This window comes from Rhodovulum sulfidophilum DSM 1374 (assembly GCF_001633165.1).
In the GTDB taxonomy this organism is placed as follows: domain Bacteria; phylum Pseudomonadota; class Alphaproteobacteria; order Rhodobacterales; family Rhodobacteraceae; genus Rhodovulum; species Rhodovulum sulfidophilum.
Genome location: NZ_CP015418.1, coordinates 4,086,693 through 4,132,586, shown reverse-complemented (window position 1 = coordinate 4,132,586; position 45,894 = coordinate 4,086,693). Strand labels below are relative to the sequence as shown.

General features: G+C 67.0%; 64 protein-coding genes and 2 pseudogenes. 15 read left to right on the top strand and 51 right to left on the bottom strand.

Going from position 1 to position 45,894, the window contains the following annotated elements; translation table 11 throughout:
- Positions 1-2: 2 nt before the first annotated feature.
- The 20 genes and pseudogenes from A6W98_RS19145 to A6W98_RS22445 form a co-directional block, all read right to left on the bottom strand.
- A complete protein-coding gene (locus A6W98_RS19145; protein ID WP_042461673.1) occupies positions 3-290 on the bottom strand; it encodes a hypothetical protein in 288 nt (95 codons plus the stop codon).
- Between the two features lie 161 nt (positions 291-451).
- Complete coding sequence (locus tag A6W98_RS19140; protein ID WP_063490972.1) at positions 452-1,288, bottom strand: hypothetical protein; 837 nt, start codon at positions 1,286-1,288, stop codon at positions 452-454.
- 7 nt (positions 1,289-1,295) lie between these two features.
- Entirely contained in the window at positions 1,296-3,923 is a 2,628-nt protein-coding gene (locus A6W98_RS19135; protein WP_063490971.1) for a phage tail protein, read from the bottom strand.
- Positions 3,908-4,315 carry a DUF6950 family protein gene (locus A6W98_RS19130; protein WP_063490970.1) on the bottom strand — a complete coding sequence of 136 codons (408 nt, stop codon included), beginning with the start codon at positions 4,313-4,315 and terminating at the stop codon, positions 3,908-3,910. Before A6W98_RS19130 ends, A6W98_RS19135 begins: the two co-directional genes overlap by 16 nt.
- A complete protein-coding gene (locus tag A6W98_RS19125; RefSeq protein ID WP_063490969.1) occupies positions 4,312-4,836 on the bottom strand; it encodes a hypothetical protein in 525 nt (174 codons plus the stop codon). The genes A6W98_RS19130 and A6W98_RS19125 overlap by 4 nt, the downstream gene beginning before the upstream one ends.
- Complete coding sequence (locus A6W98_RS19120; RefSeq protein WP_042461684.1) at positions 4,836-5,426, bottom strand: hypothetical protein; 591 nt, start codon at positions 5,424-5,426, stop codon at positions 4,836-4,838. Before A6W98_RS19120 ends, A6W98_RS19125 begins: the two co-directional genes overlap by 1 nt.
- Positions 5,426-7,540: a phage tail tape measure protein gene (locus A6W98_RS19115; RefSeq protein WP_063490968.1), complete on the bottom strand. Its 2,115-nt coding sequence runs from the start codon at positions 7,538-7,540 to the stop codon at positions 5,426-5,428. Before A6W98_RS19115 ends, A6W98_RS19120 begins: the two co-directional genes overlap by 1 nt.
- Positions 7,541-7,609: 69 nt before the next feature.
- A complete protein-coding gene (locus A6W98_RS22175) occupies positions 7,610-8,254 on the bottom strand; it encodes a terminase small subunit (RefSeq protein WP_042462523.1) in 645 nt (214 codons plus the stop codon).
- 103 nt (positions 8,255-8,357) lie between these two features.
- Entirely contained in the window at positions 8,358-9,077 is a 720-nt protein-coding gene (locus tag A6W98_RS19105) for a hypothetical protein (protein WP_063490967.1), read from the bottom strand.
- A 148-nt stretch (positions 9,078-9,225) separates the two neighbouring features.
- Positions 9,226-9,738, bottom strand: a complete 513-nt coding sequence (locus A6W98_RS21385) for a hypothetical protein (RefSeq protein WP_155734870.1) — start codon at positions 9,736-9,738, stop codon at positions 9,226-9,228.
- A 108-nt stretch (positions 9,739-9,846) separates the two neighbouring features.
- Positions 9,847-10,521 (bottom strand): hypothetical protein, encoded by a 675-nt coding sequence (locus A6W98_RS19100; protein ID WP_042464320.1) that lies wholly within the window; start codon positions 10,519-10,521, stop codon positions 9,847-9,849.
- Positions 10,518-11,090 (bottom strand): hypothetical protein, encoded by a 573-nt coding sequence (locus A6W98_RS19095; protein ID WP_042464319.1) that lies wholly within the window; start codon positions 11,088-11,090, stop codon positions 10,518-10,520. Before A6W98_RS19095 ends, A6W98_RS19100 begins: the two co-directional genes overlap by 4 nt.
- Positions 11,091-11,348: 258 nt before the next feature.
- A complete protein-coding gene (locus A6W98_RS19090) occupies positions 11,349-11,966 on the bottom strand; it encodes a hypothetical protein (protein WP_042461734.1) in 618 nt (205 codons plus the stop codon).
- Positions 11,967-12,002: 36 nt separating this feature from the next.
- On the bottom strand, positions 12,003-12,545 hold the full coding sequence (locus A6W98_RS19085; RefSeq protein ID WP_042464318.1) for a hypothetical protein: 543 nt from the start codon (positions 12,543-12,545) through the stop codon (positions 12,003-12,005).
- Positions 12,545-12,817: a DUF2312 domain-containing protein gene (locus A6W98_RS22240; protein ID WP_042465443.1), complete on the bottom strand. Its 273-nt coding sequence runs from the start codon at positions 12,815-12,817 to the stop codon at positions 12,545-12,547. The genes A6W98_RS19085 and A6W98_RS22240 overlap by 1 nt, the downstream gene beginning before the upstream one ends.
- A 138-nt stretch (positions 12,818-12,955) precedes the next feature.
- Positions 12,956-13,153 (bottom strand): annotated as a pseudogene (locus tag A6W98_RS22235) (DNA translocase FtsK); the annotation flags it as partial.
- 169 nt (positions 13,154-13,322) lie between these two features.
- Positions 13,323-13,508, bottom strand: a complete 186-nt coding sequence (locus A6W98_RS21380; RefSeq protein ID WP_155734869.1) for a hypothetical protein — start codon at positions 13,506-13,508, stop codon at positions 13,323-13,325.
- 48 nt (positions 13,509-13,556) lie between these two features.
- On the bottom strand, positions 13,557-13,697 hold the full coding sequence (locus A6W98_RS21590; protein WP_162107098.1) for a hypothetical protein: 141 nt from the start codon (positions 13,695-13,697) through the stop codon (positions 13,557-13,559).
- On the bottom strand, positions 13,694-13,975 hold the full coding sequence (locus tag A6W98_RS19075; protein WP_042462572.1) for a hypothetical protein: 282 nt from the start codon (positions 13,973-13,975) through the stop codon (positions 13,694-13,696). Before A6W98_RS19075 ends, A6W98_RS21590 begins: the two co-directional genes overlap by 4 nt.
- A gap of 104 nt (positions 13,976-14,079) precedes the next feature.
- Positions 14,080-14,328 carry a helix-turn-helix domain-containing protein gene (locus A6W98_RS22445; protein ID WP_081252010.1) on the bottom strand — a complete coding sequence of 83 codons (249 nt, stop codon included), beginning with the start codon at positions 14,326-14,328 and terminating at the stop codon, positions 14,080-14,082.
- 94 nt (positions 14,329-14,422) lie between these two features.
- Here A6W98_RS22445 and A6W98_RS22440 point away from each other — a divergent pair.
- Positions 14,423-14,572: pseudogene (locus tag A6W98_RS22440) on the top strand (helix-turn-helix domain-containing protein); the annotation flags it as partial.
- Positions 14,573-14,582: 10 nt separating this feature from the next.
- Here the strand turns inward: A6W98_RS22440 and A6W98_RS22065 are convergent.
- The gene (locus tag A6W98_RS22065; protein ID WP_231098313.1) at positions 14,583-14,963 is read right to left on the bottom strand and encodes a hypothetical protein; all 381 of its coding nucleotides are present in this window, start codon (positions 14,961-14,963) and stop codon (positions 14,583-14,585) included.
- On the opposite strand from A6W98_RS22065, the gene A6W98_RS19070 reads away from it, so the two are divergent.
- From A6W98_RS19070 to A6W98_RS19045, 8 genes are all read left to right on the top strand, one after another.
- The gene (locus A6W98_RS19070; RefSeq protein WP_042464317.1) at positions 14,962-15,234 is read left to right on the top strand and encodes a hypothetical protein; all 273 of its coding nucleotides are present in this window, start codon (positions 14,962-14,964) and stop codon (positions 15,232-15,234) included. The genes A6W98_RS22065 and A6W98_RS19070 overlap by 2 nt on opposite strands.
- A 57-nt stretch (positions 15,235-15,291) precedes the next feature.
- Positions 15,292-15,444, top strand: coding sequence for a hypothetical protein (locus tag A6W98_RS21375; RefSeq protein WP_155734691.1), 153 nt, complete (start codon positions 15,292-15,294; stop codon positions 15,442-15,444).
- Complete coding sequence (locus A6W98_RS21370) at positions 15,444-15,671, top strand: hypothetical protein (protein WP_042464316.1); 228 nt, start codon at positions 15,444-15,446, stop codon at positions 15,669-15,671. Before A6W98_RS21375 ends, A6W98_RS21370 begins: the two co-directional genes overlap by 1 nt.
- A complete protein-coding gene (locus tag A6W98_RS21585; protein WP_042464315.1) occupies positions 15,668-15,928 on the top strand; it encodes a hypothetical protein in 261 nt (86 codons plus the stop codon). Before A6W98_RS21370 ends, A6W98_RS21585 begins: the two co-directional genes overlap by 4 nt.
- Positions 15,925-16,638, top strand: a complete 714-nt coding sequence (locus A6W98_RS19055; protein WP_155734909.1) for a hypothetical protein — start codon at positions 15,925-15,927, stop codon at positions 16,636-16,638. Before A6W98_RS21585 ends, A6W98_RS19055 begins: the two co-directional genes overlap by 4 nt.
- On the top strand, positions 16,638-17,465 hold the full coding sequence (locus A6W98_RS19050; RefSeq protein ID WP_042464313.1) for a hypothetical protein: 828 nt from the start codon (positions 16,638-16,640) through the stop codon (positions 17,463-17,465). The genes A6W98_RS19055 and A6W98_RS19050 overlap by 1 nt, the downstream gene beginning before the upstream one ends.
- Positions 17,466-17,579: 114 nt before the next feature.
- Complete coding sequence (locus A6W98_RS21580; protein WP_168161844.1) at positions 17,580-17,750, top strand: hypothetical protein; 171 nt, start codon at positions 17,580-17,582, stop codon at positions 17,748-17,750.
- Complete coding sequence (locus A6W98_RS19045; protein WP_042464312.1) at positions 17,747-18,724, top strand: tyrosine-type recombinase/integrase; 978 nt, start codon at positions 17,747-17,749, stop codon at positions 18,722-18,724. The genes A6W98_RS21580 and A6W98_RS19045 overlap by 4 nt, the downstream gene beginning before the upstream one ends.
- A 255-nt stretch (positions 18,725-18,979) precedes the next feature.
- Here A6W98_RS19045 and A6W98_RS19040 read toward each other — a convergent pair whose 3' ends face one another.
- Entirely contained in the window at positions 18,980-19,420 is a 441-nt protein-coding gene (locus tag A6W98_RS19040; protein WP_042464311.1) for a hypothetical protein, read from the bottom strand.
- A 228-nt stretch (positions 19,421-19,648) separates the two neighbouring features.
- On the opposite strand from A6W98_RS19040, the gene A6W98_RS19035 reads away from it, so the two are divergent.
- From A6W98_RS19035 to A6W98_RS21355, 5 genes are all read left to right on the top strand, one after another.
- Positions 19,649-20,449: an AraC family transcriptional regulator gene (locus tag A6W98_RS19035; protein ID WP_042459733.1), complete on the top strand. Its 801-nt coding sequence runs from the start codon at positions 19,649-19,651 to the stop codon at positions 20,447-20,449.
- A 517-nt stretch (positions 20,450-20,966) separates the two neighbouring features.
- Positions 20,967-21,431, top strand: a complete 465-nt coding sequence (locus tag A6W98_RS21365; RefSeq protein WP_155734868.1) for an ABC-three component system protein — start codon at positions 20,967-20,969, stop codon at positions 21,429-21,431.
- Positions 21,410-21,958 (top strand): ABC-three component system middle component 5, encoded by a 549-nt coding sequence (locus tag A6W98_RS21360; protein ID WP_319801171.1) that lies wholly within the window; start codon positions 21,410-21,412, stop codon positions 21,956-21,958. The genes A6W98_RS21365 and A6W98_RS21360 overlap by 22 nt, the downstream gene beginning before the upstream one ends.
- Complete coding sequence (locus A6W98_RS19030; RefSeq protein ID WP_072071728.1) at positions 21,945-23,867, top strand: ATP-binding protein; 1,923 nt, start codon at positions 21,945-21,947, stop codon at positions 23,865-23,867. The genes A6W98_RS21360 and A6W98_RS19030 overlap by 14 nt, the downstream gene beginning before the upstream one ends.
- A gap of 13 nt (positions 23,868-23,880) precedes the next feature.
- Positions 23,881-24,591 (top strand): hypothetical protein, encoded by a 711-nt coding sequence (locus tag A6W98_RS21355; RefSeq protein WP_155734866.1) that lies wholly within the window; start codon positions 23,881-23,883, stop codon positions 24,589-24,591.
- Between the two features lie 166 nt (positions 24,592-24,757).
- On the opposite strand, the gene A6W98_RS19025 is transcribed toward A6W98_RS21355, so the two are convergent.
- The 29 genes from A6W98_RS19025 to A6W98_RS18890 all read right to left on the bottom strand — a co-directional run bounded on the left by A6W98_RS19025 (position 24,758) and on the right by A6W98_RS18890 (position 44,715).
- Positions 24,758-25,333, bottom strand: coding sequence for an HNH endonuclease family protein (locus A6W98_RS19025; RefSeq protein ID WP_081252005.1), 576 nt, complete (start codon positions 25,331-25,333; stop codon positions 24,758-24,760).
- 62 nt (positions 25,334-25,395) lie between these two features.
- Positions 25,396-26,202, bottom strand: coding sequence for a DNA adenine methylase (locus A6W98_RS19020; protein ID WP_042465435.1), 807 nt, complete (start codon positions 26,200-26,202; stop codon positions 25,396-25,398).
- 369 nt (positions 26,203-26,571) lie between these two features.
- On the bottom strand, positions 26,572-26,901 hold the full coding sequence (locus tag A6W98_RS19015; RefSeq protein WP_042464309.1) for a bacteriophage spanin2 family protein: 330 nt from the start codon (positions 26,899-26,901) through the stop codon (positions 26,572-26,574).
- A complete protein-coding gene (locus A6W98_RS19010; protein WP_042464308.1) occupies positions 26,898-27,407 on the bottom strand; it encodes a lysozyme in 510 nt (169 codons plus the stop codon). The genes A6W98_RS19015 and A6W98_RS19010 overlap by 4 nt, the downstream gene beginning before the upstream one ends.
- Before the next feature lie 4 nt (positions 27,408-27,411).
- Positions 27,412-27,624: a DUF7940 domain-containing protein gene (locus A6W98_RS19005; protein WP_042464306.1), complete on the bottom strand. Its 213-nt coding sequence runs from the start codon at positions 27,622-27,624 to the stop codon at positions 27,412-27,414.
- A 25-nt stretch (positions 27,625-27,649) separates the two neighbouring features.
- Positions 27,650-27,937: a hypothetical protein gene (locus tag A6W98_RS19000; protein WP_042461673.1), complete on the bottom strand. Its 288-nt coding sequence runs from the start codon at positions 27,935-27,937 to the stop codon at positions 27,650-27,652.
- A 70-nt stretch (positions 27,938-28,007) separates the two neighbouring features.
- Positions 28,008-28,853 carry a hypothetical protein gene (locus A6W98_RS18995; RefSeq protein ID WP_042464304.1) on the bottom strand — a complete coding sequence of 282 codons (846 nt, stop codon included), beginning with the start codon at positions 28,851-28,853 and terminating at the stop codon, positions 28,008-28,010.
- Between the two features lie 7 nt (positions 28,854-28,860).
- Complete coding sequence (locus tag A6W98_RS18990; RefSeq protein WP_042464302.1) at positions 28,861-31,500, bottom strand: phage tail protein; 2,640 nt, start codon at positions 31,498-31,500, stop codon at positions 28,861-28,863.
- 8 nt (positions 31,501-31,508) lie between these two features.
- Positions 31,509-31,742: a hypothetical protein gene (locus A6W98_RS18985; protein ID WP_052678125.1), complete on the bottom strand. Its 234-nt coding sequence runs from the start codon at positions 31,740-31,742 to the stop codon at positions 31,509-31,511.
- Positions 31,743-31,745: 3 nt separating this feature from the next.
- Complete coding sequence (locus A6W98_RS18980; protein ID WP_052678124.1) at positions 31,746-32,174, bottom strand: phage tail tube protein; 429 nt, start codon at positions 32,172-32,174, stop codon at positions 31,746-31,748.
- Entirely contained in the window at positions 32,171-32,590 is a 420-nt protein-coding gene (gene gp17 / locus A6W98_RS18975) for a tail completion protein gp17 (protein WP_042464300.1), read from the bottom strand. Before gp17 ends, A6W98_RS18980 begins: the two co-directional genes overlap by 4 nt.
- The gene (locus A6W98_RS18970; protein ID WP_042464299.1) at positions 32,587-33,096 is read right to left on the bottom strand and encodes an HK97 gp10 family phage protein; all 510 of its coding nucleotides are present in this window, start codon (positions 33,094-33,096) and stop codon (positions 32,587-32,589) included. Before A6W98_RS18970 ends, gp17 begins: the two co-directional genes overlap by 4 nt.
- On the bottom strand, positions 33,093-33,434 hold the full coding sequence (locus tag A6W98_RS18965) for a head-tail adaptor protein (protein WP_052678123.1): 342 nt from the start codon (positions 33,432-33,434) through the stop codon (positions 33,093-33,095). The genes A6W98_RS18970 and A6W98_RS18965 overlap by 4 nt, the downstream gene beginning before the upstream one ends.
- Entirely contained in the window at positions 33,431-33,979 is a 549-nt protein-coding gene (locus A6W98_RS18960; RefSeq protein WP_042465425.1) for a head-tail connector protein, read from the bottom strand. Before A6W98_RS18960 ends, A6W98_RS18965 begins: the two co-directional genes overlap by 4 nt.
- Positions 33,976-34,323, bottom strand: a complete 348-nt coding sequence (locus A6W98_RS18955; protein WP_052678122.1) for a hypothetical protein — start codon at positions 34,321-34,323, stop codon at positions 33,976-33,978. Before A6W98_RS18955 ends, A6W98_RS18960 begins: the two co-directional genes overlap by 4 nt.
- Before the next feature lie 38 nt (positions 34,324-34,361).
- A complete protein-coding gene (locus tag A6W98_RS18950) occupies positions 34,362-35,684 on the bottom strand; it encodes a phage major capsid protein (protein WP_042464297.1) in 1,323 nt (440 codons plus the stop codon).
- A gap of 80 nt (positions 35,685-35,764) precedes the next feature.
- Complete coding sequence (locus A6W98_RS18945; RefSeq protein ID WP_042464296.1) at positions 35,765-36,682, bottom strand: S49 family peptidase; 918 nt, start codon at positions 36,680-36,682, stop codon at positions 35,765-35,767.
- Complete coding sequence (locus A6W98_RS18940) at positions 36,682-37,896, bottom strand: phage portal protein (RefSeq protein ID WP_042465420.1); 1,215 nt, start codon at positions 37,894-37,896, stop codon at positions 36,682-36,684. The genes A6W98_RS18945 and A6W98_RS18940 overlap by 1 nt, the downstream gene beginning before the upstream one ends.
- A gap of 95 nt (positions 37,897-37,991) precedes the next feature.
- Entirely contained in the window at positions 37,992-39,653 is a 1,662-nt protein-coding gene (locus tag A6W98_RS18935) for a terminase large subunit (RefSeq protein ID WP_042464294.1), read from the bottom strand.
- Entirely contained in the window at positions 39,640-40,077 is a 438-nt protein-coding gene (locus A6W98_RS18930) for a P27 family phage terminase small subunit (protein ID WP_042464292.1), read from the bottom strand. Before A6W98_RS18930 ends, A6W98_RS18935 begins: the two co-directional genes overlap by 14 nt.
- A gap of 131 nt (positions 40,078-40,208) precedes the next feature.
- Entirely contained in the window at positions 40,209-40,592 is a 384-nt protein-coding gene (locus A6W98_RS18925; RefSeq protein ID WP_042464290.1) for an HNH endonuclease, read from the bottom strand.
- Between the two features lie 99 nt (positions 40,593-40,691).
- On the bottom strand, positions 40,692-41,351 hold the full coding sequence (locus A6W98_RS18920; RefSeq protein ID WP_042464288.1) for a hypothetical protein: 660 nt from the start codon (positions 41,349-41,351) through the stop codon (positions 40,692-40,694).
- Positions 41,348-41,995, bottom strand: coding sequence for a hypothetical protein (locus tag A6W98_RS18915; protein WP_042461730.1), 648 nt, complete (start codon positions 41,993-41,995; stop codon positions 41,348-41,350). Before A6W98_RS18915 ends, A6W98_RS18920 begins: the two co-directional genes overlap by 4 nt.
- A complete protein-coding gene (locus tag A6W98_RS18910) occupies positions 41,992-42,564 on the bottom strand; it encodes a hypothetical protein (protein WP_063491335.1) in 573 nt (190 codons plus the stop codon). Before A6W98_RS18910 ends, A6W98_RS18915 begins: the two co-directional genes overlap by 4 nt.
- Before the next feature lie 258 nt (positions 42,565-42,822).
- Positions 42,823-43,440 carry a hypothetical protein gene (locus A6W98_RS18905; RefSeq protein ID WP_042462576.1) on the bottom strand — a complete coding sequence of 206 codons (618 nt, stop codon included), beginning with the start codon at positions 43,438-43,440 and terminating at the stop codon, positions 42,823-42,825.
- Positions 43,441-43,476: 36 nt separating this feature from the next.
- Complete coding sequence (locus A6W98_RS18900) at positions 43,477-44,019, bottom strand: hypothetical protein (RefSeq protein WP_042462574.1); 543 nt, start codon at positions 44,017-44,019, stop codon at positions 43,477-43,479.
- The gene (locus A6W98_RS18895; protein WP_052678121.1) at positions 44,019-44,300 is read right to left on the bottom strand and encodes a GapR family DNA-binding domain-containing protein; all 282 of its coding nucleotides are present in this window, start codon (positions 44,298-44,300) and stop codon (positions 44,019-44,021) included. Before A6W98_RS18895 ends, A6W98_RS18900 begins: the two co-directional genes overlap by 1 nt.
- The gene (locus A6W98_RS21350) at positions 44,297-44,437 is read right to left on the bottom strand and encodes a hypothetical protein (RefSeq protein ID WP_155734865.1); all 141 of its coding nucleotides are present in this window, start codon (positions 44,435-44,437) and stop codon (positions 44,297-44,299) included. Before A6W98_RS21350 ends, A6W98_RS18895 begins: the two co-directional genes overlap by 4 nt.
- Complete coding sequence (locus A6W98_RS18890) at positions 44,434-44,715, bottom strand: hypothetical protein (RefSeq protein ID WP_042456636.1); 282 nt, start codon at positions 44,713-44,715, stop codon at positions 44,434-44,436. The genes A6W98_RS21350 and A6W98_RS18890 overlap by 4 nt, the downstream gene beginning before the upstream one ends.
- A 365-nt stretch (positions 44,716-45,080) precedes the next feature.
- Here A6W98_RS18890 and A6W98_RS18885 point away from each other — a divergent pair, with 365 nt between their 5' ends.
- The gene (locus A6W98_RS18885) at positions 45,081-45,716 is read left to right on the top strand and encodes an XRE family transcriptional regulator (protein WP_042464283.1); all 636 of its coding nucleotides are present in this window, start codon (positions 45,081-45,083) and stop codon (positions 45,714-45,716) included.
- The last annotated feature ends 178 nt before the right edge of the window (positions 45,717-45,894 follow it).

The following is a 45,894-nucleotide window of genomic DNA, read 5'->3' as shown; positions in this document are numbered from 1 at the left end:
GATCAGCGCGGGACGCGCTGCAGGACGGTCTTGATGTCGGCGCGAAGCTCGCGGAGCAGCGCGTTGGTCTCCTCGCGGTCGCGCTGGCGGGCGGCGAGATCCTCGGCGCGCTGCCGCTGCCAGCGGGCCTCGAGGGCGCGGATCTCCTCGGCCAGCCGGGCGGTCTCGCGGTCGAGCGCGGCGGTATTGGTGCGGGCGCGCGCCTCGAGCCGCACCGACCAGACGGCCAGCCCGAGCAGCGAGAGCATCACCGCCCACCAGTCCCGGATCTGCGTGGTCAATTCCTGCATGGCGGGCTCCTTCCTGGGCGGGTCAGATGTCGGCCGCGGGCGCCCGGCGGGACCGGGCTGCGCAGGGGCTGAGGGCGATGCCGATCATGGTCACAGCCAATCTCCGGGCATGGAAAACCCCGCCGAAGCGGGGGGATCGGGACGTGGGGGGGGGGAGGCGCTCAGCCCGAAATGTACTCACGGCGGCGATACAGGTACATCTTGCCAGCCCTGATGTCGGTGTCCCCGTCGGCCCAGGAGATCTCAGCCCTGGATACCGTCCGGTCGTTCCCTCCAAGCGTCGATGTCCTTATTTGCCCTGAGGGGATCTTACCTTCGATGCCGAAGAACGGGCTCGGCACTCTCGGGAAGAGCAAGCGAATCATCACATGAAAGCCGGTTGAGGGCTCGACGTCGCCAGCCATAGCCATCGCAGAAGCATAACGCCCCGTCTGCTCGATGAAGCCTTTGATTGTTGGGCGCTTATTGCCGTACCCATGCCACTCCATGCCCATGATCCTGAGCATGTACTCGTACCCGTCTTCAAAGTCGGGGGTTTGAACGTACCGCTGGTTCCCCGTCAAGGAATGGTCCCAGAACAGCCCGTCTGCGCCATCGCCGACGCGAACCATGTCATAGGGGTGCCAGACGGCCTCGTTGACGGGGGCCCCCGTGGCTCTCACCCGCGCATCGATGGCGGCGGCCAGGATCTGGCCCGTGACAGCGCCGTAGATGTCGGAAAACGCATCCTTCGCCTGCGCCTCGGTCAGCTGGTTCACCCCGGCCGGAACGAACGTGCCGGAGGCGAAGCTGCCCAGCGTGATCCAGCCATTGTTCGGGACATTGCGCATCTTCAGGGCGCGGGCGTCGGTATCGACCCAGATCATGCCGGCCGCCGTCTCGGCGGGCGGGGTGGCGCCTGCATTTCCGCTCTGGATCGCGGAAAGCACGCCCTGCAGCATGGCGAAGGCCTGGGCCTTGGTATGGCCGGTGTCGAGCAGATAGGTGGCTTGGGTCATGTCATCCTCATGCGGCCTGGAGGGCGGTCACGGTCAGGCCCGTGATGCCGATGGTGTAATCGGGGCTCTCGACGCTCAGGACCGCGCGGAAGCGGAAGGCCCGGCCCGAGAAGTCGGCGGCATCGAAGCTCTGCCAGGGCCCCCAGCGGGCGGTTTCGGGGTCGTCGTCGGTGAGCGAGACCTGCAGGTCGACATCGCCATAGGCATCCGTCGATCCGAGCCAGAGCCGCGCATCGGGCGGCGTCCACATCGCCGTGCCGGAGGGCTGCCAGAACAGGTCCCGGGCCTCCGAGATCAGGAGCTCGATATCCGAGATCAGCCGCACCGGCTGGACCGCGCCCAGATCGACCCGGCCCGCGAAGGCGTAGCGCGCGCGGGTCTCGCCCGGCGCCATTGCCAGCACGCCGCCCGCCGCGTGGCAGCCGGTGGCGGTCCCGGCAAAGCCAGGGGCCTCGGCCAGGGTGGCGACGGTCGTGGTCGGGATGATCGAGGCGGCGCGGACCGCGATCCCCGAGACCGGGCCGGGCGTGCCCATCGCGTCATAGGGGCGCGCGAGATAGGTGCCGGATTTGAGCGGCAGGGTCGCCTCGGTGACCCCGCCCGAGACCGATTTGCCGATGCCGGTCGAGCTCTGCCAGCTGGCACCCGCCTGCGCGGTCGCGTGGCGGAACTCGATCCGGCCGCCCTGGCGCACGTCGAGCGAGGGATGCCGGTCCCAGCGCAGCATCGCGACCGCGCCGCCCGAGGCCTGCACCGAAAGCCCGGTGATGGCGCCCGGCGGGGCGTTCTCGCCCTGCACGGCAGTGGCGCCTGCCCAGGCCCAGTCCGACCAGATGCCGCGCGCATTGCGGCCGCGCACGCCGAAGGCATAGGGGCCGGGCGCCACGTCGTCGATCATGTCCTCGGGCGTATCGGTGAGCCCGCGCAGCGTGGGCTCGGGGGCCGAGACCGGGCGCCAGGCGAACTGCCAGGCGTCAATGAAGGGATTGTCGGTGGTGGCCGCCAGCCGGACCCGGGTCTTGACCCCGCCGCCGCCGCGGGTCTCGTAAAGCGCCTCGGTCATGGTCGGCGCGCTCACCACCGGTTTTGCGGTCGGCGAGGGCAGCGTCGGGATCCCGCCCGCGGGCTTGGGCGTCTCCTCCGAGGTCCGCCAGTCGAAGATTGCGGGGCCGGTCTCGATGCAGCTCAGCGTGACGCGGACCCCGTCCTTGCCGATATGGACGGTGCGGCCGGTGACCTCGAAGGTCTTGGCCGTCCAGCCCCGGCGCGGCAGCGAGACCCGGATGTTGTCGCCCCGCCGCACCGGCCAGGCGGCAAGCGAACAGGGCAGCGTGACCTGCTTCTGGCGGCGGCCCTTCAGCAGTGCCAGCTTCATCAGCCGCTGGCCGCGGGCAAAGCCGGTCTCGCCCGGCAGCTCGCCCATGTCGAGCACCAGCGGCTCGCCATTGTCGGCCGCGATATAGGTGGCGCTGTCCAGCACCGGCAGATCGGTCACGACATGCTCGTTCTCCGGATCGGCATATTGCGCCTTCACGGTGTTGAACTGCTCCTCGAAGGGCTTGCGGGCGGTGACCTGGATCCCGCCGACCAGCATGTCCTCGGTGACGGTGAAGGCGGGCTCCTCCCAGGCCGCGCCCCCGACGGTCAGGCGGCCGCGCTCGCAGGTCCACCAGCCGCCCCAGGAGGAAGACAGGTCGTTGAGGTTCTCGGCCGCGGTGGCCTCGGTCTCGAGCACGCCGTTGAAGGCATAGCGGTCCTCGGCCCTGCCCGAGGCCAGCGGCACCTGTTCCTCGGCCAGGTTGGCCAGCGCCAGGATCGTGTCCTCGTCGAGATCCCCGGGGCGCCAGCCCGGCCCGCCGCGGAGCTGCGGCGTCAGCATGTAATCGCGCAGGCAGAGCGCCGGGTTGGTGCTGTATTTGACCTGGCCGTCGCGCGGATCGAGCACCCGCTTGCCGCGGGCGCGGACCCGGATCTGGGGCGCGCCGCTGGGGAAGAGATCGCGGTCGTAATCGGCCTCGAAATAGACATAGGCCACGCCGCGCAGCCGATGCGCCTCGGTCCATTCGCGGGCGGCCGCGACATAGCGGGCCTCGGCCGCCTGATCCTCGGTGCCATTGTGGACGCGGAGGCGCACGCGGCCCTGGTAATCGCTTCCGACCTGGCCCCAGTGATACGGATCGCCCGTGCCCGCGGCTTCATCGCGGCGGTATTGCGCCTCGGTCCAGACCAGCGTCTCGCCCAGCCAGATCTCGACCGCGCCGTCGATCTCGTGGCAGGCCAGCGGCATGATCGAGTGATAGCGGCGATGCGGCTTGCCCCCGGCCTCGGTGGTGGCGCGGGCGACAATCGAGCCCCCGAGCATGCGTTCGCCATAGAGGATCCGGCCCGTGGTGACCGGCTGGATCCGGTTGAGCGTGATCTCGTCACGGGTCTTGGCCTTGGGTTTCTTCGCCATCGCCATCTGGATGCCGGTCAGCACGGCCGCGAGCGCGGCCTGGCCCATGATGGCGGTCGCGGTCAGCCCGGCCATCCAGCCGCCCGCCGCAACGCCAAGGGCCGCCACCACCGGCGGCATGGCCTGCGCGGGTCCGGCCAGCAGGATCAGCAGCGCGGGAAGGATCAGTCGATACGCCATGCCGCCTCCGCGGTCAGGACCGGGCGGCGCACCAGGCCGTTCCGGCCCATATGCTGCGCATAGCGCCCCGTCACCACGCCCATGGCGCCCGGCATCGCGCCCTCGCAGGCGGTCATCACCCAGTCGCCGCGCCGCGCGCCCGCGACCGGCAGCCGCTCCAGATGCGCGTCGACCAGCGCCTCGATGGAGCCGAAGCCCAGCGAGACCAGCACCTTGGCGGCCCCGTATTCCGAACCGTAATCCGGCAGGCCCGGTATCGGATCTTCCCAGGTCATGCTCCGGGCGACGGCCCGGCAGAAGCCCAGGCAATCGGCCGTGCCCCAGGCAAAGGGCCGGTCCTCCCAGTCCCGCACCGCCGCCGACAGGCGCCGCTCCCAGCCCGCGCGCCTCACGACCGCCCCCAGGTATCTTCGCGGTTCTGGATCGCCTGGACCAGGTCGAAGCCCTGATCGCCCGGAAAGCGCTTCTTCTGGTCCTCGGGCAGGTAGTAGCACGGGAACTTGCGCCCCAGCGCCATGCTGCGCGGCTCGAGCGCCAGCGTGGTGGTGGCGGTGTCGGGGCCGTCATCGCTCTCCATGGTGTCGGCGACCCCGTCGAAGAGCACATCGGCCGTCTCGATCTGGCCGGTCTCGTCGAACAGCGCCAGGAACACCGTCACCCGGCGGCGCTGGAACTCCTCGAGCTCGGCCAGCGCCACCACCTCCGGATCGAGCCCGGAAAGCGTGATCGACAGCCCCGGAATGCCGTCGCCCGAGGTCGCCTGCGCCTCGCCGACCGAGAGCATCTGCCCCGCGCCCAGATAGGTCACGCCCTCCCAGTCGACCTCGCCATATCCGGTGAACATCGCCAGATCTCCGGTATCGAACCGGCAGCGCACCAGCAGGCCCAGCATCCGATCTCCGCTCGCGTCCATCACAGCGCCTCTCTGACTTGCAATATGCGTGTCCGGATCCGGGACTGGCTGCCGCTGTAGCTGGTCTCGGGCCCGGCCAGCGCCCAGGTGCCGAAGGGCGCGCGCATCGTTACCGGATCGCCCGGGGCGACGGGGCGGCGCAGCCGCGGCCAGAGCGTGACGCTCTGCCGGAAGGCCGGTGTGGGGGCCTCGGCCGCGGTCACGATATGCAGATGGCGGCCGAGGGTCAGGTAATCGCCCGGCAGCGCCCGGTCGCCCGCCCTGGCGAGCTGTAGCACCAGCGCCTGCGCCCGGGCATTGGCCGCGACCGCGACGACAGGATCGGCCGAGATCTTGCCATAGGGGCCTTCGTAGTCGACTGGCCCCATCTCGAAGGTCCCGGCCATCCCGTTCAGGCCCGCCAGCCAGGCTTCGGTCGCGGCATTCTCGGCCGCCGAGACATGGGTCAGGGTCAGTTCGGCCGCCCACATCCCGCCCATGAAGTCATAGGCGGTCTGGGCAAAGCTGTAGGGGCTCTGCACCCGCAGGCTGCTGGTGATCCGGGTCAGGGTGAAGGCGGCGACCCGAACGCTCGGCGGTGGAAAGGCCATCAGCTCGCCCCTCCCGCCCGGGCCATCCGCTTGCGGCGGTCGTAGATCTCCGAGGCCTGGCGTCGGCTTTCCGCCCGCACGGCGGCCGCGATCTGCTCGGGGCTGGCATTCGAGCCCTGCACGCTGACATAGACGTCGCCGCCCCGGACCGCGCCGAAGCCGCCGAAGCCGCCGCTGTCGCGGGTATGGTCGATCACGCTTTCATTGGGGTGCAGCATGGCCAGGAACCCGCCCTTGCCGTCGAGCCCGCCCGCGCGCGGCCCGAGGGGCGTGCGCCCGCCGCCGTCAAACGACCCGCCCTCCATCACCTTGCCGATCAGATCCCCGATGGGCTTGACCGTCCCGCCGCCGCCGCTTGCGCGGCCACCGAAGAGCCCCGAGAACAGCCCGTCGAACATGGAGCCCAGGGCGTCCGAGAGCGGGCTCATCGCGCGGTCGAGCAGGTCGTCCAGCATCCGGTCGGCCAGCGCCGAGACCGCGTCGCCCGCATCGCCCGAGCCCTTCACGATATCCTTGAAGAAGCTCTGGAAGCTGCTGCTTGTGGCGTTGACGCTGGTGCCCAGCCGGGTGAGCCCGCTCTCGACCTCGTCGACGCCAGAGCCCTTGCCGCCCTTGCCGTCACCGGAGAGGGCATCGTTCAGATCCTTGAGCGCCGCCTTGAGGCCCTGCGAGCTGGTGCCGGTATTGTCCATTTCGGCGCGGGCGTCCCTGAGCTTCGCCCGCAGCGCCTCGACCGAGGCAAGGGGGGCGGTGAAGCCGGTCAGGGCCGCCTCGATGGCCCTGGCGTTTTCGGCCACCTTTCCGGTCGCCTCGCTGGTGGCGGTCTTCAGATCCTTCGCGGCGGCGCTGCTCTTCCGGATCTCGGCCGCCACCGCCCGGAACTGCGAGCCGAAGCCCGGAATGATCGCGCCGATGGCCGCCATGTTGGTGATGACGCCGCCCCATTTGGACTGGATCGCCTCGAGCGTGCCGTAGAAATCCGCGCGGATCGCCCAGCCCATCCGTTTCACCGCCAGCACGACGATCCGGGTGCCCGCGCCGATCCGCTCCCAGACCTCGATCGCCACCGTCTTCAGCGCATCGAAGGCCTGACCGACGCCGCCGGTGGCCTCGACCAGGCCGGTGAAGCGATAGATCAGCTCGCCGACACCGATGACCAGCGCGCCGAACCCGGTGCGCATCAGGGCCGCCCGGGTCAGCAGCAGCTTTGCGTTCAGCGTCACCACCGAGGCCGCGGCCAGCGACATGCTGGTGACGAACCGCCCCGCCAGGAAGGACGCGAATGTGCCGGCATAGGACATGAGCCGGCCGATGGTCCCGGACATGACCTGGAACGTGCCGCTCACGCTGGCGCCCAGCCCGTCCAGCATCGCGCGCAGCGGCGTGCCCTCGCGCAACAGGTCGGTGAAGCCGGTGGCCAGCGCGGTGATCGCCGGGGCCATGCTGGCCGCGACCTGGTTGCCGACCCCGCGCATGACCACGCCCAGCGTCGACATGGCATCGTTGGCGGCCTCGATATTGTCGGCCTGCAGCTCCGACAGCGCGACCCCGAACTGATCGACATCGCGGGCCGCCTGGCTGAGCGTCGCGCTGTCCAGCCGGGTGATGGCGGCATAGGCCCGGTCGCCATAGAGCGCCGCCGCAACCGCGGCCTTCTTCGCCGGATCCTCCAGCCCGGCAATGGCGCCGTTGATCCTGTCGAAGCGCTGATCGAGATCGAGGCCGAGCAGATCCCGGGCCTCCAGGCCCAGGGCCCGCAGCGCCTTCACCGCCGGGCCCGCGCCGGACGAGGCCTCCGAGAGGCGCTTGTTCAGCGCCAGCGCGGCCTGCTGCAGCTGCGACATCGGCACGCCGGACAGATCGGCGGCGCGGCCCAGCAGCTGCACCGATCTGGTCGAGGTCTCGAGGGACTGCGCCAGCTTGGCCTGCGCATCGACCATCTCGAAGCTCGACCTGGCCGCGGCTGCGACGGCCGCCCCGATGGCCACCGGGGCCGCCGCCGCCGCGATGCGGCCCGCGAACTTGCCGAACGCGCCCCGGGCCTTTGCCAGTCCGGTCTGAAACTCGCGATTGTCGAGCCCCAGCCGCACGCGCAGCCGTCCAACGTCGATCATCGCCGCACTCCCGGCAGCGGCGCGAAGCTGCGCAGCGCGCCGATCCGGGCATCGCGGATCACCACCATCTCAGAGCCCCATCTCGCCCTGGTCGCCCCGCCGCAGCGCGACCGGTTCGGCCGCACCCCGGCCGATGGCCTGTTCCAGGTTGCCGCGCGCCCGCACCAGCGCCCCGTCGCAGCGGGCCTCGAGCTTGGCGGTCTCCTCGGGATCGAGCGAGAACTCCATCTCGCAATAATCGACCAGCGTGGTGATGGTGCGGCGGAACTCGACCAGCATGTCCTCGAAGAGATCGCGCACCCGCGCCGTCCGGGTCAGCTCGCCGCGCTGCTCGGCCGCGCGCTGGTAGCGGTAATCGGCATCGGCCTCCTCGGCGATCTGCTTGGCGGTCAGCCCGGCCGAGGCATTGGCATCCTCCTCGTCGAGATTGCGGAACGCCATTGCCAGCTGCGAGGCCGAGCGGTCGGCCGCCGCCTTCGCCGCCCGCGCCCCGGCATCGCGATGCCTCCGCCAGGCGTAGCAATCGGCCGGCGAAAAGGCATATTCCCGGCCGTTCCCGCCTTCCTCCAGCACCGGCATGCCCTGCGCGATCCATTTGCTGATCGTGTTGTCGCTGACATCGAGGGCGCGGGCGATCTGGGCGCGGTTCATTGCGGTGTCCTCCACCCCCTCGGGCAGCGGATAGAGGCGGCGGAGATCGGCCAGATCGGTCATGACAACAACAACCCTCACTCGCAGCTTCGAAAATTCAGACACACATGCAGGCACCGGGGTGCGAATTACCCCCGTGCGATCCCCCTCCGGGAAGGACCCGCGCTCATCTGGCGGTGGAAAAGGCCTTCCTGATCGCCGCCCGCATCCGGCCCGGCATCTCGCGCGCGGCGACGATCCGGCCATGGCCTTCCATGTCGAACCGCGCGCCGTAGCGGGGCAGCCGGTCGGTGAAGGACAGGAACTTGGTCAGCCGCTTGCCCTGCCGCTTCCAGACCCCGGGCGACAGCTGCCCGGGCTTCGGCACGAAATACCGCGCCGCCCGCGCGCTGCGCTTGCGCGAGCCGTCGGTGCTGTTCTGGGCGCGGTCCTGCTGCGCCCCGATATTGGAAAGCGCCCGCTGGATCTGACCGGCGGGCAGGTTGCCATGGGCGTTGAGCCTGGCGCCCCGCGCCGGAACCACCGCCTCGATATGGTCTTCATAGGCGACATTGCCGATGATCAGCCGCTCGATCCCGGTCTTCGGGCGGGCGCCGCCGCGCTCCTCGACTTCGAGGTAATGCCGTCCGCGCGGGGCATCCTTGCGCTCGACCGTCGCCTCCGGCTTCCGCTTGGTCGCCCGCCGCAGGAAGAACGCATTCAGCGTCCAGCGCGTCGGCCGGTCGAACACCTTGCGCATCAGCGTCCTGTTCTCTTCCAGAACCGCCTCGCCGGTGGCGTTCAGCGCCAGCATCGTCGCGTAGGGCATCTGCTTGCGCTCCACCTCCCGAAGCCGGGACACCAGCTTGCGCAGATCCGAGGGCGAGACACCTGCCGTCAGCTTCATGCCGTCCCTCCCTGTCTGCGGGCTGCAATAGCCCGTCCCGGAACGCAAAGCGCCCGGGGCGGGGTCTCCGCTCCGGGCGCAAATTGGGTGACGGCACTATGTCAACGGGATCAGATTACAGTCAAGAAAAAAGTTTCCGGAGCCAAGATCACGCCCCGTTCTTGAGCATCATGTCGATGTGCTTCTCGGCTTCCTGCACATCGTTGAAGACTTCACCGTCAACAGTCACTCCACCAGTTGGACGCCTCATTATCTGCTTGGTTCGATAGTATTTTACCAAAGTCGATGATGCTGGAGCGAGACCACGGCTAATGCTTGGTTCGACTCTGTTGGATGAGAGAGCGCCGTCGTTCCGCCTCGAAATAGACAGCATCTCACGCGTCATTTCTGCTGAGTCTAGAGTTGCCTTCACTTTCTGAGTTTCCATCACAGAATACACTCCTGCAGCCATCGTGAGCAGCCCGGGGATCGTGGCAATCAGCCTGAAAACGACTGGAGGGCCTTCCTCCATGAAGCTACGGGAAGCAAACCCGACCAGTCCTCCTGAAGAATAGCCAACAATGACGGCTATGAAACCGACAAAAACAAGGAGCCATCCTAGAAGCTCCATTACTACGCATACCCCTCTGCCAGTTTTATAGCTTCTTTCGTATTCATACATCATAAATTACCTTCATTTCAAATATCGGGTTTAATTTGGATTTTTTCATAAGGATTCGTCAATTTGTTTTGCACATGGGTAGGTCTCCTAAGGAGTGACTTGCTAACGCTATTCCTTCGACCTTACCCATGGCCGCATCGGCGGCATGTCCTTGGTGACCACGATCCGCGCCAGGTCGGCTGCCGTCAAAGCCGCCTGCACCTCCAGCAGATAGCCCCACCAGTCGAGGTAAGCCCGCCGCGCCGCCGCGATCTGGCTCTGGGTCGGGGTCCAGACGCAGGGCGTGAAGCGCACCGCGTCCTGGACGATCACGCCCTTGCGGTTCCTGCGCGGGATCGGTTGCCAGCCCTCGGCGCCGAGCGCCGCCGCATCCGCGGCTTTGCCCCAACGGTTCGGGCGATTGTGCTGCCACTCGGCCGGGCGGAGCCGCGGGCGGGCGTCGGGCATCCAGTCGGGGGTGCGGCCCGCACGGGCAAGATCGGCGACCAGCGTGGCGGCATACCAGGGCAGGACGTTCCGGACCACGGTCGCGATCAGCTCGGCATCGTCATGCGGGCGGGACCGGCCGCGGCTGGTGTCGACGCGCGTGCCGAGCTGGGCGCGTTCGAGGGCCACATATTCCATGCCGAAGGGGCGCCAGCCGGTGCCGCCGACCGCCTCGATCTCGTCATGGTCGAGCCGCGCGCATTCGGTGCCGAAGGCCCATTCCAAAGCCTCCCGAACCGGCATCGCCCGGCGGCTGCGCGGTGCAGGCCGCAGCGGGGAGCGGAGCGCGGCCGTCATGCCGAGGCCCCCGCGAGATCGGCGATGCTGCGGCAGTGGGCGAGGCGGGCCTCGCGGTCCCGCAGCCAGGCGGCCTCGGTCGGGGAGAGCTGCCCGGGACCGGCGCCCGCCAGATGCGCGTGGCGGCGCAGCGCCTCGCCCGCGGCCTGGCGGATCTGCCCCAGCGCATAGCTGCGCGGCCAGCGGCGGTTGTGGCGCAGATCGTCCAGGAGTTCCGGCGCCCAGCCTTCGGCCAGCGCCTGCCGCCCCACCGCATGGGCAAAGACCGCGCGGATCAGCGGCGAGGCGTCGTCGGCGGGCGGCTGGATCTGCGCCGCCGCCTTCAGGATCGCATTGGAGATCGGGAAGCGGTCGCGGTCCTTGCCGCCGGGCTGGGCCGCCGCCATCTCCTCGAGCGCGGCCAGGTTCGGCCCGCTCATATAGGCCAGCCGCTTGGCCAGATCGGCCAGCATCTCCTCGAACTGCGCCTTGGTCATCGCCCCGGGCTTGACCAGCCCCCGCCGCAGCAGGGGCTCGACCAGCAGATCCCGCACCCGCTTCTCGCCCTCGGCCTGTTCCCTCGCATCCATCTCGGCTCCCTTCTTCTCAGCCTTGCCCCGCCTGCCTGCCGCGCGCCCCCGTCCGGGGCGGCGCGACCGGGGTGTCTCTTCTCGTCTCTTCTCGTTTCCTCTCCTTTCAGCGGTGACGGAAACGGCGCAAAAAAAGGGGACGGCCCGGCGGAAACACGGAATGTTCCGTGACTTTCCCGGTCGGTTCCGTGATTTTCCGTGATTGTTCCGGAATATTCTGTGACGGTAACGGAATGTCACGGATCGACCCTGACCGGCTCATCGGGCCATCTCCGCGCTGAACTCGTCCAGCGCCCGGCGGATGAAGCCCTCGCGGCGCTGGGTCTCGGGGTAGCGCTCGGCCAGCCAGTCATCGAAGCGGTCGAGGAATTGCGGCGCGCGCAGAAGCTGCCCGGCCCCGATCCGTTTTTCGATCATCTCGCGCAGATCCTTGAGCCGCTTGTTGCGGCGGCGCTGTTCGGCCTCGGCGCGGTTGCGGCGGCTGCTGGCCAGCGCCTCGACCGCGACCTCGGTCACGACCGGATGCGCCAGCCGGATCTCGCCATTGTCGCAGCGTACCCGCGACCAGCCATGCAGCGGCGTCATCTCGCGCTCGCAAAGCTGGTGCCAGCGGTCGACCGTGATCCCCAGCGCCTTGGCCAGCAGCCGCTCGTCGGTCGGCAGCGTGCCCACCGGGGTCTCGTCATGGGCCTCGCAGATCAGCAGGAAGCCGTACCAGCCGACCTCGGGCTCGGCGAGCTGGCGGAACTCGCTCTTGCGCCAGCGCTTGAGGTTCCACTGCACGAAGAAATGGGAATCGAGCCGGTCCTCGCTGGAGATCGGGTAGTCCGGCAGCCCGCCGGTCTCGACCGGGGCCAGGTGGCGACGCGCGGCCATCACGCGGGCACCCGGTCCGGGCGCGTCAGGTCCGTGCTATCCATGATGAAGCTCCTCCATCGGTTCCGGGCACGCAGGCCCGTTCGGTAACGATTTGCGGGGGCTGGCCTGCCGGGCGCTCAGCGCCATCGCGGCGGCCAGAATGCGTTCCCGGGCGGCGCGGCCGCCCCGGGTCAGGGCATGGGAGAGATAATCGTCCGAGAACCCCAGCGCGCGGCTCGCCTTGCGCTGCGAGGCAAAGCGCAGGCCCCCGATCTCGAAGGGTTTCGGGTCTCGGCCGGGGCGGCGCTGCGGCCGGCCGATCCGGTCGGGATCGCCATCGGCCAGCGCCCGCCAGACCGCCTGCGGCGTCACCCCGAAGCGCGCGGCGGCGGCATGGGCGTCAGTGAAGACCTCGCCCCGGATCCGCACCGGCATCGGCGCGAGCCCCTTGCGGCCCGTTCCCACCCGGTCGAGCCGCCCCTTGCGCGCGGCCGAGCGGATCGCCTCGGGCGTCACCCCCAGCGCGCGGGCGGCGCTGGCCGCATCCGGATAGGTCGTGCCGCGGATCGTCAGATCGGTGTGAACCCGCGCGGCCATCACATCCCCAGGGCCTCGCGATAGAGCTGCAGCACCGCCTCTTCCTCGGCGATGTCCTCGGCATGCCGCTTGCGCAGCGCGATGATCCGGCGCAGCGCCTTGATGTCGTAGCCGCGGCCCTTGGCCTCGGCCATGACGGCCTTCTGCTGATCGCCGATCTGGGCCTTCTCCTCGGCCAGGGCCTCGAAGCGCTCGATGAAGCCGCGCAGCTCATCGGCCGCGACCCGGTAGGTCTTCTCGCGCACCGCCTCGTCCTCGGCGGTTTCCTTCATCGGCGGCCGCGGCGGGGCGGTGAAGGTATCGAGCGGGATCGGGCCGGTCGTCGCCCCGTTCGGGCCGGTGAGCGAAACGGTCGGGCCGTCTGCCAGCACTGCCAGGGAGGGCGGCAGGACATCGGCGGCCACTTCGCGGCGACCGACATGATCGGCAGCCGTGACGATGCCCTCGGCCTCCAGCGCCTCCATCAACCCCGCCGCCCGGCTGAACCCGATGCGCAACACGGCTTGCAGGTTCGACACCGACGCCTTGCGCGACTCGACGATGTGCTGCGCCGCCCGAACCGTCAGCGGGTCGACCGCCAGCTCTGCCGCGCCCGGAACTTTCAACATTTCCGCCCCGACGCTCATGCCGCATCCTCCCCAAAGGGGCAGGGCAGCCCGAGGGGAAAGGACGTGCTGCCCAGCCAGTCGTCAGGGAGGGGCCCGGCGTCCGGCCGGGCTGCGGAGACGGGGCGAAGGCCCCGAATGGCGATATGGGCGATGCCGTGGCGGCCGCTCGCTACCGAAGCCGGTGCATCGTCCGTAGAAAGCGGGCATGTTCCTTGTCGAAATCCGCGGCCTTTGCATCCAGGCGGCGTCTGGTCTCGGCCATGTGGCGCATGCCCCAGATGAGAACGCCCAAGAAGATCACGCCGCCCGAGACCTGAATGCCGAGGATGAGGGCCAGCATCTCCATAATTCCCATGTTCTGCTCCTGATGCCTGGGGGACGGCCGCGACGTCGGTCGGGCCGGTCATGTCCGGCCCCCCTTGAAACGTGCCAAAAACTTTTCGGCCCGCGCCTCGAAGACGCGGGCGGCGGCGCGGGCTCTGCCCGCGCGCACCTGGTTGAAGCGTCCGGCGATACGCCAGTAGATCCGAATTGCCAGTGTCATGCCGTTTGCTCCGGGTCGAAGAGTTCGAAGACTGTCTCGGCGCCCGCAAGCGCCAGCACCGCCACGACGTAATGCAGCCCCGGCGCGTTCTCGGAACGCAGCCAGTTCCGCACCGTGCGCGGGTTCACAGGCCGCTGCGCCGTGTTCAGCGCCTCGGCCACAAGGTCGGCCAGCTGGGCCTCGCTCGTCGCCTCGGGGAATGACCGCCAAAGCAGCGAGGCGAACCATTTCCGCTCCCGCTCCTGCGGGTCGCGGAACTTCTGGAAGGACTTTTGCATGGCGACATCCCTATGGTGGCTTCGTGCAAAATGACTCGGGGAAGAAAACGAGGGGTCGGACGCGCTCAGCATGCGGTGCGCCGAATGTGCGCGAGGGGTGGCGGTCAACATCTCGCCTCCTTCGTGCAGCGGTTCGTTTCATCACCTTCCGGCTTGAATGGCGCATAGGCAGGCCAGCTGTAGAAGGGCACTCGGTCATGCGTTTCGCGAGCGATCCTCGCGGCGAGATCCGGGCTGGGCTGTGAAACCCCTCTGACCAATTTGGAGACCAGCGGCTGCTTGACCCCAATGACCTCAGCGAACTGGGTCTGTGTCATGGATTGGGTTTGAAGGTATGAGGCTAGAGCGTTCATGCAGGCAGGATATACCCATCAGGTATATACCCTGCAAGCATAATTATACCCTTCGTGAATTTGTCCGCCCGGGATGCGCCTGTAGGATGCAAACATGAGAATTGCTGAAATTAGACGCTCCCAGGGGTTATCTCAGGCCGATCTCGCTGAGCTCGCTGGAGTTGAGCAGCCCACTATCTCTCGGATAGAGCGCGGGAACGATGCCGTTACACTCCGGGTCCTCAGGCAAGTGGCAATGGCTCTTGGGGTAAGCCTCAGCGATCTCTTTTCTGATGATCGGACTGCCGCGGAAGTCGCTCTATTAGAGGCATTTCGGAGTCTTCCGAAGGAGCGCCAGCAGGGCTGGCTAGATTTGGCGCAGACTCTTCTGGCATCTCAGGTGCCGTCAGATCAATAAACGCAGACAGCGTCAGTCTATCCATCTGCGCGAGCAGGTCTTCGAATTCTTTCGCTGAATCAGCCACACTTACCTCCAAGGATCTACCCCTGCGGAAGCCCCGCGCCGCAGGGTCGGAGACGTTCAAGCGAACATCGCCCTGCAGGACAATACCTGATAGGAATAATTTATTCTTGACCGGTATATACCCAATAGGTATGAAATAGCCCCCATCGAAACCCACGATGGAGGATCCCATGAAGACCATCCTGACCACCGCCGTACTGGCCCTGCTGGCCGCGCCCGTGCTTGCCGCAACCGACACCACGGAAGACCAGGCGACCGCCGTGTCGCCTGCCTCCGCCCCGGATTGCTTCGCCCCGATCCAAGGCACCAACGCCTTCCAGCGCAGCAACGCGCCGGGCTGCGTCTATTACACCGCCCCCACCGGCAATGACCGCGACCCCGCCGCGTCCGGCGAAGGCTCCGGCGAAGGCGAGGGCGAGGGCGGCGAAAGCTCCGACACCTGAGCATCGGTGCCCCGCCCCGCGCGGGCGGGCATCCCATGCCCAGACCCGGAGGACACCATGCCCCGCATCCCCAAAATCCCAGACCTTCCTGCAACTTACGGCTTCGGCACCTGGCGCGATGCGCTGCTCGGCCTGTTCATCGGCCTTGCCTTCATCGGCTCGGCCGGGGGCGGGCTCATGCTGGCCCGGATCGCGAAGGCCAGCCTCTGATGGCCGCGATCCTCGCCATCGCCCCGCAGATCGCCGACCGGCTCGCGGCCGAGGCTGCCGTCGCCCGCGCGCAAGCCAACACTGCCCGCGTCGCCGCGAAATCGAACGCGCGGGACGGCAAGCCGCTGCTCGCCCGCGCCGCCTTCGCCCGGGCCGAGCGGCTGCAGGGACGTGCCGTCACCCTCGGCGCCCTGGCCGCGCAGGCCCGGGCAGGCGGTGCCGCATGAGCGTCTTCGACAGCATCGCCCCGCCGCCAGACGCACTGGCCGCCTTCGTCGTCGAATGGCGTGGCGCATCGCCCGAGGTCCGCCTCGCCGCGATCCGCGGTGCGCTCCGCCGTCACGGGATCGAGATCCCGGCGCTGCCGGGCCGGGTGGCCTTCTACGAGATCCAGCTCTTCGGACTGGTCGCCACCGGCCGCGACGAGGCCGAGGCCGCCCAAAACTGGATGGAGGCGGCCATCCGCCTCTGTCCCTTCGACTGATGCACCCCCTCCGGATCCTGATCGGCTGCGAGACCTCGGGCGTGATGCGCCGGGCCTTCGCCGCGCGCGGGCATGATGTCTGGTCCTGCGACCTGCTTCCGGCCGAGGATGCCACTAACCGGCACATGATCTGCGATATCCGCGAGGTGCTTCACCTCGGCTGGGACCTGCTCGCCGTCATGCATCCGCCCTGCACCCGGCTCTGCAATTCGGGCGTGCGCTGGCTGCATGTGCCGCCGACCAACGCCCCGGCCGAGGCGCGCCCGGAAGAACGCGCCGCCTGGCCGGATCTGCCCGAGGACACCCGCCGCGCGATCATGTGGCGGCTGCTCGACGAGGGGGCCGCGCTGTTTTCGGCCTGCTGGCGTGCCCCGATCCCGCGCGTCGCGGTCGAGAACCCGGTGATGCACCGGCACGGGCGCGTCCGGCTGCCGGCCGATCTGCCGAAGCCGCAGATCGTGCAGCCCTGGTGGTTCGGCGAGCCGGTCTTCAAGGCGACCGGGCTCTACCTGCGCGGCCTCGCGCCGCTGAGCGCCACCAACCGCCTGACCCCGCCCGCGCCCGGCACCGAGGCGCACAAGCGCTGGAGCGCGGTCCACCGGGCCCCGCCCGGACCCGACCGCTGGAAGATCAGATCCCGCACCTTCGAGGGCCTCGCCGCCGCCGCGGCCGCCCAATGGGGCGGGCAAGCAGGAAAGGAGGCCGCGTGATGGCCGAGACCCAATGGCCCCGCGAGATTTGGGCCGCCCAATCCGATCCGGATGATGCAGATGGCAGACACGTCTTTTCGGTGCATGCGACCGTCCCGCGATTTGAGGGCGACAGCGAACGCGATTGCGCGTTTCACCGCTATGTCGACGGCGACATCGTCGACAGTGCGGATCGCTACCACCGCGAAATGCTGATCGCCGCGCGCGCCCGGGCCGAGACGGCAGAGGCCGAACGCGACCGGCTCCGCGTTGAGCCCGAGCGGCTGCGGGAAGTCGAGGCCGAATACCGCATCATCACTGAAACAACACCTGACACGCTCACCCGCAGCTTCGGCCGGTTCAATGCCGAGGTGACCCCGGCCGAGGCCCGGCTGATCATCCGCGATGACTGCAAGGACGTGATCCGGCTCTTCGGTCGCGACCTGATCCGCAGCTCGCTGCTGGGCGGGAGCTGGAAGCTCGACATCGAGCGCGCGCTGCGCTGGGGGCTCGACCGGATCGAGGCCGAGCTCGGCGAGGATCTGCGCTACCGCGCGGGCGTGATGGCCGCCGTCAAGCTCTGCTGGCGGCTGCGCCTGGCCAATGACCCGCGCCGCGCGGAGCGGCTTCTGCTGGGCGATCCGGAGGCCGGGCAACCGCCAGTCGAGCCCCGGATCTGTCCCGCCTGCGGCGAGCTGGTGACCGAGGGACAGGGATGCGGCGGCGGTATCTGCCGTGCCTCGGACGCCTTTCCGAAGCCGGTCGAAGAGCCCGCCGACAAGGCGTTCCGCGAAGCCGTCGCCGAACTGGTCGATTGCGCCATGAAGGAGGGAAAACCCGATGTCTGACATCCACCAGCTTCCGACCCTCGATCTGCACATGTCAACGCAGCGTGGATACTGCGACATTTGCCGTTTCGGGGCCGTTGCGGCGGGAAAACTCGCGAGCGAGGAGGGCGCGCCATGAACAAGCATCTTCGCACCGACGACCGCGTGCGTCGCCTCGTCTCTGCCGTTGAGGCATGCGGGAAAACTGTGCAGCGTGTCATTGTGAGGGGCAGGGAGGTCGAGCTGATCCTGCTTCGCGACCAGGACGAGATCGACGAATTCGAAGCGATGGATCTGAGACGATGAAGCGTGACTTGCCGAAGCATGTCTATCGAAAGGGAACGGCGATCTACTGGCAGCGCCGGGGCGAGCCGACCGTCAGGATGGAGAACCAGGAACTGACCCCGGCGTTCTGGGCGGAATATGCGCTTCGGCTCAAGGGGCCTGTCCGCGCACCGTCCAAGCGGACCTTCAACGGGCTGATCGACAGCTACCGCCGATCCGAGCGCTACACCTCTCTGGCGGCCCGAACCCGCAAGGATTACGAGCGCGTGCTCTCCGTGATCGAGGCGAAATGGGGCGCTCTCGATCCGGTCAAGGCGCAGCGCAAGCACTTCATTGCCTTGCGCGATGCCAACGCTGACGCGGCCCGATTCGCAAACTACGTGGTTCAGGTGTCCCGTGTCCTGATGGAGCATGCCATCGACATTGGCATGGTGTCCGAGAACCCGGCCAAGGGCATCAAGCAGGTGAAAGGCGAGACGATAGATCGTCGACCGTGGCCCGCGGATCTGGTCAAGGCGTATCGAGACGCAGCGGAAGGGCGCGCGCTACTTGTCTTCGAGCTCTGCCTCGGAACCGGGCAGCGGATCGGCGATGTGCTGAAAATGCGCTGGAGCGACCTTGAGAATGGCGGGATCAATGTCCGGCAGAACAAGACCGGCAAGACCCTGTGGGTGCCGTTTACGAAGACATTGCGGGCCACGCTCGAAGCGGCCGACCGCCGCAGCGTTTTCATCCTGACCAACGAACGCGCAACTGGCCCGTGGTCGTACAGGGGCGCCGCGCAGGCGGTCAGGAAGGTGAGGGAGGAGATTGGCGCGGAAGCCTACGACATTCACGCCCTGCGCCACACCGCGGCTTCGGAACTCTGCACCTTGGGGCTGACGGATGAGGAAATCGCATCCGTCACCGGCCAATCCATGGCGATGGTTGCGCATTACACCGCCCATGTGAGGCAGAAGGTCCGTGCGCTCAAAGCCCAGGAACGCAGGCTGTAGAACGGAACGGGACCAGAACGTGAATGTTGAGAGCGGTGTTGAGAGAGCGCGGGGCGGAACCGCTAAGTAGTGGAGGCGAGTAGGAGAATCGAACTCCTGTACACGGATTTGCAAGAGTTGGCATGTCGCTGACTTTGCGCGTCTTTTTGCCTAGGCTGACGCGAAAAATCCGCAGAACGTAGCGTGAATGCCTAGAGGGCGCCTCGCTGTCGATTGCTGCGGTTTGGCAGCTAACGTCTCACTTGGCCTGCGAGCCTATGAGGTCTGCGCGCATCGGCGCTGCGATGCGCTTCCCCCAGGCCTCACGCCTTCTGACAGCAGGTTCTCGGCGACATCCATCGCCTCTTTGCGAGTCACTGCAATCTTCAACGGAAAACCCCAGAATTTAGAAAAGACCGCGCCGAAAGTCTTGAAGGTCAGACGCTTGGCGGCGCTCGGCTCAATCACAATCATCGCCAGCACGAGCGTCCGCAGTTCGGCCTTGTGCTTCTTCATCCACAGCGCAGTGCGCTTCCTTTCTTCCTGGCTGTGGTCGTGGTCTTCGTCTTCGGTCGGAGCATTATCGCTCAAGATCACGAACGGTGCGCCGCGCTTAAGGCACACCTCTAACGCCGCGAAATCCTCGTCGTGGTCGTGGTCCGGCGCTTCGTCATAGCTCATCCAGACAAGCGGAAAATTCTTGATATCCAAGGGCATGTGTTGTCTCCGAGCGAGAATGGATGGTTTTAGGTCGAACGAATGTGCTGTAACGTAAAGATATGTGTCTGGCAGGTCAGCTCTGCCCCTCCAGTAACGGAGCGCGATCACAAGATCCGCCAGCCGCCTCTGCCTCACAGCAATACGCCAGCCGGCACGTGGCGTCATTGCGCAACCTTGCCACTATATGTTTCAATCCGGCCTAATCTGATAACGTCGAGGTCTGAGATGTATCTGGACGTCCGTCCCGACTGGCTCGCCTATGTCGACGAGATCCCGCGTGCGCTGGTGGCAGCCAACGCGGTCGCCACCCTTGACGCCCTGGAGCAATCGCCCCGGCACCACCATCAGAAGGCGCAACTGCTTTTCACGGTGCGTGGCGTCGTCAATTGCGAGGTCGACGGCGCAGTCTGGATCGTACCGCCGCAATGCGCCGTGTGGATTCCCGGCGGGCTGCCCCATTCCGTTTTCGGCTCGGGCGAGGTGGAGTGTCTCTCTCTCTTCATTGATCCTCCCGAATCCGCGAACCTGCCGAAAGACTGCTGCACGATCACGGTGTCGCGTTTTTTCCGTGAGTTGCTGATGCGGGCAAACGCTCTGCCGGACCTCTATGACGTCGACGGTCCGGATGGCCGGATCGTGTCCGTTCTCTTCGATGAGCTGGCTGTGGCGCCGGTCGAGGATCTCTGCCTCCCCATCCCCGGCGATCCGCGCCTGAAGAAGCTCACCGACCTGTTGATCGCGGCGCCTGCGGATCATGCGAGCGTCGCGAAGTGGGCCTCCCGCGTCGCGCTCAGCGAGCGCAGCCTGAGCCGTCTGTTGGCCGAAGAGGTGGGCATGAGTTTCGGCCGCTGGCGCCGACAGTTGCATATTGTGCTTGCCTTGCGGCGGCTTAGCGCTGGTCAGTCGGTTCAGGCCGTCGCCATCGATCTCGGCTATGAAAGCGCCAGCAGTTTCGTGACCATGTTTCGAAAGATGGTCGGCAAGCCTCCAAGCCGCTATCTGCTCGAGCGGAGTCGTTTACGATAGGGAAGAGCGATAGGAGCTACCGAGTGTCATCCACAATCGCCGCTTAGCGAATGCTCCGGCTTGGCCCGCGCCCATCATGTCCACGCCTGGTCGATCACTCAGGAGCGGCCCATGGCCACGCTGGAGATCGAGCTCGCGCCGGAGCGCCTCGGCGCCCGCTCGGGCGCTCCCTGCCGCTTGCGGCCATTCGCCGCCTACTGCGATCACCAATTGACGAATCGGAGAAGGGGACTTCCGCTTCACACACGGAACAGCTCTCAACTAGGGACGCTGGTGGCGCTTCTCGGACGCTCAGTAAAGGTCCACGAACATACAGACATGCATATGAAGTTTACAAAGCGCCCAATCGCGTGAGAGACAAGATACAAGGCTACGCCGAAGGGATCGGCTGCGACCAACACACATGCTAGAAGCAAAGTGCAACTTCGATACTATGAACCCAACACAAGGACGAGCACACGCAGCCGGAGATGCCGCCAAATGCGGTAGGGCGTGAACAGTGTCAGAGTTATCGCAGGTGACTGGGCTTCTTGCGCGCCTCGACAAGGAAATTTCCGACGGTGACGCGTATGTCTCTGATTTCATTGATGACCTCCAGATGTTTCAAGATAGACGTAGCGCAGGAGGTTTGATCGGCTTGGAGGCAAAACTAGAAGCAGCAGAGCGTCACGACCAAGTCGAGGGAGCTCAGGCCAAGAAAGAACTATTCGCGAAACTATTGGCGAAAATGCAACACTATCCATCAGCGCAAAAAATTTTCGCTTTGTTTCTGGCTCGCATAAATGATGTGTTTGAAAATAACATCATTCCGCACGCTTCATCTCTTGATCGTCAGGAAATTGACCAAATTATCGAGGATAAAATTCTACAACCCACCTTGAATGATATGGGTGCAGGATTTGAACACTTCACCATCAACCATGCGCACGTCAGAGGAATGATTTATTGGCTTGCAGATAGATGCTACGTCAGGTGGAACTAGTGTTTTCTATATCATACACACCTGCGTACGACCCGTACCATACAGTTTTCAGGTTTCTTGTTCTCCTTGCCTCCGCAGACGAAGGCAGAATACCCGCAAAAGCGGCGCGGGTGGCCGATTTCTTTTATTGCTTTCCGTGGATGCTTGCAGACGTTCGCGCACCTCGGAATATTCAGGGCTTTGCTCGCACACGAAATCGCCTTGTAAGAAAATACCCAAAAACCAGCTACGATCAATTTCCGAATGCCCGGGTTATTTTCGAAAGAATGGAATTGATCCAGTCAACAGCGATGAGTGCTCTTGCAGGTGCTGATATGATTGAGTTGCTGGATGTTTCCTCAGAAGTCTTAAAGCTAAAGCGGTCAGGCGTGCCCGCTGAGTTATGGCGTGCCGTCGAAAATGCTGTCGACAAAACTCCAGATTTATTGAGTTTCTTGGCGGTATCCCTTCCGCAAATAGGCCAAACCGGAAGCGATGGCCTCTTTGCACGTACCGGGCTTGGGGAGTTCAGCTATGACGTTGTATAGCCCTAATTTAGAAGTTGTCGATTTGTCGATTTTTCGCCGTGGCAACACGGTATTCTCGGAAACTTTTCATAGTGGACTTAATATAATTCGTGGAGAAAATAGCTCAGGCAAATCCACAATCATGGATTTCATTTTCTTCGGCTTAGGTGGCGATCTATTGGATCACCAGTGGAGAGAGTCCGCGCTGCTCTGCGACACTGTCACAATGGGCGTAAAACTAAACGGAAAAGACGTTACTCTACAGCGGGACGTTGAACAAAAGTCGTCCCAACCCATGCGCATCTTCTTTGGCCCAAGTGACGAGGCGTTAAAGAGTGGCGCCTCTGGGTGGGAAAGATACTCTTTCAGGAGGGGCAAATCTGAAAGTTTTTCCCAGGTGATGTTTCGCCTTCTTGGCTTGCCAGAAGTGCAATACGGAGAAGCGAATACAAAGATTACAATTAACCAAGTTTTGCGGCTCCTCTACTCCGATCAGCTTAGCTCGGTCGAAAAAATATTTCGCAGCCAGCCATTTGACGATGCGATCACCCGGCAGACTGTAGGGCACTTGCTTCTTGGCGCCTTTAGTGAAGAGTACTACGCCGCGAAGTTAAACTTGAAGGCCTACGAAGCTGAGATGAAGGATGTAAGCGCGCGGATTAAGACTTTAATTAGGATTCACGGGCGCGAAGGTCACCCTTTGACTGAAGATTGGTTAAATGAGGAATATCGGACGCTTCAAAAAGAACTGGACGATCTAAACGGCCAGATCGAAAAAACGGAGGAGCAAGTATTCTCCGCTCAATTTGAGGACCGGCTTTCTTTGAACGACCAAGAAGCCACGTATGCGAGAGTGAAATCCCTCCAGGCTGATATTGGAAAGATAAAAGAGGAGCTTGATTTTCTTGAGCTAGAGGCCTCCGACTCGGTTGAATTTATCGCGTCGTTGACGAAGAAGCTGGATGCCCTCCATGAATCCAAGATGGTCGTTGATGAGTTGAACTCTCTACAATTCGAGTTCTGCCCTGCTTGCTTCGCGCCGATCCATGGCTCGGAAGTTGAAGGCGCTTGCTCTCTCTGCAAGCAAGCTTCCGATCAGAGCCATGTTAAGGAGCGCGCGTTGCGCTTGATAAATGAGTATGCTCGGCAAAGACAAAGTTCTATTGACCTTCAGGCTGACAGGCAGCGCCGAATTTCGGACCTAAAGACACAACTGACTAAAGTTACTGAGCTGTGGGAGCAAGCTGGTAGACACTATACAGTCTCGCTCCGAAGTCCAACGACGGAGCTCAGAACAAGACTTCGTTCTCTTAACCGGGAGGTTGGCTACGCTCAACGGAAGCTCGAAGAGCTGGCGGCTCGCAAGTCTGCTGTTGCGGAATTAAAAGAGGCGCAAAGACAGCGCGATGCACTGCAACGCAAGATTGATGACGCCCGATCAATAATCGAAACCACGGAGAGGCGCGACCGCGACCAGATTTCCAAGGCAAGAAGATATATTGAACTCGAGGTCCTGGAATTTCTGAGAAATGACTTGGAGCGGCAGTCCACATTCAAGAATGCGGACACTGTCGATTTCGATTTCGATGGCGATAGAATAAGCGTCAATGGAGAGTCTTTCTTTTCCGCGAGCTCGATGGCCTACCTTCGCAACAGCTTTATTGCGTCGTTTGCCGTTGCTGCCGCCAATCAGGCATCCTTCTCTCACCCTCGTTTTCTATTGATGGACACGGTTGAGGACAAAGGAATGGAGCCGGATAGAAGCAAAAACTTCCAGAGACTTCTTTACAATAAATCGTCTTCGTCAAAATCACCCAACCAGATGATTATTGCTACGTCGATGATTGCGCCTGAGTTAGACGTTCCAGAGATAACCGTGGGCGACTTCTACACCCACCAGAACCGTACTTTGCGCCTTTCGAACGCGTAACTATGAGGTGCTGATGTCCGAACGGCGAGCAGTTCAGGAGTCTTGGGAGCCTGAAACTTGGCGTTACAGGCTCATAAACTGGCATCTGCTAAGGGGGTTCGGTCAGAGCGTGCCAGCTTCTTTAACGATGAGCACGCCGTTTGTGGGATATATGATCCTGTACCACTCACAGATAGAAGAGTATTTGGGTGGCCTCGGGGGATTGCTGAACCAACAGGCGCAACCAGGTACTTGCGCGCCGTGGTTCGAGTTCTCCATGCGCTTAAACATTGTTTACATCGGCTTATTGTTTCTCGGATTTGGCACAATTCTTTACCGTGCATTTGCGCCCGGAGTCATCAAGGGCGCTAAGGGCATAAATGAGTATGTCGTTGAAACAATTGAAAACGTTTCGGCAAGAAATCTACGCTCGATGTACGTGACAATTAAATCGAAGAGACCGCAGGTGGCGTCGTCCTTCGGCCGGAGGGCGCCATGGTTAAGTCGAGATAAGAGTCTTAAGACAGCCTCGGATGCTCTTAAAAAGGATGATGACAACCAGATCAAGATCGACATCCTACGAAGCTTTTACAATGTGCAGAACAGACACACCTTGCGTGGTATCGTTTACATGGTCCTTGTATTCTACGCAGCGGGCTTCGTCTTGTTGTCACTGCCGGGCTTAACTTTCACTGGCCGAGTCTTATGCAACGTTGGCTTTGACCTAGGTATTCTTGGAAAGTGAGGTACTTGGTGTGAGCTTCTCGCGGATGAAGTCCTGCTCCGAAAGCCAATAGCGCACCTGCAAATGTCTGCCTGCACGCTCCAGCGACAGCACGTCCGGTGAACGTCTGCTTCGAGGATGCACGCGCGATGCCCTGCGACAACCCCGAGCGTCCGCTCCCCGCCCTTCATGCCCCACACACCCGCCCGGTCAGCGCCACCAGATCCCGTTCCTCGGCAGCGGACTGCACCAGGCCGTAGCTCGCGGCGATCCGCCGGAACCGCAGCACATACTGACAGCGGAAGCCCGGATCCGGCGGCAACCAGTCCAGCGGCCCACGCGCGCCTTTCGAGCGGTTCGCGGAGGCGCTGACGGGCAGCAGGTTGACGGGATCGCGGGCGAAGCGGGCGCGCTTCTGGGCCGACCAGCTGGCGGCACCGTGGCCCCACGCATAGCGCAGCGGCACGATGTGATCGATGTCGAGATCGCCCGCCTCGGTGATCACCTGCCCGGTATACGGTGCGAACCAGCGGCCGTGGCGCACCGAGCAGCCCGAGGGCGCGAGCCGCACCGGCACGGTGGAGAGAGCCGCCAGCAGCTCGGCGCGGGTGTCGAGGCAGTTGCCGTCCGGATCCGTCCAGCCCGAGCCGAAGGCCGCGCGGGTGTAGGGCGCGGCCGGTGCAACGCCCTGCGGCGCCTGCGCGACCGGCGCGCAGGTCAGGAGCGTCAGGCTCAGCAGCAGCAGGGACAGGAGACGGCGCATGGGACGGACCTTTTACCGGGCGCCCCCAAGATCCGGTTAAACGCCGACCGGGCCGGGGGAACTCATACGAGCCCCACCCTGACCTCGCGATTGGCGATGATCAACTCCCGCGCGGCGGTCGCGCCGCTCTTCGAGACCGAGTAATTCAGCCGCACCTCCTCGATTACGAAGGCGCCGAACAGATCGCGGATCTCGGGCCGGTCGTTGATCGACAGCACGAAGGCGCCCTCGATCCGGCCCAGGCGCTCGGCCAGCTCGGCGAACTGGTCGCGGTCGAAGAGCCCCTTGCCGTAATCGTCCTCGCCGCCCCAATAGGGCGGATCGAGATAGAACAGCGCCTGCGGGCCATCATAGCGGGCCAGCACGTCCTGCCAGGGCAGGTTCTCGAAGACCACGCCGTCGAGCCGGGTATGAGCGGCGTCGAGCAGCGGGCCGATCTTGGCCAGGCTGAACAGAGGCCCACTGTTCGGCGATATGCCGAAAACCCCGCGGAGCTGCCCGCCGAAGGCCAGCCGCTGCAGATAGAGGAAGCGCGCGGCACGTTCCAGATCGGTCAGCGTGGCCGGATCGCAGGCGCGGAGCCGCTCGAACTCGCGGCGCGAGGTGATCTGGAAGCGCATCACCTCCATCAGCTGGGGATAATGGCGCTGCAACACGCGGAAGAGATTGGTGATCTCGCCGTTCAGGTCGTTCGCCACCTCCAGACGCGGGCGCCAGCTTCGGCGCAGGAAGACCCCGCCCATGCCGAGGAAGGGCTCGACATAGGTGCGGTGCGGGATCGCCTCGATCCGCTCGATGATCCGCCGGTTGAGGGCCTTCTTGCCGCCCATCCACGGGGCGACGGGGGTTGCGGGGACGGTTTTTCGCATTTCGTTCATGTCAGGAACCTGTTCTAGGTCCGCCCGCTCTCGCGAGAGCCGGGCGACAGATTCCCTCTCGGGTGTCGGCGCAGCATCTGTTGACGCAGGCTGCGTGGTGAGGCGGTGCTACAACACCGCCTTGCCCCCGCCCGTAAGCGGGGGGAATTCAGTTGCGTGAGAGAAGGAAAGGGTGGCACCCCCAAGCGGGCACGCGAGAACGGGGCGACCCCCGCGGGCGTTGGGCCTGCGAGGGTCTAATTTAGTTTCAGTTCTTTGATAAGTTTAGTGGGCCCTTGCCTGGCCAGTTCCGTTGTTATAGCGGATACCCTAACCAAAGGTTGTCTGTATTATAGATAACTCGCCTTATGGTTGTATTTCTCATGATCGCCTTCCCCTGACCGCTTCGCCGATCCGCCGCCCGATCTCGCCGGGCGAGGGGGCGATCCATCCGATCAGGGCGACCAGCACGATCCAGGGCGGAATGACATTGACGATGACGGTCTCGACGCGGTCGGCGCGGAGGCGGTTCTCGGATTGCTCCTGGCGGATCTCGCGGGCGCGGGGCCGAAGGATGGAAGGCGCGTTTTCGACCTTCTGGCCCTGGACGTTTTCGGCCCCGGCCTGGACGTTGGCGGCGACGTTTGGCCCGAGCGGCACGGGCAGCCCGCCGCATCCGGCCAGCAGCAGCGCCGCGAGGAGCGCCCTCATGCGCCGTCCCAGCGAAACGGCACGTCGGCCGGAACGCCGTCGAGCCCCTCATGACAGAGCTGCCGGGCCTTGTTGCGGCGGATCAGGAGGCCGCGAATGCCCTTGCCGCCCGCGAAGCGCCAGCGCGGAAGCTCGTCGCAGGCGCCGCGCAGATCGCCCGCATTGAGCTTGCGGATCAGGGTCGAGCGCGCAGCCGCGCCGAGCCCGACATTATAGGCCCAGTCCAAAATGCCCACATAGCTCCGGGCCGGGATCAGGTCCTCGACGGGATCCGCGATCAGCCGGTCGAGCCCGGCCTCGAACTCCGCGAGCCTCCCGGCGAACATCGCCCGGCACTCGGCGGGCGTGTAGCTGTCGCCGAGCGCGACGCCCCGGGTCTCGCCGAAGCAGACGGTCGGCATGCCGACGATGTCGAGATAGGCCTCTGTCTTCAGGCCCTCATTGCCACCGACGAAGCTGAGCGCGAGGGCGGTGGCGGCGGCGCCGCGTTTCAGGATCCTGCGCATCGGTTCACTCCATCCTCTGGGCGATCAGCCGGGCGGCGAAGGCGGCCGCGGTCACCAGCGCCGACAGCCCGGCAAAGAGGCCGCGCGGGATGCCCAGCAGATCGGGCGAGGCGAGCGAGAGCCCGGCCTCACAGCCCGAGAGCAGGCCCGCGATCAGGATGAGACGGATCGACCAGGCGCGCCGGATCAGCGCGCGCCAGTGGGGCACGAGGTGCATTTGGGGCTCCTTTCGGGGGAATAGCTCAGCGCGGGACGCGCTGCAGGACGGTCTTGATGTCGGCGCGAAGCTCGCGCAGCAGCGCGTTGGTCTCCTCGCGGTCGCGCTGGCGGGCGGCGAGATCTTCGGCGCGCTGCCGCTGCCAGCGGGCCTCGAGGGCGCGGATCTCCTCGGCGAGCCGGGCGGTCTCGCGGTCGAGCGCGGCGGTATTGGTCCGCGCCCGGGCCTCGAGCCGTACCGACCAGACGGCCAGCCCGAGCAGCGAGAGCATCACCGCCCACCAGTCCCGGATCTGCGTGGTCAGTTCCTGCATGGGGCCTCCGGCGGATGGGCGCGCGCGGTGTTGGTGACGGTCATGGCGGGCCTCGTCATGGGAGGGCAGATCAGCCGGTGAGGTGTTCGCGGCGCCTGAACAGGCGGACGCGGCCGGTGCGGAAGACCTCGTTGATGCGTCCGCCCTCGGCCCAGCGGACCCGGACGGCACTCAGCGCCGAGGCCTCGGGGGCGCCGGTCGGGACGGCAAGATCCTCCATCCCGGCCTTCAGCGGCGCGTCCCAGATGCAGCCATGGACCAGCCGGGGCTGGCGCGGCATGGGCAGCCGCAGCATGCCGGAACAGACGTCATCCCTGCGGAAGCCCGCCCCGGGGAAGGACGTGAAGGGCGACCAGGTGCCGGTGACCTCGGGCCGCACCGAGATCTGCAGTGTGGAGGTGGTCTTGTTGGTGGCGACGGCCTCGAAGACCAGCGCATATTCGTATCCGTCCTCGAACTCGGGCGTCTCCACGTTCTGGATGCTGCCTGCCTTGTCGTAGCTCCAGATCAGGCCGGTGGCGCCGTCGCCGGGCCGGACCATGTCGAAAGGGTGCCAGCCCGGGATCACAGCGTCGGGGGCGTGGGCCAGGATCGCGGCGCGCAGGATCGCCCCGGTCACCGCGCCGTAGATGTCGGAAAACGCATCCTTCGCCTGGGCCTCGGTCAGCTGGTTCACCCCGGCCGGAACGAAGCTGCCGGAGGCGAAGGAGCCCAGCGTGATCCAGCCATTGTTCGGGACATTGCGCATCTTCAGGGCGCGGGCGTCGGTATCGACCCAGAGCATGCCGGCCGCCGTCTCGGCGGGCGGGGTGGCCCCGGCATTGCCGCTCTGGATCGCGGAAAGCACGCCCTGCAGCATGGCGAAGGCCTGGGCCTTGGTATGGCCGGTGTCGAGCAGATAGGTGGCTTGGGTCATGTCATCCTCATGCGGCCTGGAGGGCGGTCACGGTCAGGCCCGTGATGCCGATGGTGTAATCGGGGCTCTCGACGCCCAGGACCGCGCGGAAGCGGAAGGCCCGGCCCGAGTAGTCGGCGGCATCGAAGCTCTGCCAGGGCCCCCAGCGGGCGGCGTCGGGGGCGTCATCGGTAACCGAGACCTGCAGATCGACATCGCCATAGGCATCCGTCGAGCCGAGCCAGAGCCGCGCATCGGGCGGCGTCCACATCGCCGTGCCGGAGGGCTGCCAGAACAGGTCCCGGGCCTCCGAGATCAGCAGCTCGATATCCGAGATCAGCCGCACCGGCTGGACCGCGCCCAGATCGATCCGGCCCGCGAAGGCATAGCGCGCGCGGGTCTCGCCCGGTGCCATCGCCAGCACGCCGCCCGCCGCGTGGCAGCCCTCTGCCGCCCCCGCGAAGCCCGGCGCCTCGGCCAGGGTGGCGACGGTCGTGGTCGGGATGATCGAGGCGGCGCGGACCGCGATCCCCGAGACCGGGCCGGGCGTGCCCATCGCGTCATAGGGCCGAGCCAGATAGGTGCCGGATTTGAGCGGCAGGGTCGCCTCGGTGACCCCGCCCGAGACCGATTTGCCGATGCCGGTCGAGCTCTGCCAGCTGGCACCCGCCTGCGCGGTCGCGTGGCGGAACTCGATCCGGCCGCCCTGGCGCACGTCGAGCGAGGGATGCCGGTCCCAGCGCAGCATCGCGACCGCGCCGCCCGAGGCCTGCACCGAAAGCCCGGTGATGGCGCCCGGCGGGGCGTTCTCGCCCTGCACGGCAGTGGCGCCTGCCCAGGCCCAGTCCGACCAGATGCCGCGCGCATTGCGGCCGCGCACGCCGAAGGCATAGGGGCCGGGCGCCACGTCGTCGATCATGTCCTCGGGCGTATCGGTGAGCCCGCGCAGCGTGGGCTCGGGGGCCGAGACCGGGCGCCAGGCGAACTGCCAGGCGTCAATGAAGGGATTGTCGGTGGTGGCCGCCAGCCGGACCCGGGTCTTGACCCCGCCGCCGCCGCGGGTCTCGTAAAGCGCCTCGGTCATGGTCGGCGCGCTCACCACCGGTTTTGCGGTCGGCGAGGGCAGCGTCGGGATCCCGCCCGCGGGCTTGGGCGTCTCCTCCGAGGTCCGCCAGTCGAAGATTGCGGGGCCGGTCTCGATGCAGCTCAGCGTGACGCGGACCCCGTCCTCGCCGATATGGACGGTGCGGCCGGTGACCTCGAAGGTCTTGGCCGTCCAGCCCCGGCGCGGCAGCGAGACCCGGATAGTGTCGCCCAGCCGCACCGGCCAGGCGGCAAGCGAACAGGGCAGCGTGACCTGCTTCTGGCGGCGGCCCTTCAGCAGTGCCAGCTTCATCAGCCGCTGGCCGCGGGCAAAGCCGGTCTCGCCCGGCAGCTCGCCCATGTCGAGCACCAGCGGCTCGCCATTGTCGGCCGCGATATAGGTGGCGCTGTCCAGCACCGGCAGATCGGTCACGACATGCTCGTTCTCCGGATCGGCATATTGCGCCTTCACGGTGTTGAACTGCTCCTCGAAGGGCTTGCGGGCGGTGACCTGGATCCCGCCGACCAGCATGTCCTCGGTGACGGTGAAGGCGGGCTCCTCCCAGGCCGCGCCCCCGACGGTCAGGCGGCCGCGCTCGCAGGTCCACCAGCCGCCCCAGGAGGAGGACAGATCGTTGAGGTTCTCGGCCGCGGTGGCCTCGGTCTCGAGCACGCCGTTGAAGGCATAGCGGTCCTCGGTCCTGCCCGAGGCCAGCGGCACCTGTTCCTCGGCGAGGTTGGCCAGGGCCAGGATCGTGTCCTCGTCGAGATCCCCGGGGCGCCAGCCCGGCCCGCCCCGGAGCTGCGGCGTCAGCATGTAATCGCGCAGGCAGAGCGCGGGGTTGGTGCTGTATTTGACCTGGCCGTCGCGCGGATCGAAGACGCGCTTGCCGCGGGCGCGGACCCGGATCTGGGGCGCGCCGCTGGGGAAGAGATCGCGGTCGTAATCGGCCTCGAAATAGACATAGGCCACGCCGCGCAGCCGATGCGCCTCGGTCCATTCGCGGGCGGCCGCGACATAGCGGGCCTCGGCCGCCTGATCCTCGCCGCCATTGTGGACGCGGAGCCGGACGCGGCCTTTGTAATCGCTTCCGACCTGGCCCCAGTGATAGGGATCGCCGCTGCCCGCGGCTTCATCGCGGCGGTATTTCGCCTCGGTCCAGACCAGGGTCTCGCCCAGCCAGATCTCGACCGCGCCGTCGATCTCGTGGCAGGCCAGTGGCATGATCGAGTGATAGCGGCGATGCGGCTTGCCCCCGGCCTCGGTGGTGGCGCGGGCGACGATGGAACCCCCGAGCATGCGCTCGCCATAGAGGATCCGGCCCGTGGTGACCGGCTGGATCCGGTTGAGCGTGATCTCGTCGCGGGTCTTCGCCTTCGGCTTCTTCGCCATCGCCATCTGGATGCCGGTCAGGACGGCCGCAAGCGCGGCCTGGCCCATGATGGCGGTCGCGGTCAGTCCGGCCATCCAGCCGCCCGCCGCGGCGCCAAGGGCCGCCACCACCGGCGGCATGGCCGCGGCCGGGGTCGCCGGGAGGGTCAGCGCGAGACCGGCCAGCAGGATCAGCGTCAGCGCTGCGGTCATGCACCGGATCAGTCGACCGCGCCCGCCTGGCGCAGGGTGGTCCCGGGGCGGTGATCGCGCATCGCCGCCCAGAGAATGAGCCGCATGATCCGCACCGAGCCCGCCTCGAGCGCGGCCATCGCCTCGGCGAGCGTCTGGCCCGCCTCTTCTTCCAGCTCGGCAATGGCATTGAAGCTCAGGATCAGCCGGAGCTGTTCGCCGCAGGCCTCGATATCGACCTCGCCCTTCATCGGATTGGCCATGGATCAGCCCCCCATGCCGGTGATGGACAGGCTGCCGGTGACCCGGAAGCTCGCGGAGACCTCCTGGAACTCACCCACGGTAGCGGGGGGCACGTAGGATTTGAGCCAGCCCTCGAAGGTCCAGGCCGTGCCGCCCGGGAAGGTCACCCGGATCTGGCGCACATTGCCGCTGGCCTTCAGCCCGATCAGCAGATTGTCGGTGGCCGAGCCTTCGATCCAGTTCATGGTGACCGAGCATTCGCCCGGATCGAGCAGCCCCGGGCGGAACTCCTTGGTCCGGTTCGGCGACTTCATATGGGTCGCCTCATGTTCGTCGCGCTGCTGGTCGGGCAGGGCCACCGACTTGACCTCGGCCAGCTCCAGGAAGGTCGTGGCGGCGGCGTCCTCGGCCACTTCCACGCCATAGCCCCAGGCGATATCCGCCTCGCTCATCTCTCATTCTCCTCGTTGTGAACCCTGTGATGGATGATCAGGTCGGCCAGGATCCGGTGGATCCCGCTGCCGTCCCGGTCGGTGTCGAGCCCGTCGCGCAGGGCCTCGACGAAGATGCCGCGGAAATCGGTGCCGCCATGGGGGCCGCGGACCCCGTCGAGCCGGGCGATCAGACGCGCCTCGACCTCGCCCGCCTCGGCCAGCGTGGTGGCCAGGATCTCGGCCTGGATCCGGGTGCGCCGCAGCGCGCCGACCCCCTTCATGTGATAGTCGCGTGTCGCGCCGACCCGCAGCAGCACCAGCGCGGGCAGCCCCTCGCCGGGCGCGCGGCGGCCCCAGGTGATGCGTGCGCCGACCAGATCCGCGAGCCCCGGATCGCTCAGCAAGAGATCGGTCAGGTCGGCCTTGAAGCTCATCGGCCGCCCCCCTTCCCGGCCCTCTTCGCCAGCCGCTTCGCGCGGCGGGCCACGGTCTTCGCGATCTCGTGCCCGAGCCCCTTGGCGATACCGGCCAGCACCGCCTCGCGGGTCGCGTCCCAGGCCGGGCGCATGAAGGGCTGGGCTGGCATGGTGCCGGTCGAGCCGCCGCTTTCCAGATGCCGCTCGACGCTGCCGAACTCGACCAGATGGGCATGGGGGAGCGCCGCGGCGCCGCCGAAGATCTCGACCGCCGCCTTGTCGTCGCGCACGAGCTTGCGGTGATCGCGGCGCTGTTTGGGGTCGAGCCGGGTCGAGACCGCGAGGCTCTCGGCCAGATCGCCGCTGGCGCGCGGTGCGAGATCGCGGGCGCGCTCGACGAAGATCCCCAGCGCCGACTTGCCCACCCGGCGCAGCACGCCCCGGCCGGTCGATTTGGGCAGATGCTCCACCATCATCTTTTCCAGGTCGGCCAGGCCATCGACCGAGACGGGTTGCTTGCTCATGCCTCCTCCTTCCGGCCATTGCTGACGGCCGAGACGTCGACCCAGCGGCCGCGTTCGGTGACGCCGGTGATGTTCCAGATCATTCCCTCGTCCCGGAGCCGGTCGGCGGCACTGAGGGTCCGGGCCGGGCCCTCGGCCAGGGCCGAGCGGCGCAGGGTGAAGCGCGCGGCGCGCACCGCCCCGATCTGGCCCGCCGCGGCGCGTTCGGTCTCGGCCAGATCCGCGCGCGCGGCCCAGAGCGTGGCGATCTCCGCCCAGGCGCCCGTGGGTTCGTTCAGCGCATTGCGCCCCTGCCCCTGGCGCTCGAAGGTGACGCGGCGGTCGAGACACAGGCTCATCGGCGGCACCAGATGCCGGGGCGCCGATAGCGCATCTGCCGGATCAGGGAGCGCGCCCCGAAGGCGATGCGCGGGCTTTCCACCGTCTCGATGGCGATCCCCGCATCGAGCCAGTCCCGCGCGATCAGGATCACCGCCTGGGCCAGCGTCGGCGGCACGATGTCGGGACCGACCTCGAGGGCGATCCGGAGCGGCGCGCCGTCCGGCACCCGCGCCAGCGCCCCCGGGGCAAGGAGGATCTGCGGCTCGCTGTCGGGAAAGAGGAGCCGGGCGGCCTCCGCGCTCAGCTCGCCGCCCGACCAGCTCACGCCCAGCAGCGCGCGCACCGGGGCGACCGGCACCCACCAGCGGCGGCCCTGTCCGGCGGCGGTCTCGAAGCGCACCCGGCGGGGCGTCAGCGGACGGCGCGTGGCGGTCTCGACCGCCGATTGCGCCGCCGCCAGACAGGCCCCGATCCGGGCATCGTCCGCATCGCCCTCCCAATGCGAGGCGCGTTTATACGCCTCGACACTGACACCCGGCGGCGGGGTCTCTTCCAGGATCATGCCGTCGCCGCGTCCTTGGCCGGATCCTTGGCGGTCTCTTTCCCGGCGGCCTTGCCCTGTTTCGGCGGCGCGCCGGTCTCGGCCTTCGCCTCGGCCTGGGCCAGGGCCGCCTCGCGCGTCGCAAGCGCCGTCTCGCGGGCGGCCAGATCGGCGGCGCGGGCCGCCAGTTCGGCCGGATCGACGGGCGCGGCGGCAAGCCGGGCCTCGGCCGCCCGGTCGAAGACCGTCGCCACCGGGTCCTCGCCCCGGGTCAGCTTCGCGGCCAGCGCGGGCGCAAACCCCGCCACCTCGCCGCGGTTGTAGCGCCCATGGGCGCGGCGGAACTTCAGAATGACCTTCGTCATGTCGGATACCTCTCGGAATTGGGGAACGGTGGCGGGGCTCAGAGCGACCAGCCGGTCGCGGTGAAGCCCGCGATGGCCTCGTCATGGCTGGGTGCGAGATCGTGTTCGGAGACCGCGCGCATCAGCGTCAGATCGCGCTGGAAGGCCGAGATCGTCTCGCCATTGGCATCGACGAAAGCGGCCTCGGTCGAGGCGGCGATGGCGATCTGCATCGCGTCCCCGATCACCACCTCGTCGAAATCGGCGAAGGTGATCTCGGTGCCGTCGCCCTCCGCGCCCAGATTGTCGGGCACCTGCGAAGTGGTGCGGATCGGATAGCCCTTCAGCGTCCCGCTGGCATCGATCGAGGGGAAGACCGGGGTGCCGCGATCATCGCGCAGGCTCGCGAGCCAGTTCTTGGCCGAGGCGCGCATGATCCAGCCAGGTTGCACCATGCCGACATTGGCGTCCTCGACCGTCGAGACCGCCCAGCGAACCGCCGCCTCGGCCGCCGCGGCCGTGCCCGCGATGCCCTCGCGCCAGTTGTCGGCCAGCGCCCAGTTGCGCAGCCCCTTCGGCGTGTCATTCGCGCCGTCGCCGCGCAGGAAGGCCAGATCCTCGCGCAGCGCCATCGCCTTCAGCAGGTCATCCCGGGCATGCTGGGCCATGGCGACCGAGGAATGCCGCAAGAGGCTGTTCGAGAGCGGCACCAGCGCGCGCAGGAGCTTGAAGGACTTGTCGACCGCATCGAAGCTCATCTCGCTTTCCGCGATGGCCGAGGTCTCGGCGCCATAGCCCGCGGTCGCGCCCGCGCTCTGGCGCGCGGTGCGCAGCTCACCGGCCGGCATCGGCACGGTGCGCGCGCCCGAGGCCCGGACGGTGACGCGCGGGCGCAGGAGCGCGATCAGTTCCTCGGATTGCGCGGCGGGAATGGTGATGCCGCCCGCGGCTTCCGAGGCGCCCGACATGATCGCGGCAACGCCGGAATGGCCGTCGGTCTCAAGGCGCGCCACCGCGCGCTCGCGGTCGCCCCGGCTGGCCGCCAGCGCATGCAGCATGAAGCCCACCTCGACGCCCCGATGCGCGGGATTGCGCGGCGTGGCGGCCTGCGGCGCGGGGGTTTGGGCGGGCGCGGGATCGTCGCCCCCGGTTGCGGCGGCGGCGCGGGCGGCGTCCGTGGCCTCGGCCCGGCCGACCTGGGCGTTCAGCGTCTCGAAGCCCGCCTGGGCCTCGGCAAAGGCGGTCTCGGCCGCGGCGATGGCCTCGGTATCGGGCGTTTCCGCCCCTTCGAGCGCGGCCAGCGCATCGGCGCGCTCCTGCATCTGCGCGGCCGCCGCGCGGCGCTCGCGGCGCAGATCGTTCAGGTCACGGGGTTTGGGCATGTCGGTCTCCTGGTTGGCAAAAGCAAAAGCCCCGCCCGGAGCGATCCGGACGGGGCGGCAAGTTCCCGCTCTCGGGAAGTTCAGAGCGTGGCGCGGGCCTGCGCGGCGGCGGCTTGCGCCAGGTGGCCCCGGCCCGAGCTCCGCCGGGCGGCGGGCCTGGGCGCATGGGCCGCAAAGATCCGGTCATAGAAGGCCAGGCGGGTCTCGGCGCGGTCGGCAAGGCCGCGGGCGATGGCCGCCTCCGGCCCGAAGGTCGCCCCGCCATCGGTCGGGTCGTCGGTCACGGACAGCCGCGCGGCCAGATCCCCGGGGGCGATGCCCCGGCCCCGGGCGACATCGGCATGGAAGGCCGCCTCATGGGCATCGAGATCGCGCCGGATCTCGGCCCGGCCCGCCTCGGTCTCGGGGTTCGGCAGCTTGGCGCGGGCATGGGTCGAGGTGAAGATCTGCCATTGCTGGCCCGCCCTGTCCGGGCCGACCGGCCAGCCCGCCTGGCGCATGATGCCGATGGAGCCCGCGAGGCTGCCCGGCGTCATCGCGATCTCCGAACACTGGCTCGCCAGGTGATACCCCATCGAGGCCGCCAGCGGATTGACCAGGGCATGGACGGGCTTGACCGCCGCCAGCGCCGCGATGGCCCCCGCCGCAGCCGCGCCGCCCAGGACCAGCCCGCCCGGCGTGTCGAACTCGATCACCACCGCCGCCACGTCCTCCTGGGCGGCCAGCGCCCCGCAGGAGGCCTCGATCCCCGCAAAGGTCGCCCAGCCGAGGTAGCGTTCGAGGATCTCGGCATTGGGCGTCAGCACGCCCCGCACCGGCATCACCGCCACGCCGCGCGCGACCGCGAAGCGCTCGCCGCGGGCCACCTCGACCGGCCCGGAAAGCGCTGGCCCGGCGGCAGGCGCGGCGGGCAAAGGCAGCCCCAGGAGCCCCGCCCCGAAGTCGTGATCCAGCGCCAGGGGGGCGGCGCCCAGAAGGCTGGCAATCGTCATCTCCATCAGTCTTTCCCTTCTGTCGTCTCGGCCCCGGCATCCTCGTCGCGGGTCATGTTGGGGGCGGGGTTGAGGCGGTCGCCGTCCTCGACCGGGGCGCGGCCATCCTCGGCGCGGGCCTCGTTGGCGGTCAGGAACGGGCCGCCCACCGCCGCCTTCAGTGCGTCGTAGCGTTCTTTCGTCGTCGCCTGCATCAGCGCGTCGTAATCGTGCCGGAAGAAGAGCCCGGCCCGCCGTTCGGCCTCGGTCAGCACGCCGAGCGCCAGCTGCGCCTCGACGAAGCCGCCCCAATGCAACAGGCAGTCGGTCTTGTAATCGATGGCCTGCTGCTGGCCGTTGGCCTTCACCCCGTGTTCCAGCATCTGCAGCTTCGAGGGCGGCACCCGGTAGATCGCCGCGATCTGCTCGCGGTCGAACTTGCGGCTTTCCAGGAGCTGCTGATCGGCGGCCGAGAGATCCAGCGACTTGATGTCCTCGGTGGCGCCGATGATCGGGATCCCGTTGGCCTCGGGATCGGTCAGCGCGTTGCGCACGCGGCGGGCATTGCGGTGCCAGGCCTCATCGTCCTCGTAGACATCCTCCATCTTCAGGACCGCGCGCATCTGCACGCCCGAAGCCGCCCGCGCCGCGGCCTCCTGACCGGCCAGCGCGAGGCCGACCGACTCGGCCGCGACCTGCAAGGGGCTGCGCCCGGTCCAGCCGTCCTCGGCCATGTAGCGCAGATGCACCATCGCGCGGGACGGCGCCCGGCGCTGGATCCCGGCCCCGTCCTCGAAGGCATAGAAGCGCGCCCGGCCGTCGCGAAGCTCGGCGCAGAGATCGGGGCGGATCACATCCAGAAGCGTCAGCTCGCCCGCGCCGTCGCGGGGCGCATAGGCATAGCCCCGGCCGCGCAGCGCGAAGGCATAGACCAGCGCAAAACGCGCGAGACGGGCCGCCACGCCCGGGGCGGATTCGGTGTTCAGCAGATAGGTCGCGGCATGCTCGACCACCGGCTCGGCCCGGCTCGGCCCCATCCGCTGGTAGAGCCGCAGCGGCACCTTGGCGAGATCGCCCGCGATCACGTTGCAGCAGGCGAAGACCGTGGCATGACGCTGTGCCGCCAGCGGCGTCACCACCGGCAGCGAGCGCACGCGGGATTGCGTGCCCGCCCAGTGATCGCCGAACCACGGCGACGGGGCGCGTGTGCCCGAGGGCTCCACAGGTCCGGCCGCAGCCATGCTGGCCGTGACCGGCGGTTCGCGCCGGGGTTCGGGCCGGGGTTCGGGCCGGGGGGCCTCTGCTTTCCGGCCGCGCGTGAGGAAAGGAAGTCCGATCATACCGTTGCCACGTCCCGTGCCTTGCGTTTGCCCGCCTCCGCCTCGGCGCGGCCGAGCGCCATGATCGCGGCCACCGCCGGATCGATCCGCCCCTTCGAGCGCGCCTTGTTGGGCTTGATGTTCTCGGCCGCATCCTCGTCGCGATGGACATTGCCCACCGCCCAGGCCAGCACCGGATTGCCGCCATGCCGCAGCCGCCCCTGCGCCACCGCGCGCTCGAAGCGCTTCATCGGCGAGGACATCGAGGCATAGCCCTGGCCATGCTCGACCAGCGGAAAGCGCCGCTTGACCAGCTCCTTCGCCACATACTTCATGCCCCAGCGGTCATAGGACAGCTCGCGCAGATCGAAGCGCGCCCGGATCCATTCCAGCCGCTCGATCACCTGGTCCTCGTCGATCACGCCGCCGCCATGCACCTCCAGCCAGCCCTGATCGCGCCAGGCGACATAGTCCCGCTTCTCGCTCTGCGCCCGGGCGATGAAGCCCTTCGGCCCCGAGGGCAGGAAGGAATAGCTGATCAGGTAGACCTGCCCGTCCTTCGGGATCGCGATGCAGATCGAGGTCAGGTCGGTGGTCTTCGACAGATCGAGCCCGACCCAGGCCGGGCGCCCGTAAAGCGCCTCGGGCGCGAAGGGCTCGGCGCCCCTGTCCCAGATCTCGCGCTCGATCCAGGACTGCGCGCCCTCGGTCCAGAGGTTCATGTGCAGCCGCCGGAAGTTCGGCATCTTGCCCGAGATCACCGTGGCCTCGCGGTAAAGCTCGGCAAAGCGCTCCTCGCTGAAGGCGATGCCCAGATTGGGATTGGCCATCTTCCAGGCCACCGGATCGCCCACGTCGCAATCGCCAGGCGGCTCGGCGACATAGGCAAAGAAGCTGTCATCCTCGACATCGCCCCGCAGGACGGTCGCGGAGTATTCCCTCAGCTCGCCGCAGATCGAGGCCATGTCGGCGCCTGCCGTGGTGATCGCCCAATCGATGGGCTGGGCGCGGGCGATCATCGAATTGACCACCACCTCGGCCAGTTCGCGGTCGGTCCAGCGGTGCACCTCGTCGCGGGCGACGAAGCTGGGGTTGATGCCATCGGCCGAGTTGCCGTCGCGGCTCAGCGTCCGGATCGTGCCATTGGTGATCGCGGTCGAGATCAGGTGCTTGTTGTCGGTGTCCATGAAGGCCGAAAGCGCGGGCGCGGCCTTGATCATCCGCCGCAGCTCGCGGAACAGAAGCCCCGCCTGATCGCGCGTCGTCGCGGTGCAGAAGCCCTGGGGGGCTGCCTCGCCATCGAAGAGCTGGGTGAAGAGCATCGGCACCGCGGTGTCGGTGGTCTTGCCGTTCTTCTTCGCGACCTGGTGATAGGTGGTGCGGAACCGCCTCAGCCCGTCCTCCTGCTTCCAGCCGAAGACCGAGCCATGCCGGAAGACCTGCCAGGGCGTCAGCGCCAGCGGGCGGCCCGCCGCCGGACCCGTCGTGTGCTTGATCAGCCGCGCGAAGTTCAGGACGCGCGAGGCCGCCTTGCAGTCGAACCGGAGCCCGCGGTCGCGGCCGGTCTCCAGATCCATCAGGTGGCGTTCGCAAGCGAGCCGCACCAGCGTGCCCGCGATCTCGCGGCCCTCGATCACATCGAGCGCATAGCGCGAGACCGGGTGGTCAATCGGGTCCATCGAGTGTCCTCAGGATCTCGCCGAAGAGATCGCCTTGCCCGCCCGCGCTCATCCGCGCCTCGTCGACCGGCGTCATCCCGAAGCGCGCAGCGAGCTGGTTCATGGTGGCAATCGCGTCCTGGCGCTGGCCCCAGACCGCGCGCTTCTTCTGCTGCCGCCCGTTCCGGGTCTCGACCTCGTACCAGCTGCCGAAGGCCGCGATATCACCGGTGAAGCGGATGACATCGGCCACCGCCTCGCAATAGACGGCGAAGGGGTCGTGAAAGGCCGGGTCGAGCCGCCGCTTGCCCGCCAACACCGGCGCGAGTCGGTCCCAGGCGTCCCGCCCCTCGGCGCTCATCCAGTCGGGCGCCTCGGGCACGGGCGCCGTCTGGTCGGCCTTCATCGGCACGACATTGTCGAGCTTCGGCTTCTGACCGCGCATCGGACCTCCCTCCGTTTTTGTCTCGGGGGCTTATAATCGTGGGCTTTTTTTGCCAATTCGGCCCGCGCAACAGGAAAGCTCCCATGCGCGGTTCCCGAGGGGGGCCGTCGATTTTTGGACACCCCCCGGTGTCAGTTGCGCCCCAGCACCTCGCGGGCGGTCTTGCGGCTGTGGCAGCTCTTGCAGAGCGCCTGCCAGTTCGAACGGTCCCAGAACCGGGCGCGGTCGCCCTCGTGCCGCGCGATGTGATCCACCTCGGTGGCCGGGGTCACCAGCCCGAGCCCCGCGCAATCGACGCAGAGCGGGTTGGCCTCGAGGAAGGCAGCGCGCGCGGTCTTCCAGGCGGGACTGGCATAGAGCTTCGAGCGGCGCCGGATCTCCTCGGCCGTCTTCACCTTCGCCCGCCGCGCGCGGTTCCGGTCGATCCGTTCGGCCTCGTGCAACTCGCAGAGCGCGGCGCCAGGCACAGCGAGGTCGTCGCAGCCAGCGGCCGCGCAGAGCTTGCGGATCGTCATGGATGAGGCCTCCCGGAACGCAAAGCGCCCGCAGCGGGGGGGTCCGCTCCGGGCACAGCTTGGGTGCTGACCATTTGTCAATCATGGATGCCTAAATAGTCAAGAAGAATTTTTCCACGGGGTCATCGGCGGCATGTCGTCGGTCAGGCGGAGACTGCGCAGTCCGGCAGCTTCGAGCGCACACCGCACCTCCAGAAGGTAACCGTACCAGTCGAGCCAGGCACGCCGAGCGGATGCGATCTGACCGGCGGTCGGATAGTAGGTCACCGGGCAGCACGGCGCGCGCAACTCTACCAGCTTGTTGCCGTTCCGGCCGCGCCCGGCCCGGTATCGCCAAGTGTCGCCGAAGTCCTGCGCCGCGCGCGGCCCTGCCGGGCTCGGCCGCCACTTGACCGGAACGCAATGCGGGCGGGCATCGGGCATCCAGTCCGGCGTGCGGCCCGCGCGGGCGAGATCGGCGACGAGGGTCGCGGCGTACCAGGGCAGGACGTTCCGGACCACGGTCGCGATCATCTCGGCATCGTCATGCGGGCGGGACCGGCCGCGGCTCGTGTCGACCCGGGTGCCCAGCTGGGCGCGTTCGAGGGCCACGTATTCCATGCCGAAGGGGCGCCAGCCGGTGCCGCCGACCGCCTCGATCTCGTCGTGGTCGAGCCGCGCGCATTCGGTGCCGAAAGCCCATTCCAAAGCCTCCCGAACCGGCATCGCCCGGCGGGTCCGGGGCGCGGGCGGCACCCTGATCCGGGCCGCCGCCGTCATGCCGCGACCCCGGCCTTGCGCAACGCCCGCGGTCCCACCGCCACTCGGATCCGGTCGAGCTCGACTTTCAGAACCGACAGCTCGGCCAGCTTCTTCTCGGCCGCCGCCCGCTGCCGTGCTGCCTCTTCGGCAACCGCCCGCATGTCGCGTTCCAGCGCCTCCATCCGGCCGAGCGCTCCCGCGATGTCTTCGTTGCCGCCATCGGGACCGAAGAACGCATCCCGGATCTCGGCCACCCAGCCCGGCATCACCCCCAGCACCTCGGCCACCGTCGCGTCGGTGTCGCCCTGCCGGTAGCGTTCCGCCGTGGTGTCATAGACCCCTTCCAGCAGATCCATGATCTCGCGCTTCTGTGCCCGGGTCGGTTGCCGCAACGCCCCATCCGGGTTCGAAGCCGGTGCCGTCGTCGTCTTTGCCATGCCTGTCGCCTTTCGTTTCGCTTCGCAGGCCGGGCAGTGGAGCTTGCCCTTCACCTCGGCCCAGCCTTGCCCGATCATCTTCCGGTTTATCTGCCCCGCATCCGGCACCCAGACCCTGCCGGGTCGATGCAGGTAGTTGCAGGTCACGACCTCCTCGCGGCCGCAGCCATCGCAGACCACCCGCGCCCGGTTCACGCCTTTGCCCTTGATCGCCCGGATGCTCATGCCGAGGCCCCCGCGAGATCGGCGATGCTGCGGCAGTGGGCGAGGCGGGCCTCGCGGTCCCGCAGCCAGGCGGCCTCGGCCGGGGAGAGCTGCCCGGGACCGGCGCCCGCCAGATGCGCGTGGCGGCGCAGTGCCTCGCCCGCCGCCTGGCGGATCTGCCCCAGCGCATAGCTGCGCGGCCAGCGGCGGTTGTGGCGCAGATCGTCCAGGAGTTCCGGCGCCCAGCCTTCGGCCAGCGCCTGCCGCCCCACCGCATGGGCAAAGACCGCCCGGATCAGCGGCGAGGCGTCGTCGGCGGGCGGCTGGATCTGCGCCGCCGCCTTCAGGATCGCATTGGCGATCGGGAAGCGGTCGCGGTCCTTGCCGCCGGGCTGGGCCGCCGCCATCTCCTCGAGCGCGGCCAGGTTCGGCCCGCTCATATAGGCCAGCCGCTTGGCCAGATCCGCCAGCATCTCCTCGAACTGCGCCTTGGTCATCGCCCCGGGCTTCACCAGCCCCCGCCGCAGCAGGGGCTCGACCAGCAGATCCCGCACCCGCTTCTCGCCCTCGGCCTGTTCCCTCGCATCCATCTCGGCTCCCTTCTTCTCAGCCTCGCCCCGCCTGCCTGCCGCGCGCCCCCGTCCGGGGCGGCGCGACCGGGGTGTCTCTTCTCGTCTCTTCTCGTTTCCTCTCCTTTCAGCGGTGACGGAAACGGCGCAAAAAAAGGGGACGGCCCGGCGGAAACACGGAATGTTCCGTGACTTTCCCGGTCGGTTCCGTGATTTTCCGTGATTGTTCCGGAATATTCTGTGACGGTAACGGAATGTCACGGATCGACCCTGGCCGGTTCATCGGGCCATCTCCGCGCTGAACTCGTCCAGCGCCCGGCGGATGAAGCCCTCGCGGCGCTGGGTCTCGGGATAGCGCTCGGCCAGCCAGTCATCGAAGCGGTCGAGGAATTGCGGCGCGCGCAGAAGCTGCCCGGCCCCGATCCGCTTTTCGATCATCTCGCGCAGATCCTTGAGCCGCTTGTTGCGGCGGCGCTGTTCGGCCTCGGCGCGGTTGCGGCGGCTGCTGGCCAGCGCCTCGACCGCGACCTCGGTCACCACCGGATGCGCCAGCCGGATCTCGCCATTGTCGCAGCGCACCCGCGACCAGCCATGCAGCGGCGTCATCTCGCGCTCGCAAAGCTGGTGCCAGCGGTCGACCGTGATCCCCAGCGCCTTGGCCAGCAGCCGCTCGTCGGTCGGCAGCGTGCCCACCGGGGTCTCGTCATGGGCCTCGCAGATCAGCAGGAAGCCGTACCAGCCGACCTCGGGCTCGGCCAGCTGGCGGAACTCGCTCTTGCGCCAGCGCTTGAGGTTCCACTGCACGAAGAAATGGGAATCGAGCCGGTCCTCGCTGGAGATCGGGTAGTCCGGCAGCCCGCCGGTCTCGACCGGGGCCAGGTGGCGAGGCGCGGCCATCACGCGGGCACCCGGTCCGGGCGCGTCAGGTCCGTGCTATCCATGATGAAGCTCCTCCATCGGTTCCGGGCGCGCAGGCCCGTTCGGTAACGATTTGCGGGGGCTGGCCTGCCGGGCGCTCAGCGCCATCGCGGCGGCCAGAATGCGTTCCCGGGCGGCGCGACCGCCCCGGGTCAGGGCATGGGAGAGATAGTCGTCCGAGAACCCCAGCGCGCGGCTCGCCTTGCGCTGCGAGGCAAAGCGCAAGCCCCCGATCTCGAAGGGTTTCGGGGCTCGCCCGGGGCGGCGCTGCGGCCGGCCGATCCGGTCGGGATCGCCATCGGCCAGCGCCCGCCAGACCGCCTGCGGCGTCACCCCGAAGCGGGCGGCGGCGGCATGGGCGTCAGTGAAGACCTCGCCCCGGATCCGCACCGGCATCGGCGCCAGCCCCTTGCGGCCCGTGCCCACCCGGTCGAGCCGCCCCTTGCGCGCGGCCGAGCGGATCGCCTCGGGCGTCACCCCCAGCGCACGGGCGGCGCTGGCCGCATCCGGATAGGTCGTGCCGCGGATCGTCAGATCGGTGTGAACCCGCGTGGCCATCACATCCCCAGGGCCTTGCGATAGATCTGCAGCAACACCTCTTTCTCGGCGATGTCCTCGGCATGCCGCTTGCGTAGCGCGATGAGCCGACGCAGCGCCTCGAAGCGCTCGATGAAGCCGCGCAGAACGTCAGCCACGACCCGGTAAGTCCGGTCGCGCACCGCCTCGTCCTCGGCGGTTTCCTTCATCGGCAGCCGCGGCGGGGCGGTGAAGGTATCGAGCGGGATCGGGACGGTCGTCACCCCGTTCGGGCTGGTGAGCGAAACGGTCGGGCCGGTCATGTCCGGCTCCCCTTGAAACGTGCCAAAAACTTTTCCGCACGCGCCTCGAAAATCCGGGCTGCGGCGCGGGCTCTGCCCGCGCGCACCTGGTTGAAGCGTCCGGCGATACGCCAGTAGATCCGAATTGCCAGTGTCATGCCGTTTGCTCCGGGTCGAAGAGTTCGAAGACTGTCTCGGCGCCCGCAAGCGCCAGCACTGCCACGACGTAATGCAGCCCCGGCGCGTTCTCGGAACGCAGCCAGTTCCGCACCGTGCGCGGGTTCACCGGCCGATGCGCCGTGTTCAGCGCCTCGGCCACAAGATCGGCCAGTTGGGCCTCGCTGGTCGCTTCGGGGAATGACCGCCAAAGCAGCGAGGCGAACCACTTCCGCTCCCGCTCCTGCGGGTCGCGGAACTTCTGGAAGGACTTTTGCATGACGGCCCCCGTATGGTTGATCCGTGCGAAAGGGTTTGGGTTTGAAATCGGAGGTGTGGACGTCGTCAGCATGCGGGGTCCTCCTGCTTGGCAGGAGCTGGGTTCGCGGCCATGAAAGCGCGAAGGCGGTCGACAACGCGAAGCGTTGGGCTTGCCTTTCCCGACTTCCAGGAAGCCCACTGCCCCCAACTCGCACCAATCGCGTCCCGAAGTATCTTTTGCGGTGTTTTCTGGACTGCGGCCGCGTAGGCCTCGATATCGACGATCAACTGTTCCATGGCTCAACGAATAGGGACAATATTCCCCTATCGTCAAGGGAAAAACGTCCCCGTTTCCGCGCCGTCCACATGGGGTAAAATCTCCCCATGCGCCAATCATTCAGAGACGCCTTCCTTCGAGCCATCGAGCAGAGCGGCCAATCGGTCCGCAATGTCGCTACACAATCGGGCGTCTCCTATGAGCAGCTCAAGAAGCTCTTCCGAGGCAATAGCGCATCGACGAATGTGGATGACGCAGTGCGTGTTGCCGAGCATTTCGGGGTGACGGTTGAGGAGTTCTTGGGCGGGAACATATCCACCGCCACCCCCTGGACCGTCTCCATCGCAGGCAAGGTCGGAGCGGGCGCGCGCGTGCCGGTGTTTGATGCATACGAGAAGGGTGGTGGGCCGCAAGTCGAGTGCCCGCCGGGTCTTTCCCCTCATGGCGTCGTGGCCGTCGAGGTCGAGGGCGACAGCATGGAACCCGTTTATTCTGCTGGAGATATTCTCTTCTACACGCGTCACACCGCAGACGGCGTACCCTCGGAAGCCGTTGGCAAGCGCTGTGTGTGCGAGTGCGAGGAGGGTTTGGGGTGGGCGAAGGTAATAAGACTGGGGCGCGAGCCTGGAACATTCGATTTGCACAGCTTCAACGACCAATCCCCGACCATGTACGGGGTGCGGCTTAAGTGGGCTGCACCTATCAGGCTGCATTGGCCTGCGGATCTCGCCAAGAAGCTCTGAGACGCCCATCACGCGGGCACTAGCCCACCGCTAGCTGCCAGCCAGATATCCAGTCAGTCGATACGAAGGGAGCGTTTGCTTCTGGTGGCCGCCAGCAGCGCGGCTGATTCTGCATGAGTGATGCCGCGAAGAGCCAACAGGTACTTTTATCCCCTTTTTGGTTGACGGGGATTATTTT

Bases quoted from the DNA above. Each gene is read 5' to 3' on its own strand.
- A6W98_RS19145 (WP_042461673.1), bottom strand. From the start codon at position 290: ATGCAGGAATTGACCACGCAGATCCGGGACTGGTGGGCGGTGATGCTC.
- A6W98_RS19140 (WP_063490972.1), bottom strand. From the start codon at position 1,288: ATGACCCAAGCCACCTATCTGCTCGACACCGGCCATACCAAGGCCCAG.
- A6W98_RS19135 (WP_063490971.1), bottom strand. From the start codon at position 3,923: ATGGCGTATCGACTGATCCTTCCCGCGCTGCTGATCCTGCTGGCCGGA.
- A6W98_RS19125 (WP_063490969.1), bottom strand. From the start codon at position 4,836: ATGGACGCGAGCGGAGATCGGATGCTGGGCCTGCTGGTGCGCTGCCGG.
- A6W98_RS19120 (WP_042461684.1), bottom strand. From the start codon at position 5,426: ATGGCCTTTCCACCGCCGAGCGTTCGGGTCGCCGCCTTCACCCTGACC.
- A6W98_RS19115 (WP_063490968.1), bottom strand. From the start codon at position 7,540: ATGATCGACGTTGGACGGCTGCGCGTGCGGCTGGGGCTCGACAATCGC.
- A6W98_RS22175 (WP_042462523.1), bottom strand. From the start codon at position 8,254: ATGACCGATCTGGCCGATCTCCGCCGCCTCTATCCGCTGCCCGAGGGG.
- A6W98_RS19105 (WP_063490967.1), bottom strand. From the start codon at position 9,077: ATGAAGCTGACGGCAGGTGTCTCGCCCTCGGATCTGCGCAAGCTGGTG.
- A6W98_RS21385 (WP_155734870.1), bottom strand. From the start codon at position 9,738: ATGTATGAATACGAAAGAAGCTATAAAACTGGCAGAGGGGTATGCGTA.
- A6W98_RS19100 (WP_042464320.1), bottom strand. From the start codon at position 10,521: ATGACGGCCGCGCTCCGCTCCCCGCTGCGGCCTGCACCGCGCAGCCGC.
- A6W98_RS19095 (WP_042464319.1), bottom strand. From the start codon at position 11,090: ATGGATGCGAGGGAACAGGCCGAGGGCGAGAAGCGGGTGCGGGATCTG.
- A6W98_RS19090 (WP_042461734.1), bottom strand. From the start codon at position 11,966: ATGGCCGCGCGTCGCCACCTGGCCCCGGTCGAGACCGGCGGGCTGCCG.
- A6W98_RS19085 (WP_042464318.1), bottom strand. From the start codon at position 12,545: ATGGCCGCGCGGGTTCACACCGATCTGACGATCCGCGGCACGACCTAT.
- A6W98_RS22240 (WP_042465443.1), bottom strand. From the start codon at position 12,817: ATGAAGGAAACCGCCGAGGACGAGGCGGTGCGCGAGAAGACCTACCGG.
- A6W98_RS21380 (WP_155734869.1), bottom strand. From the start codon at position 13,508: ATGGGAATTATGGAGATGCTGGCCCTCATCCTCGGCATTCAGGTCTCG.
- A6W98_RS21590 (WP_162107098.1), bottom strand. From the start codon at position 13,697: ATGACACTGGCAATTCGGATCTACTGGCGTATCGCCGGACGCTTCAAC.
- A6W98_RS19075 (WP_042462572.1), bottom strand. From the start codon at position 13,975: ATGCAAAAGTCCTTCCAGAAGTTCCGCGACCCGCAGGAGCGGGAGCGG.
- A6W98_RS22445 (WP_081252010.1), bottom strand. From the start codon at position 14,328: ATGAACGCTCTAGCCTCATACCTTCAAACCCAATCCATGACACAGACC.
- A6W98_RS19070 (WP_042464317.1), top strand. From the start codon at position 14,962: ATGAAGACCATCCTGACCACCGCCGTACTGGCCCTGCTGGCCGCGCCC.
- A6W98_RS22065 (WP_231098313.1), bottom strand. From the start codon at position 14,963: ATGGGATCCTCCATCGTGGGTTTCGATGGGGGCTATTTCATACCTATT.
- A6W98_RS21375 (WP_155734691.1), top strand. From the start codon at position 15,292: ATGCCCCGCATCCCCAAAATCCCAGACCTTCCTGCAACTTACGGCTTC.
- A6W98_RS21370 (WP_042464316.1), top strand. From the start codon at position 15,444: ATGGCCGCGATCCTCGCCATCGCCCCGCAGATCGCCGACCGGCTCGCG.
- A6W98_RS21585 (WP_042464315.1), top strand. From the start codon at position 15,668: ATGAGCGTCTTCGACAGCATCGCCCCGCCGCCAGACGCACTGGCCGCC.
- A6W98_RS19050 (WP_042464313.1), top strand. From the start codon at position 16,638: ATGGCCGAGACCCAATGGCCCCGCGAGATTTGGGCCGCCCAATCCGAT.
- A6W98_RS21580 (WP_168161844.1), top strand. From the start codon at position 17,580: ATGAACAAGCATCTTCGCACCGACGACCGCGTGCGTCGCCTCGTCTCT.
- A6W98_RS19045 (WP_042464312.1), top strand. From the start codon at position 17,747: ATGAAGCGTGACTTGCCGAAGCATGTCTATCGAAAGGGAACGGCGATC.
- A6W98_RS19040 (WP_042464311.1), bottom strand. From the start codon at position 19,420: ATGCCCTTGGATATCAAGAATTTTCCGCTTGTCTGGATGAGCTATGAC.
- A6W98_RS19035 (WP_042459733.1), top strand. From the start codon at position 19,649: ATGTATCTGGACGTCCGTCCCGACTGGCTCGCCTATGTCGACGAGATC.
- A6W98_RS21360 (WP_319801171.1), top strand. From the start codon at position 21,410: ATGCTACGTCAGGTGGAACTAGTGTTTTCTATATCATACACACCTGCG.
- A6W98_RS19030 (WP_072071728.1), top strand. From the start codon at position 21,945: ATGACGTTGTATAGCCCTAATTTAGAAGTTGTCGATTTGTCGATTTTT.
- A6W98_RS21355 (WP_155734866.1), top strand. From the start codon at position 23,881: ATGTCCGAACGGCGAGCAGTTCAGGAGTCTTGGGAGCCTGAAACTTGG.
- A6W98_RS19025 (WP_081252005.1), bottom strand. From the start codon at position 25,333: ATGCGCCGTCTCCTGTCCCTGCTGCTGCTGAGCCTGACGCTCCTGACC.
- A6W98_RS19020 (WP_042465435.1), bottom strand. From the start codon at position 26,202: ATGCGAAAAACCGTCCCCGCAACCCCCGTCGCCCCGTGGATGGGCGGC.
- A6W98_RS19015 (WP_042464309.1), bottom strand. From the start codon at position 26,901: ATGAGGGCGCTCCTCGCGGCGCTGCTGCTGGCCGGATGCGGCGGGCTG.
- A6W98_RS19010 (WP_042464308.1), bottom strand. From the start codon at position 27,407: ATGCGCAGGATCCTGAAACGCGGCGCCGCCGCCACCGCCCTCGCGCTC.
- A6W98_RS19005 (WP_042464306.1), bottom strand. From the start codon at position 27,624: ATGCACCTCGTGCCCCACTGGCGCGCGCTGATCCGGCGCGCCTGGTCG.
- A6W98_RS19000 (WP_042461673.1), bottom strand. From the start codon at position 27,937: ATGCAGGAACTGACCACGCAGATCCGGGACTGGTGGGCGGTGATGCTC.
- A6W98_RS18995 (WP_042464304.1), bottom strand. From the start codon at position 28,853: ATGACCCAAGCCACCTATCTGCTCGACACCGGCCATACCAAGGCCCAG.
- A6W98_RS18990 (WP_042464302.1), bottom strand. From the start codon at position 31,500: ATGACCGCAGCGCTGACGCTGATCCTGCTGGCCGGTCTCGCGCTGACC.
- A6W98_RS18985 (WP_052678125.1), bottom strand. From the start codon at position 31,742: ATGGCCAATCCGATGAAGGGCGAGGTCGATATCGAGGCCTGCGGCGAA.
- A6W98_RS18980 (WP_052678124.1), bottom strand. From the start codon at position 32,174: ATGAGCGAGGCGGATATCGCCTGGGGCTATGGCGTGGAAGTGGCCGAG.
- gp17 (WP_042464300.1), bottom strand. From the start codon at position 32,590: ATGAGCTTCAAGGCCGACCTGACCGATCTCTTGCTGAGCGATCCGGGG.
- A6W98_RS18970 (WP_042464299.1), bottom strand. From the start codon at position 33,096: ATGAGCAAGCAACCCGTCTCGGTCGATGGCCTGGCCGACCTGGAAAAG.
- A6W98_RS18965 (WP_052678123.1), bottom strand. From the start codon at position 33,434: ATGAGCCTGTGTCTCGACCGCCGCGTCACCTTCGAGCGCCAGGGGCAG.
- A6W98_RS18960 (WP_042465425.1), bottom strand. From the start codon at position 33,979: ATGATCCTGGAAGAGACCCCGCCGCCGGGTGTCAGTGTCGAGGCGTAT.
- A6W98_RS18955 (WP_052678122.1), bottom strand. From the start codon at position 34,323: ATGACGAAGGTCATTCTGAAGTTCCGCCGCGCCCATGGGCGCTACAAC.
- A6W98_RS18950 (WP_042464297.1), bottom strand. From the start codon at position 35,684: ATGCCCAAACCCCGTGACCTGAACGATCTGCGCCGCGAGCGCCGCGCG.
- A6W98_RS18945 (WP_042464296.1), bottom strand. From the start codon at position 36,682: ATGGAGATGACGATTGCCAGCCTTCTGGGCGCCGCCCCCCTGGCGCTG.
- A6W98_RS18940 (WP_042465420.1), bottom strand. From the start codon at position 37,896: ATGGCTGCGGCCGGACCTGTGGAGCCCTCGGGCACACGCGCCCCGTCG.
- A6W98_RS18935 (WP_042464294.1), bottom strand. From the start codon at position 39,653: ATGGACCCGATTGACCACCCGGTCTCGCGCTATGCGCTCGATGTGATC.
- A6W98_RS18930 (WP_042464292.1), bottom strand. From the start codon at position 40,077: ATGCGCGGTCAGAAGCCGAAGCTCGACAATGTCGTGCCGATGAAGGCC.
- A6W98_RS18925 (WP_042464290.1), bottom strand. From the start codon at position 40,592: ATGACGATCCGCAAGCTCTGCGCGGCCGCTGGCTGCGACGACCTCGCT.
- A6W98_RS18920 (WP_042464288.1), bottom strand. From the start codon at position 41,351: ATGACGGCGGCGGCCCGGATCAGGGTGCCGCCCGCGCCCCGGACCCGC.
- A6W98_RS18915 (WP_042461730.1), bottom strand. From the start codon at position 41,995: ATGAGCATCCGGGCGATCAAGGGCAAAGGCGTGAACCGGGCGCGGGTG.
- A6W98_RS18910 (WP_063491335.1), bottom strand. From the start codon at position 42,564: ATGGATGCGAGGGAACAGGCCGAGGGCGAGAAGCGGGTGCGGGATCTG.
- A6W98_RS18905 (WP_042462576.1), bottom strand. From the start codon at position 43,440: ATGGCCGCGCCTCGCCACCTGGCCCCGGTCGAGACCGGCGGGCTGCCG.
- A6W98_RS18900 (WP_042462574.1), bottom strand. From the start codon at position 44,019: ATGGCCACGCGGGTTCACACCGATCTGACGATCCGCGGCACGACCTAT.
- A6W98_RS18895 (WP_052678121.1), bottom strand. From the start codon at position 44,300: ATGACCGGCCCGACCGTTTCGCTCACCAGCCCGAACGGGGTGACGACC.
- A6W98_RS21350 (WP_155734865.1), bottom strand. From the start codon at position 44,437: ATGACACTGGCAATTCGGATCTACTGGCGTATCGCCGGACGCTTCAAC.
- A6W98_RS18890 (WP_042456636.1), bottom strand. From the start codon at position 44,715: ATGCAAAAGTCCTTCCAGAAGTTCCGCGACCCGCAGGAGCGGGAGCGG.
- A6W98_RS18885 (WP_042464283.1), top strand. From the start codon at position 45,081: ATGCGCCAATCATTCAGAGACGCCTTCCTTCGAGCCATCGAGCAGAGC.